Annotated in this window: 43 protein-coding genes, 1 tRNA gene and 2 pseudogenes (2 of these 46 cut by a window edge); 21 read left to right on the forward strand and 25 right to left on the reverse strand. The window is 48.7% G+C overall.

Features of this window, described 5'->3' with window-relative positions:
- Both fdhF (HUN05_10155) and HUN05_10160 read left to right on the forward strand, forming a co-directional pair.
- On the forward strand, positions 1–1,961 hold the 3' portion of the coding sequence (fdhF, locus tag HUN05_10155) for a formate dehydrogenase subunit alpha (GenBank protein WDP85448.1). Its footprint begins 79 nt before the window's first position; only the last 1,961 of its 2,040 coding nucleotides appear in the window; its start codon lies off the left edge, out of view; the stop codon is at positions 1,959–1,961.
- A 100-nt stretch (positions 1,962–2,061) separates the two neighbouring features.
- A pseudogene (locus HUN05_10160) lies at positions 2,062–3,004 on the forward strand (ribose-phosphate pyrophosphokinase).
- Positions 3,005–3,033: 29 nt separating this feature from the next.
- Here HUN05_10160 and HUN05_10165 read toward each other — a convergent pair.
- Both HUN05_10165 and HUN05_10170 read right to left on the reverse strand, forming a co-directional pair.
- Positions 3,034–3,324 carry a hypothetical protein gene (locus HUN05_10165; GenBank protein ID WDP85449.1) on the reverse strand — a complete coding sequence of 97 codons (291 nt, stop codon included), beginning with the start codon at positions 3,322–3,324 and terminating at the stop codon, positions 3,034–3,036.
- Entirely contained in the window at positions 3,308–3,763 is a 456-nt protein-coding gene (locus tag HUN05_10170; protein ID WDP85450.1) for an iron-sulfur cluster assembly scaffold protein, read from the reverse strand. Before HUN05_10170 ends, HUN05_10165 begins: the two co-directional genes overlap by 17 nt.
- A 362-nt stretch (positions 3,764–4,125) precedes the next feature.
- On the opposite strand from HUN05_10170, the gene wtpA reads away from it, so the two are divergent.
- From wtpA to HUN05_10185, 3 genes are read left to right on the forward strand one after another with little or no spacing between them, the layout of a single operon-like run.
- Positions 4,126–5,100, forward strand: coding sequence for a tungstate ABC transporter substrate-binding protein WtpA (gene wtpA / locus HUN05_10175; protein ID WDP88019.1), 975 nt, complete (start codon positions 4,126–4,128; stop codon positions 5,098–5,100).
- A gap of 3 nt (positions 5,101–5,103) precedes the next feature.
- Positions 5,104–5,892, forward strand: coding sequence for an ABC transporter permease (locus HUN05_10180; protein ID WDP85451.1), 789 nt, complete (start codon positions 5,104–5,106; stop codon positions 5,890–5,892).
- Between the two features lie 3 nt (positions 5,893–5,895).
- Positions 5,896–6,936 (forward strand): ABC transporter ATP-binding protein, encoded by a 1,041-nt coding sequence (locus HUN05_10185; protein WDP85452.1) that lies wholly within the window; start codon positions 5,896–5,898, stop codon positions 6,934–6,936.
- Between the two features lie 66 nt (positions 6,937–7,002).
- Here the strand turns inward: HUN05_10185 and HUN05_10190 are convergent, their stop codons facing one another.
- Positions 7,003–7,530 (reverse strand): C40 family peptidase, encoded by a 528-nt coding sequence (locus tag HUN05_10190; protein WDP85453.1) that lies wholly within the window; start codon positions 7,528–7,530, stop codon positions 7,003–7,005.
- A 354-nt stretch (positions 7,531–7,884) separates the two neighbouring features.
- On the opposite strand from HUN05_10190, the gene HUN05_10195 reads away from it, so the two are divergent.
- Positions 7,885–8,898, forward strand: coding sequence for an erythrose-4-phosphate dehydrogenase (locus tag HUN05_10195; protein ID WDP85454.1), 1,014 nt, complete (start codon positions 7,885–7,887; stop codon positions 8,896–8,898).
- 117 nt (positions 8,899–9,015) lie between these two features.
- Here the strand turns inward: HUN05_10195 and HUN05_10200 are convergent, their stop codons facing one another.
- The 7 genes from HUN05_10200 to HUN05_10230 form a co-directional block, all read right to left on the reverse strand.
- Positions 9,016–9,804: an AAA family ATPase gene (locus tag HUN05_10200; protein ID WDP85455.1), complete on the reverse strand. Its 789-nt coding sequence runs from the start codon at positions 9,802–9,804 to the stop codon at positions 9,016–9,018.
- Positions 9,805–9,821: 17 nt separating this feature from the next.
- On the reverse strand, positions 9,822–10,118 hold the full coding sequence (locus tag HUN05_10205; GenBank protein ID WDP85456.1) for a hypothetical protein: 297 nt from the start codon (positions 10,116–10,118) through the stop codon (positions 9,822–9,824).
- A 148-nt stretch (positions 10,119–10,266) separates the two neighbouring features.
- Complete coding sequence (locus HUN05_10210) at positions 10,267–11,172, reverse strand: dihydropteroate synthase (protein ID WDP85457.1); 906 nt, start codon at positions 11,170–11,172, stop codon at positions 10,267–10,269.
- Between the two features lie 64 nt (positions 11,173–11,236).
- A complete protein-coding gene (locus HUN05_10215; GenBank protein ID WDP85458.1) occupies positions 11,237–12,577 on the reverse strand; it encodes an acetyl-CoA decarbonylase/synthase complex subunit gamma in 1,341 nt (446 codons plus the stop codon).
- 75 nt (positions 12,578–12,652) lie between these two features.
- Positions 12,653–14,866: a CO dehydrogenase/CO-methylating acetyl-CoA synthase complex subunit beta gene (gene cdhC / locus HUN05_10220; protein ID WDP85459.1), complete on the reverse strand. Its 2,214-nt coding sequence runs from the start codon at positions 14,864–14,866 to the stop codon at positions 12,653–12,655.
- Positions 14,867–14,943: 77 nt separating this feature from the next.
- On the reverse strand, positions 14,944–16,971 hold the full coding sequence (gene cooS / locus HUN05_10225) for an anaerobic carbon-monoxide dehydrogenase catalytic subunit (GenBank protein WDP85460.1): 2,028 nt from the start codon (positions 16,969–16,971) through the stop codon (positions 14,944–14,946).
- A gap of 75 nt (positions 16,972–17,046) precedes the next feature.
- Positions 17,047–18,549, reverse strand: a complete 1,503-nt coding sequence (locus tag HUN05_10230; protein WDP85461.1) for an acetyl-CoA decarbonylase/synthase complex subunit delta — start codon at positions 18,547–18,549, stop codon at positions 17,047–17,049.
- Between the two features lie 661 nt (positions 18,550–19,210).
- Here HUN05_10230 and HUN05_10235 point away from each other — a divergent pair.
- From HUN05_10235 to HUN05_10275, 9 genes are all read left to right on the forward strand, one after another.
- Positions 19,211–20,986: a formate--tetrahydrofolate ligase gene (locus HUN05_10235; protein ID WDP85462.1), complete on the forward strand. Its 1,776-nt coding sequence runs from the start codon at positions 19,211–19,213 to the stop codon at positions 20,984–20,986.
- Positions 20,987–21,098: 112 nt separating this feature from the next.
- Positions 21,099–21,992 carry a bifunctional methylenetetrahydrofolate dehydrogenase/methenyltetrahydrofolate cyclohydrolase FolD gene (folD, locus tag HUN05_10240; protein ID WDP85463.1) on the forward strand — a complete coding sequence of 298 codons (894 nt, stop codon included), beginning with the start codon at positions 21,099–21,101 and terminating at the stop codon, positions 21,990–21,992.
- A gap of 255 nt (positions 21,993–22,247) precedes the next feature.
- Positions 22,248–24,374 carry an acetate--CoA ligase family protein gene (locus HUN05_10245; protein WDP85464.1) on the forward strand — a complete coding sequence of 709 codons (2,127 nt, stop codon included), beginning with the start codon at positions 22,248–22,250 and terminating at the stop codon, positions 24,372–24,374.
- Between the two features lie 37 nt (positions 24,375–24,411).
- Positions 24,412–24,723 carry a DUF1844 domain-containing protein gene (locus HUN05_10250; protein WDP85465.1) on the forward strand — a complete coding sequence of 104 codons (312 nt, stop codon included), beginning with the start codon at positions 24,412–24,414 and terminating at the stop codon, positions 24,721–24,723.
- Positions 24,720–25,613: a 4-(cytidine 5'-diphospho)-2-C-methyl-D-erythritol kinase gene (ispE, locus tag HUN05_10255; GenBank protein ID WDP85466.1), complete on the forward strand. Its 894-nt coding sequence runs from the start codon at positions 24,720–24,722 to the stop codon at positions 25,611–25,613. The genes HUN05_10250 and ispE overlap by 4 nt, the downstream gene beginning before the upstream one ends.
- Positions 25,614–25,624: 11 nt before the next feature.
- Positions 25,625–25,699: transfer RNA gene (locus HUN05_10260), tRNA-Gln, on the forward strand.
- Between the two features lie 29 nt (positions 25,700–25,728).
- A complete protein-coding gene (locus HUN05_10265) occupies positions 25,729–26,667 on the forward strand; it encodes a ribose-phosphate pyrophosphokinase (GenBank protein ID WDP85467.1) in 939 nt (312 codons plus the stop codon).
- Between the two features lie 52 nt (positions 26,668–26,719).
- Positions 26,720–27,355: a 50S ribosomal protein L25 gene (locus HUN05_10270; GenBank protein ID WDP85468.1), complete on the forward strand. Its 636-nt coding sequence runs from the start codon at positions 26,720–26,722 to the stop codon at positions 27,353–27,355.
- 21 nt (positions 27,356–27,376) lie between these two features.
- Positions 27,377–27,958 carry an aminoacyl-tRNA hydrolase gene (locus HUN05_10275; protein WDP85469.1) on the forward strand — a complete coding sequence of 194 codons (582 nt, stop codon included), beginning with the start codon at positions 27,377–27,379 and terminating at the stop codon, positions 27,956–27,958.
- Positions 27,959–28,066: 108 nt separating this feature from the next.
- On the opposite strand, the gene HUN05_10280 is transcribed toward HUN05_10275, so the two are convergent.
- Positions 28,067–29,281, reverse strand: a complete 1,215-nt coding sequence (locus HUN05_10280; GenBank protein ID WDP85470.1) for an ISL3 family transposase — start codon at positions 29,279–29,281, stop codon at positions 28,067–28,069.
- A gap of 346 nt (positions 29,282–29,627) precedes the next feature.
- On the opposite strand from HUN05_10280, the gene HUN05_10285 reads away from it, so the two are divergent.
- The 3 genes from HUN05_10285 (at position 29,628) to HUN05_10295 (ending at position 31,615) form a co-directional block, all read left to right on the forward strand.
- Entirely contained in the window at positions 29,628–30,164 is a 537-nt protein-coding gene (locus HUN05_10285) for a CarD family transcriptional regulator (GenBank protein WDP85471.1), read from the forward strand.
- 62 nt (positions 30,165–30,226) lie between these two features.
- On the forward strand, positions 30,227–31,159 hold the full coding sequence (locus tag HUN05_10290; protein ID WDP85472.1) for an RluA family pseudouridine synthase: 933 nt from the start codon (positions 30,227–30,229) through the stop codon (positions 31,157–31,159).
- A 12-nt stretch (positions 31,160–31,171) separates the two neighbouring features.
- The gene (locus tag HUN05_10295; protein WDP85473.1) at positions 31,172–31,615 is read left to right on the forward strand and encodes a hypothetical protein; all 444 of its coding nucleotides are present in this window, start codon (positions 31,172–31,174) and stop codon (positions 31,613–31,615) included.
- A gap of 151 nt (positions 31,616–31,766) precedes the next feature.
- Here the strand turns inward: HUN05_10295 and fdhF (HUN05_10300) are convergent, their stop codons facing one another.
- Positions 31,767–34,529, reverse strand: coding sequence for a formate dehydrogenase subunit alpha (gene fdhF, locus HUN05_10300; GenBank protein WDP85474.1), 2,763 nt, complete (start codon positions 34,527–34,529; stop codon positions 31,767–31,769).
- A 196-nt stretch (positions 34,530–34,725) separates the two neighbouring features.
- On the opposite strand from fdhF (HUN05_10300), the gene HUN05_10305 reads away from it, so the two are divergent.
- Positions 34,726–35,937, forward strand: a complete 1,212-nt coding sequence (locus HUN05_10305) for an IS256 family transposase (protein WDP85475.1) — start codon at positions 34,726–34,728, stop codon at positions 35,935–35,937.
- A 214-nt stretch (positions 35,938–36,151) separates the two neighbouring features.
- Here HUN05_10305 and HUN05_10310 read toward each other — a convergent pair whose 3' ends face one another.
- On the reverse strand, positions 36,152–37,270 hold the full coding sequence (locus HUN05_10310) for an ISAs1 family transposase (GenBank protein WDP85476.1): 1,119 nt from the start codon (positions 37,268–37,270) through the stop codon (positions 36,152–36,154).
- A 400-nt stretch (positions 37,271–37,670) separates the two neighbouring features.
- On the opposite strand from HUN05_10310, the gene HUN05_10315 reads away from it, so the two are divergent.
- Both HUN05_10315 and HUN05_10320 read left to right on the forward strand, forming a co-directional pair.
- Entirely contained in the window at positions 37,671–39,716 is a 2,046-nt protein-coding gene (locus HUN05_10315; GenBank protein ID WDP85477.1) for an RnfABCDGE type electron transport complex subunit B, read from the forward strand.
- A 44-nt stretch (positions 39,717–39,760) separates the two neighbouring features.
- Positions 39,761–41,749, forward strand: a pseudogene (locus tag HUN05_10320) (response regulator).
- Between the two features lie 166 nt (positions 41,750–41,915).
- Here the strand turns inward: HUN05_10320 and HUN05_10325 are convergent.
- The 12 genes from HUN05_10325 to HUN05_10380 all read right to left on the reverse strand — a co-directional run.
- Positions 41,916–42,836, reverse strand: coding sequence for a manganese-dependent inorganic pyrophosphatase (locus HUN05_10325; GenBank protein ID WDP85478.1), 921 nt, complete (start codon positions 42,834–42,836; stop codon positions 41,916–41,918).
- Between the two features lie 185 nt (positions 42,837–43,021).
- Entirely contained in the window at positions 43,022–44,734 is a 1,713-nt protein-coding gene (locus HUN05_10330; GenBank protein ID WDP85479.1) for a radical SAM protein, read from the reverse strand.
- Between the two features lie 2 nt (positions 44,735–44,736).
- Entirely contained in the window at positions 44,737–46,032 is a 1,296-nt protein-coding gene (ftsZ, locus tag HUN05_10335; protein WDP85480.1) for a cell division protein FtsZ, read from the reverse strand.
- Positions 46,033–46,052: 20 nt separating this feature from the next.
- A complete protein-coding gene (gene ftsA / locus HUN05_10340; protein ID WDP85481.1) occupies positions 46,053–47,279 on the reverse strand; it encodes a cell division protein FtsA in 1,227 nt (408 codons plus the stop codon).
- A gap of 1 nt (position 47,280) precedes the next feature.
- Positions 47,281–48,186, reverse strand: coding sequence for an FtsQ-type POTRA domain-containing protein (locus HUN05_10345; GenBank protein WDP85482.1), 906 nt, complete (start codon positions 48,184–48,186; stop codon positions 47,281–47,283).
- A complete protein-coding gene (murB, locus tag HUN05_10350; GenBank protein WDP85483.1) occupies positions 48,176–49,096 on the reverse strand; it encodes a UDP-N-acetylmuramate dehydrogenase in 921 nt (306 codons plus the stop codon). The genes HUN05_10345 and murB overlap by 11 nt, the downstream gene beginning before the upstream one ends.
- Positions 49,097–49,099: 3 nt before the next feature.
- Complete coding sequence (locus HUN05_10355; protein ID WDP85484.1) at positions 49,100–50,467, reverse strand: UDP-N-acetylmuramate--L-alanine ligase; 1,368 nt, start codon at positions 50,465–50,467, stop codon at positions 49,100–49,102.
- Between the two features lies 1 nt (position 50,468).
- Positions 50,469–51,599, reverse strand: coding sequence for an undecaprenyldiphospho-muramoylpentapeptide beta-N-acetylglucosaminyltransferase (gene murG, locus HUN05_10360; GenBank protein WDP85485.1), 1,131 nt, complete (start codon positions 51,597–51,599; stop codon positions 50,469–50,471).
- Positions 51,586–52,707, reverse strand: coding sequence for a putative lipid II flippase FtsW (gene ftsW / locus HUN05_10365; protein ID WDP85486.1), 1,122 nt, complete (start codon positions 52,705–52,707; stop codon positions 51,586–51,588). The genes murG and ftsW overlap by 14 nt, the downstream gene beginning before the upstream one ends.
- Positions 52,704–54,065 carry a UDP-N-acetylmuramoyl-L-alanine--D-glutamate ligase gene (gene murD / locus HUN05_10370; GenBank protein ID WDP85487.1) on the reverse strand — a complete coding sequence of 454 codons (1,362 nt, stop codon included), beginning with the start codon at positions 54,063–54,065 and terminating at the stop codon, positions 52,704–52,706. Before murD ends, ftsW begins: the two co-directional genes overlap by 4 nt.
- A gap of 4 nt (positions 54,066–54,069) precedes the next feature.
- Entirely contained in the window at positions 54,070–55,149 is a 1,080-nt protein-coding gene (locus tag HUN05_10375; protein ID WDP85488.1) for a phospho-N-acetylmuramoyl-pentapeptide-transferase, read from the reverse strand.
- A gap of 5 nt (positions 55,150–55,154) precedes the next feature.
- Positions 55,155–57,671, reverse strand: partial view of a UDP-N-acetylmuramoyl-L-alanyl-D-glutamate--2,6-diaminopimelate ligase gene (locus HUN05_10380; protein WDP85489.1) — the 3' portion only. Its footprint extends 501 nt past the window's final position; the window shows 2,517 of its 3,018 coding nt (coding positions 502–3,018); its start codon lies off the right edge, out of view; its stop codon occupies positions 55,155–55,157.

Consider the following 57,671-nt stretch of genomic DNA (forward strand, 5'->3'; position numbering starts at 1 on the left):
AACTGATCAACACCATTCCCTGCAAAACCAGCCCGGTGAACCAGGGAAAGCTGTGCATCAAGGGGTGGAATGTCCACCAGTTTGTCCAGAGTGACAAACGGCTGACATCGCCCATGATCCGCAAGAACGGGGAGCTGACCCCTGTGTCCTGGGAGGAGGCCGTTGCCTATACTGCCCAGCGGCTGGGGACCATAAAAAAGGAAACGGGCAGCGACAGCATCGGGTTCTTTGCCTCGGCCAAGGTGACCAACGAAGAAAACTATCTCATGCAGAAATTTGCAAGGGCCGGGGTGGGCACCAACAATGTCGACCATTGCGCCCGATTGTGACATTCTTCAACTGTGGCAGGTCTTGCCGCAGCATTTGGGAGCGGTGCCATGACAAACTCTGTGGCTGAGATTGAAAATACAGATACCATTTTCATCATCGGTTCCAACACGGCAACGGCACATCCATTGGTGGCCACACGGATTTTCAGGGCCCTGGAAAAAGGTGCGCGCCTGGTGGTGGCCGATCCCAGAAAAAATCAGATTGCCGAGTTTGCCCATCTCTATCTTCGCCATAAGCCCGGAACAGATGTGGCCCTGCTCAACGCCATGATGAAAATCATTCTGATCGAGGGGCTGGAAGACCAGGCCTTTATTGGTGCCCATACTGAAGAATTTGAAGAATTCAAGGCTGTCATTGAAGGGGTGGATCTTGACCAGTGTGCGGCTGTCACAGGACTTAGCATCGAGGAGATCAAAGAGGCCGCCTTGCTCTACGCTTCGGCCGGTACGGCTACCATTCTTTATTGCATGGGCATTACCCAGCACACCAACGGGGTGGATAATGTAAAATCCCTGGCTAACCTGGCCATGATCACAGGAAATATCGGAAAAGAGGGGGCCGGGGTAAATCCTTTGCGGGGGCAGAACAATGTCCAGGGGGCATGTGACATGGGCGGGCTTCCCAATGTTTTTCCCGGATACCAGCCCGTGACTGTTGGCCAGGCCTCTAAAAAATTTGCCCAGGCCTGGGACGTGGATGCGCTGCCCACACAGATCGGGCTGACCATCCCCGAGATGCTCACGGCCATAGACAAGGGCAATCTCCACGGTCTGTGGATCATGGGGGAAAACCCCGTGGTGTCTGATCCCGATGCTGATCATGTTAAAAAGGCATTTAAAAAGATTGACTTTCTGGTGGTTCAGGACCTTTTTTTGACCCCCACGGCCATGCTTGCTGATGTGGTCCTGCCCGGCGCCTCTTTTGCCGAAAAAAACGGGACCTTTGTCAATACTGAGCGCAGGGTGTCAAGGGTGAGAAAGGCTGTTGAACCCATGGGGGAATCAAGGGCGGACTGGAAAATCATCCAGGATATTTCCAATGCGTTCGGCTATGCCATGGACTATGGGAAGGCCCAGGATATTTTTGACGAGATCGCCTCTCTAACCCCGGCCATGGCCGGGATTACCTATGATCGCCTGGAAGGAGACGGGATCCAATGGCCCTGTCCCACGCCTGAACATCCCGGGACCCCATATCTTTACAAGAATGGAAAGTTTACCCGGGGCAAGGGCATGTTTCACGGGGTTGAATACAAGGGCCCGGCTGAAGTGGTGGATGAAGAGTACCCTTTGTGGATGACCACAGGGAGGGTCTATGCCCACTATCACACCGGCACCATGACACGGAATTCAGAGCGCCTTGACGCTGAAATTTCCCAGGGGTTTATGGAAATCAACCCTGAAGATGCCGTTTCGATCGGAGTCTCAGATGGAGACCGCGTTAATCTTGCCTCAAGAAGAGGAGAGATTACCACCCGGGTCATGATCACCGAACGGGTGGGAAAAGGGCTGGTATTCATGCCCTTTCATTTTGAAGAGGCCAATGTCAACAAACTGACCAATCCGGCCTTTGATCCCATTGCCAAGATTCCTGAGTTCAAGGTCTGTGCCGTGAAGGTGACAAGACTCTGACAAACGGGGCTGTAAAATTTTTATCTTTTAACAAAGCCGCGTCATGAATTTGGAGCGGCTTTTTTGTTACCGCATCCCGCGTGGAAATAAAGGGGGGAAAATGAAAGACGAGCTGAAAATTTTTTCCGGAGGATCCAATGGGGGGCTTGCCCGGGAAATCTGTGATAATCTCAATATCCCCTTAAGCCGACTTGAGACTTCACGGTTTTCCAATGATAATCTTTTTGTCCAGATCAAAGAAAGCGTCCGGGAAAAAGATGTGTTTGTGGTTCAGTCGTTAACCTCTCCTGCATCTGATCATATCATGGAGCTGATGATGATTTTGGATGCCCTGCGTTCCGCTTCTGCCTGGCGGATCACGGCGGTGATTCCCTATTATTCCTATGCCCGGTCCGATAAAAAAGATGCCCCGAGAATATCCATTGCAGGACGGCTTATTGCCGATCTGTTAAAAACGGCCGGTGCAGACCGGGTATTGACCATGGACCTTCATGCGGATTCGGTTCACGGATTTTTCAGTGTTCCTGTGGACCATTTGACTGCGGTGCCCAGTATCTGCGATTATTTTGCAGACCATCTGGACCTGGCCCAAGTGGTGGTGGTGGCCACGGATGCCGGAGGCGCCAAAAGAGCGGGAAAGTTTGCCAAACGCCTGGGCACCCAGATGGCCATTATTGACAAACGCCGGATCAATGATTCCAGAGTCAAGCAAGGCCTGGTCGTGGGGGATGTCAAGGGGCGTGACGCCATTATTTTTGACGATGAAATTTTCACGGGGGGAACCCTTGTGGCCACGGTTGAAACCCTTGAACGGGCCGGGGTGAATAAAATTTATGTGGGGGCCACCCATCCGGTGCTTTGCGGGTCGGCATCCCAAAATCTTTGCGCATCGTCCATCAGCAAGGTCATTGTTTCAAATACCGTTCATATCCCAAAAGAAAAATTTTTTCCAAATCTTACGGTATTGTCTGTGGCCCCCCCTTTTTTCCAGGGCCATCGAACGAATCCACACCGGGGAAAGTGTGAGTGCTCTGTTTACCTGAGAAAAAGAAAGCTGCCGTCACAGACAAACTCACCATCCTGATCCAGGCAGATTTTTCCAGATCATCTTAAGGGGCCCGCCTTCTGTTTTGATTTCAACACCATGGGGATTTTTAGAGAAATTTAGAACTGCCCGGCTGATCCCGGTGAGTGCGGTTCTCAGTTCAGGAAAATCCCCGTTTTCAAGAAACCAGGTCAAGGCCCTTATCTGTTCATCCGTCCCAGGGTCAGGATGCTTAAAATAGGATTGGATCATCCGTTCCAGCCTGAGCTTTGCCGCTGTCTCAATGCAGTGGTGGCCTAAATCAAGGGGTATTTTCATGGGCCTTTTTTGTCACAAGCCTGCCCATATAATTATCAAGGGCAGCCTGGATGGTGCGGGCGGCTAGGGTGGTGCAGTGAAGATCACTGTCAGGCAGTTTCCCAATGGCGTTGAGCACCTGGTCCCCTGTAATTTCAGTGAGTTCTTCAGGGGTTTTGTTCAATGCCAGCTCTGATGCAAAGGAGCCGCTCACCCCTGACGAGGCGCAGCCATCGGTAAAATAGGAGGCAGATGCTACCCTGTTGTCTTTGAATTTTAAATAAATTTCCATGGTATCTCCGCACTCTCCTAATACCTTGCCGAATCCGTCGGGGTTTTTCATTCTGCCGTGGTATTTGGGGTTGCGCCATCTGTCAAATCCTTTTTCACCCAAGGCTTCTCTGGCTTCATCAAAGATATCTTCCTGCAGTTGATCCAAAAATTGGTCCAGGTTGCTCACGTATTTTCTCCTTTTTTGTCTGCCCGACTTTTAGGGCAGGGACTAACGGTTTACAAAACCCTGATGTCTGCAAAGATCAGACCAGAAGATCATGACCTTTTGTATTCAGGGAAACGCACCTCTTGGGCCATATCCGGGTCGCAATTTTGGTATTGCTTCTCTGGCCTTTTGTTGCATTCGTGCACAAGATAAGACCGACCGCCAATGGACGCAAGCAGATTTTTTCATGAAAACCTATGGAATTTGGACAATTTTTGAAGGATATCCCATATCGGTTAATTTTGGTGTGTATTTTGCTTTAAATTTCTAAAATTATAAATTATTTCTTAAAACAGATCAATATTAACTCAAAAGGAGGAATGATGAAAACATTAAACGCGGTTCTGATGATATTGTTTGTTTGTTTACTGGCCTGGCCCGGGGGGGTGGGGGCTCAACCTTCCGGAAAGCTGACAATTTTTCATGCTGGAAGCCTGACCGTTCCCTTTGCCGCCATTGAAAAAGCCTTTGAAGTCCAATATCCTGATGTGGATGTACTCAGGGAGGCCGGGGGCTCCACTAAAATGGCCCGGCTGATTTCCGAGGTGGGCAAAGAGGCGGATATCATGGCCTCCGCTGATTACAAGGTGATTGACAATAATCTTATTCCCAAATTTGCAGACTGGAATGTCAGGTTTGCCACCAATCAGCTGGTGCTCTGCTATACTGAGAACAGCCGGTTTTCAGATGAGATCAACGATAAAAACTGGTATGAGATTCTTTTGAAAAAAGGGGTGGAATGGGGACATTCAGATCCCAATCTGGATCCTTGCGGGTACCGCAGCCTCATGGTTTTGCAGCTGGCAGAAAAATTTTACAGCCAAACGGGTCTTTTCCAGGCCCTTTTGGACAATCGGCCCCAGAAAAATGTGCGGCCCAAGTCTGTGGAACTGGTCAACCTTTTAAAGACCGGCCATATGGATTATGCCTGGGAATATCTCTCCGTGGCCATCCAGCACGAGCTTAAGTATGTCACCCTGAACGATCATATCAATCTGGGCAATTACAAGTATGATAATTTCTACCAGCAGGCTGAAGTCAAGGTGACCGGGAAAAAAACAAATACCTGGAAAACCAAAAAAGGCAAATCCTGCACCTATGGGGTGACCCTGATCAAAAATAGCCCCAATCCCGAGGCGGCCAAAGCCTTTTTAGCATTCCTGCTCTCTCCGGACCATGGCTTGAAAACCCTCGAACAAATGGGCCAGCCTCCGTTTCTTCCTGCCCGGGTTCCAGATCAGACCATGGCGGGTAAACTGCCTGAAAATCTCTCCGTCCTGGTGGAAGTTAAAAACTGATCCATGACAAAGATGGACCATATGGGCAGGCTTTTTATGATTTTAAGCCTGCCCTTGATTCTTTTACTCACCCTGCCTCTGATCCAGATGACCACAGAGCCGAGTTTTGCCATGCTCATGGAGACCCTGGCAGACAAGGATGTGATGGTGGCTATTTTAAGATCCTTAAGCCTTTCTTTGGCCGCCGGCATCCTGGCCTTTGCCATGGGAACCCCCCTGGCCTATCTGCTGGCCAGAAAGCAGATTCCGGGCAAAAAAATCATTGAGGGGATCATTGATCTGCCCATCATGATTCCCCATCCTGTGGTGGGCATTGCCATTCTCAGCCTTGCCGGGAGAAATCATCCTTTGGGCAGGTTTCTTTCGGAAATTGGGATCCAGATCATGGGGACGAAAACAGGGATTGTTCTGGTCCTGATTTTTGTGGGTCTGCCATTTTATATCAATACGGTCAAGGCCGGGTTTGAAAGCGTGCCCCTGCGGCTTGAAAACGCATCCAGCACATTGGGGGCAGGGGCATTGGATACCTTCAGGCGGGTGACCCTGCCCTTGACCTGGCGCCATATGGTTTTAGGCATCATCATGTGCACGGCCCGGGCCATTTCAGAGTTCGGTGCCATTGTGATCGTGGCCTACCATCCCATGACAGCCCCTGTGATGATTTATGAACGGTTCACGGCCTATGGCCTTAAATATTCCCAGCCCGTGGCGGTCTGGCTGATTTTCATTTCCTTTGCCCTCTTTGTCATGCTCAGAATGATGACTCGGTCTGTACACCAGCATTATAGGTAAACAATGATTGCCTTTGAAAATATTCACCTGGACCTGTCCGGATTCAGCCTTAAAAATATCAATCTTGAGATCCGGGAAAAGGATTTTTTTGCATTGATCGGACCCACAGGGTCTGGCAAGTCACTTTTGCTTGAGGGGATCATGGGGCTGATGGACTTTAGTTCCGGAGGGGTTCGGTTTAAGGGCCGGGACATGACCGCCGTTCCTGTGGAGCTGCGGAACCTTGCCATTGTGTACCAGGATTTTGCCCTGTTTCCCCATCTGGATGTGACCCAGAATATTCTTTACGGCACAAAATACCATAAAATTTCAAAAAAAGAGGTGAGCGATCGGCTTTCCATGCTGGTTTCCACCCTGGGACTGGAAAATATCCTTGACAGACGGCCCCACAATCTCAGCGGCGGGGAAAAGCAGCGGGTGGCCCTGGCCAGATCCCTGATTTTAAATCCCAAGGTGCTGTTATTGGACGAGCCCTTATCCGCCCTGGATCCCTTATTTCACAACGAGGCTAAGCATCTTCTGGAAAAGATTCACCAGGAACTGGATATGACCATTGTCATGGTCTCCCACAATTTTAACGATGTGATTTATCTGGCCAACCGGGGGGCGATTATTCACAAGGGCCAAATCCATCAGCAGGGAGATATTATCACCCTTTTTGAAAAACCTGCGTCCAGGTTTATAGCCGATTTTGTGGGCATGAGAAATATCAGGCCTGTTGTTGTTCAACAGGGCCAACTAAAGATCCAGGACAGCGGTCTTGATATCCTGGCATCAGACCTGACAGAATCCGGGCATTGGCATATGGGCATCCGGCCCGAAGAGATTGTGCTCAATCCTAATGGGGCCGATCTTTGGGCCAACCGGTTTGAAGGGCGCATCAAAAAAATATCAAACCACGGGGTCTTTCTGGATTTGGTTTTATCAACACAGGATATGGATTTTGAGGCCATCTGGCCCCGCAGCTACCTGAGGGACCATAAACTTGAGGTGGGCCAGACGGTCGGGTTTGCCTTTCACCCTGAATCCGTACATATTTTTTAAAATTTTGATTCTCCTCAGGATCGGTCCGGGGTCAGAAAACCGTTGTGGGATGAGGGACCGCCTTTTTTATGGCAGTTTGGCCGGCAAAAGCATGTCGTGATCAAGCCTGAAAAATCCTTTCAGATGTTCCAGCCAATAGGCATGGTAGACCAGGTTTTCACTGTGAAAGGCAATGACCTGGCGTCTTTTTTCCGAGGCATAGATAAAGTGAAGCCGTCCTGAGGGGGCTACCTGGTACACCATGGCTGCAAGATTGTTGTCCAGAACAATGAGATCCCCATTTTGTACGCTGCTGATGTCAACCGGCTGGGTACGTTTGAGCAGGTAACGCATGGGAAGATAGGCCTTGTATTTTAGGCCTGCCTTTTGGGCGGCAATGGCATAGATGGTATAAAACAGCGAGGAGTTGTCTGTGGTGCCCGTCTGTTTGGGGTTTCCTCCCAATTTAAACGGCATGCCCACAAATTGTTCTGCAATGGCAGGGATATGCTGGTGAAAAAGGGTTGCAGGGCTTGAGTCCACCGGGCCTAACGGCTGTTCTGTCAATTTAAAAGAGGCCGGGTGGCTGGCCTGTGCCTGAATACCCCAGAACAAGATCAAACTCCAGACTGCCAAGTTCAGTTTTATTTGATGGTTTAATTTAATGGATATTTTCCTAAAAAATTGGGTTTTTTCCTGAAAATTCATTCACTATTTTTGGAGGTTTGAATACCTGTGGCCGTATCCTCATTTTGGGTGCAGGAAATCTTTTGCCGTAAATCGCGATAAACCTCTGATTTCAGGATTGATAAATAGCCGGACCCGTCTGTATAGTATCAATGGTTCCTGATTTTAAGTCAAGTAAGAATCTTTTAATATGCAGGTTAAAGGCTTTGGGGTTAAATTGTGGGCAGGTTTATGATATAGGATCATCTTAAATTACACATAAATGCAAAACGGCAAAGAGGCATGACATATAATATCGCAATCAATGGGTACGGCAGGATAGGGCGCTGTGTTGCAAGAGCCTTGTATGAATCTTCACGGTTTAAGGAAAAACTCAACCTTGTTGCCATCAATGAGACGGCAAACCCCGGCACCCTCTACCATTTGACCCGGTATGACTCCACCCACGGCAGATTTCCCGTGGAGATTAAAACGAGTGCCCAGGGGCTGATTATCGGCGCAGATCAAATTTATCTGTTCCGGGAAAAAAATATCGTTAACCTGCCGTGGAAGGATTTGGGTGTGGATGTGGTCCTTGACTGTACAGGGATTTACAGTGACAGGGAGTCTGCTGAGCTTCATCTTTTGTCCGGGGCGGGCAAGGTTATCTATTCCCATCCGGCCAAAGACGAGATGGATGCCACTATCGTTTACGGGGTAAACCACGGGATACTCAGGCCTGAGCATGCTGTTATTTCAAATGCCTCGTGCACCTCCAATTGTCTGATTCCCATTCTGGATACCATTGACCAAAAATTGGGTATTGATAACGGGGCCATTACCACCATTCATTCAGCCATGCATGATCAACCCGTGCTGGATGCCTATAATACTGACTTGAGAAAGACAAGGTCTGCGCTTCAGTCCATTATTCCGGTATCCACCTCCCTGGAAAAAGGGATCGGCAGAATTTTAAGTCATTTGGACGGAAAGTTTGAAACCCTGGCCATGCGGGTTCCCACCACCAACGTCTCCATCATGGACATTACCCTTGGGGTGAAAACAGATACCCATGCCCATGAGGTCAACCAGATGCTGGCTCGGGCTGCAGATGGCAAATTAAAGGGGATATTGGGGGTGAGTGATGAGCAGCTGGTCTCCTGTGATTTTAACCATGATCCGCGATCAGCCATTGTGGATTTGCCCCAGACCCGGGTATCAGGACGGCGGATGGTAAAAATTCAGGCCTGGTTTGATAATGAATGGGGGTATTCAAACCGGATGCTGGATACAACCATTGCAGCCATGGAGGCCTGATCCGGTGCTTTAAAAAAAGGGGTGCAGTTTGATATCAAGCTGCATCCCCAAGCGCTTATCCCTATTCTGATGGTTAGACCGGGGCAAAAAAACCAAATCCAGATGATGACAAGATCCTTATGCTTCTTGGTCTAGGGCAATTAATTTTTCTGCAATTTTTTTGAGTTCAACCGGAATGGCATCAATGTCATCAAAGGGGCGTCTGCCTTCCCGGTCAGACTGTACAATTTCATCCAGCTCCGGAAGGAATCCTAAAATTTCATAGTCGCCCATGCTTTCTCGGATCAGGGTTTTATCTTCTTCTGACTTGACCCTATTGCCTAAAACCACAATATTTTTGATGCCGATATCCTGGCCCAGTTTTCGGATTTTATCCGCGGCCACCCGGCTTCTTTTTCCCGGATTGACCACCACCACAAGGGCATCTACAGAGCCTGAGGTGGCACGGCCCAAGTGCTCAACCCCTGCTTCCATATCCATGACCACCACCTCGTTTCTGGCCAGGACCAGATGGTTCATCAATGCCTTTAAAATGGTGGCTTCAGGACAGATACACCCGCTTCCCCCCTGCTGAACCGTGCCCATAACCAATAATTTTACCCCGTCCTTTTCAATGGAGAAACGGTCGGGAATATCATCCACCCTGGGGTTGATGGTGAAAAAGCCTCCCATGGTGCCGGGTTGTGCGCCTGTCCGCTCGGCAATAAGGTCGGAGAGTTCTGCCACCGGGGTGATGGGCTGGGTTTCATCAATGCCCAATCCTGCAGCCAGGTTGGCAACCGGATCTGCATCAATGGCAATAACGCTTGTCTCTTTTTTAATGGCGGCAATGGTTCTGGCGATAAGCGAGGTTACGGTTGTTTTCCCCACCCCGCCTTTGCCGCCGAATGCAAGTTTTAAACTCACTGTCTGCTCCTTGTAGATTATCCCAGCTGCTTTGAGATTTTACCTGTTTCATCAAGAAGGAATATCTTATGTCCCTTGTCTTTTGCAGCGACAAGGATATCATCTTCAATCACGGCATGGACATCATATTTGCCTTTAAAGACGTCCTTGGGCATCAGGGCAAAGCAGGCTTTTGCATCCTGTTTTGTCTTGAATGCAGGAAGAAATTTTTCATTTGTAGCCTCATTGTTGAATCCGATAAATTCTTCGTAGGGTGTTTCCGGATCCTTGACAATCAGGTAATACCAGTTTTCAGTAATTTCCATATTATCCATTAAGAATTTCCTTTTCACAATTGTCCGTTATCAGCCTAAAACATAAGGTCTTATCTTATAAAATAAAGGGGTGACAGGCAAGAAAAGAAAAGCCCCTGTCTGTAATTTACAGACAGGGGCCGGATACAACAAATTTCCCTAAAGGGATTTAGATTTCAAGCCATGAGTCAGAATACAGGGTTTCGCCCATGATGACTTTATAGGTTTTGTAGTATTCGAGCAGTTCACCTTCCAGGCTTGCCGCTCCAGGATCATTTCCGTCCATCAGACCCCAGATCAAATCCTTGATGTCGTCGCGCTGGCCCTTGGCAATGGCAGTCTGTCTTTTGTCAAGCGGATCTGCAATTACCGATTTCATGCCGTATTTCCAGAGCATGCACATATAGGTGGAGTTGAGGATGGGGCGCAGATGCTCTGGCGGACCATTGGAGATGTTGGACAGACCGCAGGTGGATTTTGCACCCGGTGCAATATCTTCAAGCATCATCTGAAAGTTGAGCAGGCTCATGCACTGCTGTTGCTGAATGTTCACAGGCGTTACAATGCCGTCTACCCAGATTTTTTCGTTGGGGATGCCGGCCTCGTTGGCAAAATAAAGGAGTTCAACCGCCAGGGCTGCCCTTTCATTCTCGTCGCGGGGAAGTCCTTCAGGTCCCCACATGAGTGCCACAAAGTCCGCATCATACTGAACTGTCATGGGGACCATGGATTCATACCGCTCTGCCCGGGCCATGATCGAATTGACAATATGAGGTTTGTCAGCGGGTTTGCAGACCTTAAGACCTGCCTCAATGGCGTCGATGTTTGAAGAATCAAGAAGAAGGGGCATTCCCGGCACGGCTTCCTGAACCACGTTAACAACCCAAGGCATCAGCTCTGTACCGAACTTTTTGGCCGGGCCCAGGTTGATGTCAATATAATCCATGCCCAGTTCTTTTTGTCTGAGAACTTCTTCCTGGATGGGTACGGGATTACGTTTGGCAGGATCTGCTTCCTTGAATTCTTTTCCAATGACCGTGGAAATTACATTCAGGCTTTCACCAAAAAGAATCATACTGTTTTCCTTTTACGTTAAATGTGAATCTTTCAGGGGCAGGAAAACCTGCCCCTTTTTAAAACTATTTGGTTTTGAGGAAAGCGGGTAAATGGGCCGCTTCTCTCGGTCCAACGGTTATGGTCCATCCGGGAAGTTCTTCTTCAACATCCCCTGCAATGGCAGCTGCGTAACCCGGGATAATCAATTCAGTATGTTTGACCTTGTCCATGATACCGCTCTTTTTCACAAACATGCCAACATCATCACCGCCAAATTTTCCGGCAGCCCAGGCAGTCAGAACGGAAAGCCCTTCTGAATCCTTGACCAGCAGCCATGCCGGCACCCTGGATGCCTCTATTTCACCTGATACGATGAAATAAGTCAAGGCAAAGTTGGTGGTGACCAGCACCGGTGAATTTTCATCGGGGTTGCCGATTTCAAATATACCTTCGGTCACGGTCATGGGTCTCTGGGGATCGGTAAAAATATTGAGTCTTTCCAGCAACAGCGGGAACAAGGACTCGGATGTAAAATCGGACATCACCACGATGCCGCCGTATTTGGCAACAAACATGCCTGAGATAAGGGTTTCCATATCCAGGTTGGATGCCATTTCACATGGAAAGGTGATGGTGGGAAAGCCCAATGCCTTGTTAGAGGCCTTGAGGGCTGCACGCCGGATGGCAACCTGATCTTCCAGGGCCTGTTTGATCTCACGGGCACCTGTATCCAGAACAAGATCCTTGAGTCCCATGCCGGTGAGTTTTTCAGTCAAAGGAATCAGGGCGTCGACAGAATCGGCCTTGACAGCCAAAGGCAGATCCGCTTCTTTGGCAAGGGCGCCCATCTCATCTGCGTTGGCTTCTGTGGCGGCATAGAGTAAAGGACGTTTAAATCCGGCCTTTTCAACACCTGCCTTCATAACGGAAAGATCTTCGGTCATGAGGATCAGGTTGAACTCGGATTCCTTGGCAATTTTTTCAGCAACAGCTGCAAAGGCATCGTCACCATTGCCTGCATCTTTAACAACCAGAAGTTCGGGTCTCAGGTTCAGGCCTACCCGCTCAAACTGGAATGCATTGTATACTTTTAATTTAGTGTCAAGGTCTCCAAGGTCCACGTCTGAGCTGATTGTAGCAGCGAGAATTGTGGGATTGAAAAATGTTTTTTCATGTCTGTAAAGAACGGTTTCCCCGCCGGTGGTGGTTTTACGGACACCTTTGCCTAAGGCCACAGGCCGGATGGGAGGTGCGGATGCTTCGGCTAACTTTTCCTTGGCTTCGTCAGAAACGTAGGGGCAGCTGTCCAATTCCGCCTTACCCGATGCAAGATTCATTGCAAAGGCAAGACAGGTGGGCACTCCGCACTCCTTACAATTGGTCTTGGGCAGGAGTTTGAATATTTGAATACCGGTTAATGCCATTTTTATCTCCTTAAGTCTTTCTTACGCTTTGGGTGGCCCGGAAGAAGGATCTTCCGGGCCTTTGGTATTATACAATTAGCCTACAAGTGATTCCATGTCCAGGGCAGGATGGCCTTTTTCCTGGAGAAAGGGAAGGATCTCTTCTTCGGTCATACCCACGGTTTCATCGGCAATTTTATCCCAGAGATCAGGTACGCCCATCTCTGCGGCACGTTTGTCAATGCGTTCTTTGAGTTCGTCTTTGAGCATCTTGGGCATCCAGACCATTCTCAACAGTCCGCCGTCTCCCAGGATGAATTTACCCTGGGTGATGTTATGTTTTGAATGACCCACAAATCCCGGAGAAGATGCACCGCCGCCCATGACACCGGCAAGGGTGGTGAACTTCATACCGCAGGGGGTTTCTCCTGAATAATCACGGCCAACCGTCATGACACCGTTACACATGGGCAGCATGGCAGCAATACATTCGCAGCAGCCGCAGGTGGTCATGGGATCAACAACCATGGAGTAAAAGTTATAATGGGTTACCGCGCCTCTGGATGCTTTGTATACAAAGTCATTGACGCCTTTCCACTGACCGAGTTTCGGATCAATGCATTCACCCTTTTCAATGGGCTGGTTGGGGCCAGTGGGATTGATTTCAAAGGCTGCCTTGCAGTCCATCCAGTTGTAAGCGCCGCAGAGTCCTGTTCTTTCAGGAGATACGGAACATACATGGGAGGGAGCAAAAGACTGGCACAGGGTGCAGGAGTAGAAGGTTTCCACATCCTCATCTGTCATGTTGTCCACACGGGCATCACGGGTCAGATAGTTTTCACGGGCCAGTTCAGTCATCTTGTCAACATCGTCGGTCTTGGTGTACAAGGTCACCTGAACCTTGTCGACAATTTTGGTGAAATCCTGATGGAATTTGGCATGGAGAACCACACCGATATCTTTCAAGGTAAAGCCTTTTTCAATGGCAGCCTTGGAAATACGGACCCAGGAGATATCCCTTTGCCCTATATGCATGATGCCCTGGATATAGTTGATCAGATGATGGATCTGACGTTCCATGATGGGCTCAAAGTCTTCCTGGAATTCACGGCCGGCAATTTCCACCTTGATCCCTAGTGGGAAGGTGTCGCCTTCTTTGATGTTCTCAAGATCCGGGCCTTCCACAACGACTTTGCCGTCTTCAATGTCATTCATGCCGGCCATTTTAACCAGCTCGGTGCACTGGGTTTTTCCGCCGCCGCACTGGGCATAAAGGTCGGCACCGCGAACACGCTCACCTTCGTATGCAGGACCGAATGCACAGGGAATCTCGATGTCAGCCACCTGGACTTTCAGGCCGCGGACTTCAACTGATTTTTGTACCATGTCTTCATGGGCAACCGGGGCCACCACATGTTCGTAGGTACAAATACCTGTGGGCAGGATTTCCGGGATGGGGGTATCTGCAATTGTGGGAAAGCCCCAGTTAACACAACCGGCGGCTGCAACGCCCCATTCAGTACCCACATCACCCAGGGCATTAACAAAGGCAAAAATTCTTTCCTTGTTGTACTTGAGGATGGTTTTGTAATCGCCGGGCTGAACACCGCCGAATGCCATGGCTGCCCTGTTGGCAAACCCAAGGGCAAATACGGCAGAGGAAATGTCCGGACCAAAGGGAACGATACGGGTGTTCCAACCGATCTGCATACCTGCATCCAGGCACTGCTGGATAATGGTTTTACCGTTATGATTGGCTGCGCAGAAGATGTACAGAGAACGTTTCTGGTAATCTTCAACAATCATTTTGGCAATGTCTTTATCCGGTGCTGCACCCACAATGGCTGCAAACCCGGGAGCGGAACCGTCAACAAATTCAACACCACGTTTTCTAAGAATTGTATCATCGGCAGCACCCACCCAGAGTTTACCGTTTTCAACATTCGGATCTTCCTGGGCAATATAAAAATCAGGATCGTTCAGGTAGCGAAGCGCCTCTTTGATTTCATAGGAGATAATACCTGCCATACCGGCATCAAGCAATGGTCCCAGGTACGGAAGCCAGTTTTTCAGCTTGATATGGGGAGGAAGCAGGCCCCGGGCAAATTCCATGGGTTTTTTCAAGTCTTCCAGGGTTTCGCACTTTAAACCGGTCAGAGAGTAGATGACCGGCAGAAAGTAAGCAGTGTTGGGAAATCCGATTTTAGTGCTGGCATCATAGGTCTGGAGTGCTTTTTCAAGTTCACCTTCAACCTCTGCAACCACTTTGTAGCCACCCTGAATGGCAGCAAATGCGATTAATTTAGACATATTATCTTTCCTCCTTCGTTGAGGATATTAGTTATTATTCTTTTTAATCTCATGGAGTTATAATTATTTTATAATCCTTATGCTTCCAGGGCCTGACGGTCAGCCATGTCCATCATGACTCTCTCTCTTGCCTTGTCGATACCAAGTTCTTTTCTCTTTTTATCGATATGGGCGATCATGAGCTGGGCATGTTTGACAGGATCGATTTCCAGATCCCATTTGCCGCCGTAGATTTTTTCCATTTCTTTGGAAATATAGTCATGGAAAACAGGGGCGCCTGATGTGGGCAGGGTAACACCGAATACGGTGTAAACACCTGAGGCCACAAAATAATGGCCAATGGAGATGGCTTTTTCACTCATCCATTCCGGGGCAGATCCCGCAACCGGCAGGTCGCAGATGTCGCTGCCCAAACCACCGGCCTTGACAACCTCAGTGGCTGCCAGCAGGATCCGGGAGTTGTCCACGCAGGAACCTAAGTGGAGCACCGGCGGGATACCAACGGTTTCACAGACTTCTGCAAGGCCAGGACCGCAGTGGACAGCGCCTGCTTCAGGTGTGAGCAGTCCTTCCATGGCACAGGCAATGGCGTTACAACCTGTGGTCAGAACAATCACATCGTTTTTGATCAGTTCTTTGACCACCCGGATGTGACCGTCATTGTGTTTGGTTCTGGCATTGTTACAGCCGACAACCCCTGCGATACCGCGGATACGGCCGTTGATGATATTGTCGTTCAGGGTGTAGTAGGTGCCTCTGAAGGTGCCGCCCAGATGGTATTGGATGGATTCCACGCCAAAACCTGCAATCTGATTGGCTTTATAGGGCGGGATCATGACTTCAGAGCCGCGGTTGGCAAAGTTGTCAATGGCCATTTTAACGATGCGTTTGGCATCATCCAGTGCATGGTGTTCGTCAAATTCAATGTGAATGACGTTGTCCTGTTCCATTTTTGCAATGGGGTGGGTGGTGATCAGTTTGGTATGGAAGCACTTGGCCACATTGGCCAGGTTCTGCATGATACACTGGATATCCACGACCATGGCGTCGCAGGCGCCGGTGATAATGGCCATTTCCTGCTGGAGGAAGGTGGCTGCCGTGGGGATGCCGTGGCGCTGGAGGATTTCATTGGCTGTACAGCAGATGCCGCCCAGCTGAATGCCCTTGGCTCCTTTTTCCTTGGCATAGTCGATCATTTCCTGGGACTGGGCTACGGCTACGATGATTTCAGAGAGTACAGGTTCATGGCCGTGAACGATGAGGTTGACATGGTCTTCTTTCATGATCCCTAGGTTGGCTTCGGACTGAACCGGGTAGGGAGTGCCGAAAAGTACGTCCTGGAGGTCGGTGGCCAGCATGGATCCGCCCCAGCCGTCACCAATGGCGGCACGGGTGCCCTGTTTCATCAGGTTTTTATAGTCCTGGTCAACACCCATGTGGGTTCTGTGCATGATTTCAACGATTTCACGGTCAATGTTTCTCGGAACAACCCCTTGTTTTTTCCATTTTTCATACAGGGGTGCGGGAGCACGTTTTGCGTAGAGCACTTCTCCTTCGGGTTTGCCCCATTCCTGGATGGCCACTTCAGCCACTTCCAGAGCGATTTCATCAATCTCTCTGTCTTTGACTTCCCCGTCTACTTCCACAGTCACATCAACGCCCAAATGGGGAGCGATGGAGAGCAGTTTCTGGGTGTCTTTTATCTGGTAGGCATCTGTTTCTTTTCTTGCCGCGGACAAAAATACTTCTGCCACACACCGGCCATGATCAGAATGGGCAGATGCGCCGCCGGCGATCATGCGGATAAAGTTTCTGGCGGCAATGGTATTTGCCGTGGCACCGCAAAGGCCTTTTCTATTATCTTCGCCTTCAATTCCGCCCTTGGGAAGGGGGAGGCGACAGGGTCCCATTGAGCAATTTTTACAGCAGATTCCCTGGATACCGATGTTACAGGGTTTCATGTTGGCGGCCCGGTCAAAAACCGTATCAATGCCCAATTCCTGGGCACGGGCCTGGAGTTCCTGGGTTCCCAGATCAATGGAAACTTCTTTTGGATCTGCCAGTTTTGGCGCTTTCACTTTTTTTTCTTTCTTAATTTCTGCCATCAGAGGTTCCTCCTCTTAATTGTCGTATGATAAGTCGATGAATTCATCTAAATACATTTTGCAACATTGTACTGATTATCGTTTATGGGTTCTATCCAGGGATTCTAGAATTTTTTCAAGCTCTGTCTTCTGGAGTTTAGCCGCGGTCTTGGGCACTTTTGTTTTGGGCCCGCCCGCTCTGCTGGCAGCCTGGGCTTCTTTTTCAGCGGCCCGTTTTTCACGGATGGCATCTTCTTCTGCCTGGCGTGAGGCGGCAGTGTCCTTTTCAGCCTGTTTTTCAGCTTCGATCTTGGCCTGGGCATCTGCTTCGGCCTTGGCTTGGGCATCTGCTTTGGTTTTGGCTTCTGCCTCAGCCTTTGCTTTGGCTTCTGCTTCGGGATCTACTGCAGGCGCAGCCGCTTCTTTCTTGGGCTCTGCTTTTGCCGGGGCCGCTACTTTTTTGGGCTCTTCTTTTGCAGGAGCTGCTTTTTTTGCAGGAGCTGCTTCTTTTGCAGGTGCCGGAGCCGCCTTTTTGGCTGGCGCGCCTTTCTTTTCTTCTTCCATGGTCAGATCGGGCGCAGGGGCCATTGCTGCAAAGTCAATGTCCACATCATCGAGCCGTTTGGTGGCCGGTGCCACATCCATGGCAGATCCGCCGTCTGAAATCAGGTCAATAAAGGCCTTGGTCAATTTGATAGATTCTGGATGACGCATGACCATGATGCTGGAACCGGACATGAGGTAGGATACCGCACCCACAGCTTCCATTAGGATGGCCCGCTTTTCAGGATCACCCAGTTCAGGGGCCTCTTCAACCGTCTGTTTGGCTTCCTTGCATTTCCAGACTTCATTTCCCAGGTTGTTGATCATGGGGTTCTGAAGTTTGTCATCTCCCTGGGTCATGGCAGCCTGGGACAGACGTTCCATAACTGAATAGGAGTACTCAAGGCCGTAGCCAAGTCCACCTGTGGTGGGATCAACAATAACCTTGTCCAGGGAAACCCCTAGGTTTTCCAAGAGAATGTTAACCTGTTTGGCCAGGTTGACATCAATGGGGGAGGAAGAGATGATGGTATGGCCGTAGCCCATGCAGGCTGCGCCGATTCCTTTGTGATTTTTTTCTTCCACAGGGCCCAGAATCAGATTTCCGCCTTCGCAGACTTCGGCAATTTTTTTGAGCACCTCTTCATCTTTTGCAGGCACGGCACAGCCCCAGGCAATCAGGGGAACGCTGACAGCCTCTAATACCTTCTTTACAGTGGCGGCGGTGTCATCTGGACTCGCATTCTTGTCGTTGGGATCAATGCTTTTGAGCTGGAGAACGATGGCCTGAGCCCCGTATTCGTCCACGCATTTTTTAGCCCATGCCGCAGGATCAGCGACCACATCCTTAAAAGGAGCAAGGGCTGCTTCCGGCCAGTCTTCAGGTGCCATATCCCAAATTTCCATGGCAATCACGGGTTTGTTGGGCATTTCTCCTTCAAACTGGTAAAAAGGATAACTTGTTTGTCCGCCGACGGTAATTGCGGTGTCGCCTTTGCCAATGGTAACACCTTTGATACTGCCGGCATAAGTTTCTTTGGTTATTTCAAATCCCACTTTTACCTCCTAAAATTTTAAAGATAGTTATGAGTTGGGGGGGGTTAGAATTAAAAAGACATGATGCTACCGAAAAAAAGAAAATAAATAAGGAACGGATTGAATCAAACGGGTTTACCCTGATTTTGACGTTCCTTACCATATAATTACCCTTGTTCAGGTTAATAAATCGATAACAGACTATGACTTATAATTTGTAAGGTTTTTTGTCAATAGATGAGTTGATTTATTGACGTGATGGTTTAAAACCTTTATCTGCAAAGGTTTCAACTACTTCCGGATGATGGAATAAAAGCAAGTGTTCAATGAATCTAATTTAGTTTTTAAACTAAAAATCGCAGTGGCGAAATTCATTTATTTTTTTTATTTTGGCATAATCTCTAATTGGTTTTTTCGGTCTGGGCAGCGTTTGAATGAATGAATTTAAGGAGGGCGGGAAAAGCCGCGGATCTTTTTTGAAAGGAATGTTCAAGGGTCTCAATGGGATATGAAAAAGATGGTCTGGTAATTCATACAAAGGGTTGATTTTTTTATTTTATTTATATAGTTAGGATATTCAGTTAGACAATTTTTGGATTCAAACAACGTAATACTTGGTTTCTATTACTTTTTATCATTGGCCTACATAAATAGGGCCACCAAATCTTTAAAGGAGTAAGCCATGGCATTAGATCCAACCAAACACCTAGACTGGGAAATTGCAGAAGACGCAGAAAAAACAATGCTCACCATTTATGAAATCGGTGAAAAACTGGGACTGACCAAGGAAGAGTTACTTCCCCAGGGTCATTACATTGCAAAGATCGATTTCAGGGCCGTTCTCAAGCGGCTTAAAGACAAACCCGATGGGAAATACATTGATGTTACCGCCATTTCACCCACACCCCTGGGCGAAGGTAAATCCACCTCTAGTATGGGGCTTGTTCAGGGCCTGGGTAAAATAGGCAAAAATGTGTGTGCTGCCATTCGTCAGCCTTCCGGCGGACCGACCATGAATATCAAAGGATCTGCTGCAGGCGGCGGTCTTGCCCAGTGCATTCCTTTGACACCTTTTTCTTTAGGGTTTACCGGCGATATCAATGCCATTATGAATGCCCACAACCTGGCCATGGTGGCCTTGACCTCCCGTCTTCAGCATGAACGTAACTATACTGACGAACAGCTTGAACGCCTTTCCGGCATGAAAAGAATTGATATTGATCCCACAAAGGTTGAAATGGGATGGATCATGGATTTTTGCTGCCAGGCGCTTCGTAACATTATCATCGGTATTGACGGTGTTAACGGCAAGGCTGACGGCTTTATGATGAAATCAAAATTCGGTATTGCCGTATCTTCAGAAGTGATGGCCATTCTGGCCATTGCAAATGATTTAAAAGATATGCGTGAAAGAATGGGCAAGATTGTTGTGGCCTATACCAAAAAAGGACTGCCTGTGACCACTGAAGATCTTCAGGTGGCCGGTGCCATGACCGCATGGATGGTGGATGCCCTTAATCCTTCTTTGATGCAGACCCTTGAAGGCCAGCCCGTTATTGTTCATGCAGGCCCCTTTGCCAATATCGCCATTGGTCAGTCTTCTGTTATTGCGGATAAGGTGGGTCTGAAACTGGCCGACTACCATGTCACGGAATCCGGGTTTGGTGCGGATATCGGTTTTGAAAAATTTTGGAACCTCAAATGTCGTTATTCAGGTCTGAAACCAGACTGCGCCGTTGTCGTTGCCACCATCCGTGCCCTTAAATGCCATGGCGGCGCTCCGGTACCTGTTCCTGGTAAACCCATGCCCGAAGAGTACAGCACGGAAAATGTTGAGTGGGTTGGGAAAGGATGTGCCAACCTTATTCACCATATTAAAAATGTTAGAAAAGCCGGTATTGCTCCTGTGGTCTGCATCAATGCATTCTATACAGATACCGATGCTGAAATTGCCAAGGTTCGTGAACTTTGCGAAGCCGAAGGTGCAAGGGTTGCCCTGTCCCGTCACTGGGAACATGGTGGTGACGGCGCCATTGAATTTGCAGAAACCGTTGTGGAAGCCTGCGAAGATAAATCAGAATTTAAGTTCCTCTATGAACTTGATCTGCCGGTTAAAGAGAGAATCGAACTGGTGGCCAAAGAAGTTTATGGCGCTGACGGTGTTGACTACTCTGCTGATGCTGAGGTTGCTCTCAAGAGAATCCAGGCCGATCCTGTGCTTTCAGGTCTGGGTCTGTGCATGGTTAAAACCCATCTGTCCCTGTCTGACAATCCTGCCCTTAAAGGGGTTCCCACAGGCTGGAGACTGACCATCCGCGAAGTCCTCACCTACGGCGGTGCAGGCTTTATCGTTCCGGTTGCAGGCGCCATTTCTCTGATGCCGGGTACAGGTTCCAACCCTGCGTTTAAACGGGTTGATGTGGATGTTGAAACCGGCAAGGTTCAGGGCGTATTCTAGGCCTGATTTATACACAAGGCAAATCGGTTTGTTCCTTTTGGCAAACCGATTTGTTGTGTTCTGATCAAAAGCCCTGGACTTGTCTGTCAGGGCTTCAATCACGGAGGTTATTATGACTGCTGAAATTATTAGCGGAACAGAAATAAGAAAGGCGATCCTCGCAGAGGTCAAAGAAGAAGTCGAGCAGATTAAGGCAGAAACAGGGAAAGTCCCGGGACTGGTTACCATCCTTGTGGGCTCAAGCCCTGCATCCATATCTTATGTTACCTTGAAAGTTAAAACTGCCATCAGCTTAGGGTTCCATGAGATTCAGGATGACCAGCCCGAAGATATTTCCGAGGCAGACCTGCTGGCGCTGATCGACAAGTACAACACAGATCCGGATATCCATGGTATCCTGGTTCAGCTGCCGCTGCCCAAGCACATTGATGATAAAAAAGTGCTCAACGCCATTAATCCGGACAAGGACGTGGATGCCTTCCATCCGGTGAATGTGGGCCGTTTGATGATCGGCGGTGAAGAGGCTATTTTTCATCCCTGCACCCCGGCCGGTATTCAGGAAATGATCGTTCGCTCCGGCACTGAAACATCTGGTGCGGAAGTGGTTGTTGTGGGCCGTTCCAATATTGTGGGTAAACCCATTGCCATGATGATGGCCCAGAAGGGTGTGGGTGCCAATGCCACCGTAACAATCGTTCATACCCGGACCAAAGACCTGGCTGCCCATTGCAAGAGAGCCGATGTTCTTATTGTGGCTGCCGGCGTGCCGGATCTTGTAAAACCCGAATGGATCAAACCCGGTTCCACAGTGATTGATGTGGGTGTGAATCGTGTGGGCATGAACGAAAAGACCGGCAAGGCCATACTCAAGGGTGATGTGGATTTTGATGCGGCCAAGGAAATTGCGGGGAAGATTACCCCGGTTCCCGGCGGTGTAGGCCCCATGACCATTGCCATGCTCATGAAAAATACCTTGAAATCTGCCAAGTATGCCTGGGGTAAATAATAAAATTTACAATTCCTTCTGATCCCGGGCATATTCGGGGTTAGGTGTCAACTTGACCGCCGGTGTGATTCCTTCATGCCGGCGATTTTTTTATTTGGTTTGTTTTTTTGACTCATCTCTTTACTTAGCCCATGAAAAGCCCTATTTTATATGCATTATTCATAAGATTCTTATCTGCATTTTCAATCGGCGGGCCGGGGTCTTGCGCTAAATATAAATGATACAATTTCTTTTCCCACGAAAGGAAGATAGACAATGGACAAGCTGGATGCAATCTTTTCACCTGAAACCATCGCTGTTGTCGGTGCCTCTACCCAGAAAGGAAAAGTCGGCCATGATATATTTGCCAATATCCTTTCGGGCGGATACCAGGGCACGCTTTATCCGGTCAACCCCAAAGCCAAATCTGTTCTGAGTGTCAAATGTTATACCAGTATCGCCACCATTCCGGATCCCATAGATCTTGCCATGATCATTCTGCCCCCCAAAGCGGCATTGGGGTCGGTAAAAGAGTGTATTCAAAAGGGGGTGCGGGGGATTGTCATCGTTTCTGCCGGGTTTAAGGAAGTCGGTGGTGAGGGACTTGAAATCGAACTTCAGATCAAGGCCTTGTGTCACAAGGCCGGGGTCAGGCTTGTGGGACCCAATTGCCTTGGGGTGATCAACCCCTCGTCCAAGGTTTCCTTGAATGCCAGTTTTTCGGCAAGAATGCCGAAACCGGGCAATATTTCTTTTATCTCCCAGAGCGGGGCCCTTTGTACGGCCGTGCTGGATTATGCCGCAGACAAAGGGTTTGGGTTCTCAAAGTTTATTTCCATCGGCAACAAGGCAGACGTGGATGAATTGGATCTGCTCAGATATTATCACAATGATCCTGATACCGACGTGGTCATGATTTATATGGAAGAGTTGTCAAGGCCTGCAGAAGAATTCATAGCAGAGGTCAGGGAGATGACTTCCGGCACCCATCCCACCCATGTGATTGCCATAAAGTCAGGGACCTCTGTTGCCGGGGCGGTTGCTGCGGCATCTCACACAGGGGCCTTGGCCGGTTCTGATGTGATGTATGACGGGCTCTTTAATATGGCCGGTATTTTAAGGTGCAAGAGCGTAAACCAGCTTTTTGATTATGCCCAGGCACTGGCGGCAAACAAATATCCTACCGGCGACCGTGTGGCCATTGTTACAAACGCAGGCGGGCCTGGGATTATTGCCACGGACATGAGCGAACAGTCCGGGTTGCAGCTGGCTAAATTTTCTCCGGAAACCGTCAAAGAACTGAAAAAATACCTTCCGCCCACAGCCAATTTTCACAATCCAGTGGATGTGATCGGAGATGCGGCCAAGGACCGGTATGAAAACACCCTGGCAACGGTGTTGGGAGACCGGAATGTGGATGCCGTGCTCATCATCCTCACTCCCCAGTCTATGACCGATGCCATTGGCACGGCCGAGTCCATTGTCAGTATTGCAAAAAATTCAATTAAGCCGATTCTCTGCGCATTCATGGGGGTGGTGGATGTTTCTGACGGGGTCCGCCTGCTTCAGCAGCACCGGGTGCCGGTCTATCAGTTTCCTGAAAGTGCCGCAAGGTCGCTCGGGGCATTGAGACAGAGCGTTAAATGGTTGTTCAGACGGATTTTACCCCAGTATGAACTCTCCTATGACCGTGACAAGGCCCAAAAGATTATTCAAGGATATATGGATGAGGGCCGGACTGTTTTAGGTGAGCTTGACGGCAATGAAATTTTAAAATGCTACGGGTTTAACACCATTCCCATGGCCCTAGCAAAAACAGCGGCAGAAGCCACAAAGATTGCAAAGGATATCGGATATCCTGTGGTCATGAAAATTGTCTCCCCCCAGATTCTGCACAAAAGTGATGCCGGCGGTGTCGAGGTCCGGATAGAGGACAAGGAGGGGGTTAAAACAACCTTTGAACGGATAATGAAAAATGCCCGGGCCTATGACTCGGATGCAGTGCTCGAAGGGGTGCTGGTTCAACGAATGGCACCCAAAGGCAAAGAGGTTATCCTTGGGGTGACCAAGGATCCCGTGTTCGGTCATGCCGTGATGTTCGGTCTGGGGGGTATTTTTGTTGAGGTCTATAAAGATGTGGCATTCAGGCTTTCTCCCATGGGCAGAAATGTGGCCCGGCGCATGGTGAAAAGCATTAAGGGGTATCCTATTCTCAAAGGATTGAGAGGCGAAGCCCCCTCTGATATTGAGGCCATAGAAAAAAATATCGTATCCCTCAAAGCCATGGTCGATCACCATCCCATGATACGTGAGTTGGATATTAATCCTTTGTTTGTCCATGAGGATGGCAAGGGAACCACAGTGGCGGATATTATTATCCGTTTGGAAACGGATCAAGATTAAATGGGGGCAACCTCATCATGTTTTTAAGGAGAACAATATGGCTCAAGGAAATGGATTTGTAATGGAAAACGGAGAACCCGAGGAGGAGGGGGTAAGGGATGCCATGCCCAAGATTGATTTTTCAAGCTTTATTCTTTCTTTATATTCTTCAGGCCTTGTGCAGCTGGGCAAGGTAGAGGATCCTTCTTCAGGCAAAAAAGGGGTGAACCTGGACATGGCCCATCATACCATTGATATGATTGCCATGCTACAGGACAAAACAAAGGGCAATCTCTCTGAAGAGGAGGAAAGTCTTCTCAAGGCCCTGCTTTCAGAGATCCGAATGGCCTATGTTGAGGCCGCCGGTTGAGCCTCTCCCTTATTTCTCCTGCAAAGATCAATCTTTTTTTGTATGTCCGGGACAAAAGAGATGACGGGATGCATGAGTTGTACTCCCTTATGGCCTTGATTGACCTTTGTGATCAGATCAAAATTGAGTTTAAAGGATCCGGGATAAAGGTGGGCTGCGATCATCCCAAGGTGCCTGCGGATCCTACCAACCTTGCGTGGCAAGCAGCCGATCTGTTCGTCGATCACCATATTCAAAAACTGGGGGCCCCCCCCTTTCAGGGGATCGATATTCAGATTGACAAAAAAATTCCTGTGGGGGGCGGTCTTGGCGGGGGCAGCTCTAATGCTGCAGCCATTTTGACTGGGTTGAACAAGATGGCGGGCCAGCCTTTTTTAAAGGCGGAATTAGAGAAGATGGCTCTGACCCTTGGGGCGGATGTTCCTTTTTTTATCCTGGGTGAGCCGGCCTTTGCTTCGGGTGTGGGGGAGCAATTGACCCCCTGCGGCAACCTGCCAAGATTTTGGGTGGTGGTCTGCAGTCCGGGGGTGTCGGCAAACACGGGAGATGTTTTTAAAAAATTGGAATTTGGATTGACATTCACAAGCAATTATATTATGAATACTGGTTCGAATACGTTGGTATTCGAACCAGAGCTTGATGGAAGGGAAGAATTACACAATGATTTGGAAGGCCCGGCCTGCAAATTATACCCTGAAATCAGCTCAACCAAAGAAGAGATGGCGTTGTTGCTGCAAAGAAATGTATACATGTCTGGAAGCGGCTCATCTCTTTTTGCTCTTTATTCGGACCATGCCGAGGCTAATCACGGTTTCCGGCGGATTGCCAAGGCATGGGAGGGGAAAAACCGGCAGGTTTTTCTTTCGCGGATAGGAGAGTACGGGCTATGAGTTTAATGTACTGGGGCGTCGTCAAGCGGTAAGACACAGGGTTTTGATCCCTGCATTCAGAGGTTCGAATCCTCTCGCCCCAGCCAAACTTAATATAAAAGAAAAGAGATTTACTATGAATGGCTTGTCAATTTTTGCGGGGAATTCCAATTCCGTACTTGCGGACAGGATTTCAGAATACCTTGCAAAACCCTTGGGAAGATTGAAAGTCAACCGGTTTAGTGATGGGGAAACCCAGGTTGAAATTCATGAAAATGTCCGGAAACAGGAAATCTTCGTGATCCAGTCCACCTGTCAGCCGGTCAATGATAACCTGGTCGAATTGCTTTTGCTGATCGATGCCTTTAAACGCTCCTCAGCCAATCGGGTGACGGCTGTAATTCCGTATTTCGGATATGCCCGCCAGGACAAAAAAGTATCTCCAAGGGTGCCGATCAGTGCCAAGCTGGTTGCAGATCTTCTGGATGCCACCGGTGTTGACAGGGTCATTACCATGGATCTCCATGCCGGTCAGATTCAGGGCTTTTTTAACGTGCCTGTGGATAATCTTTATGCTGCTCCCATTATCATTGATGATATCAAAACCCGGTTTTCAGATGATCTGGTGCTGGTTTCGCCTGATGCGGGCGGTGTGGAACGGGCCCGTGCCTATGCTAAACGGCTTCATGCCGGACTTGCCATTGTGGATAAGCGTCGCAGTGCTCCCAACCAGGCAAAGGCCATGGCCATTATCGGGGATGTTAAAGACAAAACCGCCATTGTTATTGATGACATGGTGGATACTGCCGGGACATTAACGGAAGCGGCAGGGGTTATCCGGGAAAAAGGTGCCAAAGAGGTCCATGCATATTGTACCCATCCGGTGCTTTCAGGGCCTGCCATTGAAAGAATCAATGATTCGTCTTTGAATTCTCTTGTTGCAACAGATACCATTCCCTTATCAGAGGAAGCCATTGCCTGTGACAAGATTAAAACGCTGTCCATTGCCAAACTTGTGGGTGAGGCGATCATGCGCAGTTACAGGGGTGATTCTGTAAATTCTCTATTTGTTTAAAAATATATTTTAGTTATTCTGTCCAATCCGGGCAGGTACGGAGGGTAAAACATTGGAATTAATTGAATTAAATGCAAAAACAAGAGAAACCAAGGGAAAGGGCGCAGCCAGAAAAATGAGAGCTGATAATGCCATTCCTGCCATCGTTTACGGTGCCAAAACAGAGCCTTTGAAATTGTCCGTTGATACGTCTGTTTTTGATAAAATAATCAGGGACAATGGTACGACCGGTCTGTTCTTTAATTTGAACATTGAAGGCGGCCAGGAGAAAATGGTTATGCTCAAACAGCTTCAGATGGATGCATTCGGGCTTAAGTACCTGCATGTGGATTTTCATGAAATTGATATGGATGCCAAGGTCTCTGTCTCCATTCCCGTTGAGACAACAGGGGAATGCGCAGGTGTTAAAGAGGGCGGGATGCTCCAGATTATCCGTCGTGAACTTGATATTCTGTGTAAACCCAAAGATACGCCGGAAAGTATTGTTTTGGATATTGCAGAGCTTGCCATTGGTGACGCCATCCATGTTGAAGACATTGATCTGGGTGCATCCATTGAGATTCCCCATGAGGTGAATTTCACTGTCCTGACCGTGGTTCCGCCCACAGCAGATACCTCTGATGTTGAAGAAGAAGATGAGGATCTGGCTGAAGAAGGAGAGGCCGTAGCAGAGCCTGCAGCTGAATAATCCTTTATTGTTCCTGGCATCATGTCTGATTCAACTTATACTTTGGTGGCGGGTCTGGGAAATCCTGGTAAGGAATATTCCCAGACCCGTCATAATATCGGGTTTCTGGTAATTGATGCCCTGGCCTCAAAGATCGGCCGGGATTTGAACAAGAACCGTTTTGATGCCGCCTATGTTAAGGCCCGGGTGAAAAACCGGGACACCTTCCTTGTAAAGCCGCTCTCTTATATGAATCGAAGCGGTATCCCCCTGCAAAAACTTGCTGCCTATTTTAAAATTGATATGGGGGATATTATCGTGATCCATGATGATATGGATCTTGCCTTTGGTCAGATCAAGATCGTTCAGGGCAGGGGACATGGCGGACACAATGGAATCCGGTCCATAATTGAGGCCTTTGGGCGCAGGGAATGCATCCGGATTCGTGTGGGGGTGGGTCACCCGGGGTCTGGCAGGGCGGTTACCGGCCATGTCCTGGGTAAGTTTTCCCATGAAGAACAATCCGGGTTGGATGAGTTGATTCAAACGGCTTCTGACGCCTGTCTGACCATCCTGGAATCCGGGGTGACCAAAGCCATGAACTCTGTCAATTCCCGCCGATAATCTATGTTCCCCGCCTGAGCCGTTTTCATCACTTTTTTTAAAGGTGCCTTTTAAAAATATCATTTTTAATGACGAGCAGATTCAACGCTCAATGTTAAAACATTTGGTTCATCCGATTAATGCGTACCTTTTATTGTGAAGGTCCAAAAGTTTCAACCTGAAAAACTCCGAATCCCTGTATCCATAAGCTTTCCGTTTCATGGTTTTTATCTTGTTATTTGTCCCTTCTAAAGGACCTGTAGATATCCTGTAATCATAGTATGAAAGGATTCTTTGCCTGTGCACAGCCAAGGTCTTGGCAAATTTCATCAACATTGGAATTTTGGAAATATTGGCCAGATTGATCCAATTGCTGACTATCTTTTCAGCTGTTTCTTTTTTCTTTTGATTCCATATTTGCCTGAGTTCCTCTTTCATGTAGTAGACTACCAATAGCGGCTGATTTATTTTCAATGCTTCTTCTAACCGTTGGGCCTCCTTCTTGTCATCACTGAGGTTTTCGGGATTTTTTAACAAAAGCCACCGGACTCCCTTCAGAAGTTTTTGTTGCCCGGTATTGGCAAGAAGGTTGTAGAGCTTTCGCCTGAAATCCGACAGTTTCTCATTGAACAATTTAACAACATGAAATCTGTCAAAGACAATTGCTGAACCAGAAAGATTTTCAATAACAGCACTCAAGTATGCCGGGGACATATCGATGCTGACGGCTTTGATTTTTGCTTTCGATATTTTCACTTTTGTCCAAAAAGATTTCAAAGCTTCACCACCTTTTCCTTCTCCCACGTGCAGAATTCTACCGGATTCCAGATCCATCACGATGGTCAAGTATTTATGCCCTTTCCCTATGGAAATTTCATCTATGGCAATCTGCCGGACTTTCTCAAGGGGGATATTTCGATAACGCCTCAGCAGGTCTTCTTTCTGGATCTGCTTTATCGTATCCCAGCTGATCCTTAAATGGATGGCAATATCTTTGATTGTCATGAACTGAGACAACTCCAAGACATACCGTTCAAAAGCCCGGGTATAGCTTTTCCCCTCCTGGGCAAAGGATAGTTTGATTTGCCGGACAAATTGACAGAACGAACACCAAATTCTCTGGATAGCCGTCCTGAGAATCACGGGTTTTGAACCTACCGGTATTGTTCTGAGATCTCTTGTCACAATCCCTTTCCTGGTGACGGACCTGGAATTACATTCCGGGCATTTTACCGCCTCCGGTTTTGGTATGAGTTCAAAAGTGATTATTCCACCGATGAAACGTGTTGTTTTATAAAAGTAGTCACGAAGGCCAAAGGCATGGTATATGAAGCTTGTGGACATTAATTCATTCTCCGATTTTGTGCGAATAACACAAAAAAATTAGAACATGATCATGTTCACACCATCATTTCAAGCATAAAAATCCTTACTGTGTTATTGCCTTCCCAGTGATGTTTCTCAGTCCAGGTACGCGATTTTCTGATGAACCAAACATTTGTTTTGAATTCAGTTGGTTTTGGTTTTTTTGTCAATTTTTGTCTCGTATTCAGCCGTCCTTTTCGTTTGTCAGGTAAAAACCTTGTTTAACAATGCTATCCAGGATTATTTTGTTGACAATATTGTTAAAATATGGTTTTCTGCCTGAGAATGGGCAATTTGTTTTCACATTAATTAAGGCGGGCTATCAATGGGTGAAGAATCCGGAAATACTGCGGCTAAGGCAAAAGAGAATTCAACCAAAAAAGAGTTTGCAAAGGGTGATCTTGCAGTCTATCCTGCACACGGTGTCGGCTATATCGAGTCCATCGAAAGCAAGGAAATTAACGGCGACACCATGAATTTTTACATGATGAAGATTGTGGAAAACGGAATGGTGATTATGATTCCCACCTCCAATGTGGAATCTGTCGGGTTGCGGGAGGTTATTCCGGAAACTGAAGTGGCTCAAGTCTACAAGGTAATGCAGGAAAAAGGTCAAAGCAGTGACAACCAGACCTGGAACCGCCGGTACAGAGAATACATGGATAAAATCAAGACCGGTTCCATCTATGATGTGGCCGAGGTCTTTCGGGATCTTTTTCAGCTAAAGCTTGAAAAGGATCTTTCTTTTGGTGAGAGAAAACTTTTGGATACCGCCCAGAACCTTTTGGTGCAGGAACTTTCCATGGCCAAGGATATTGATGAAAAAGCCATGATGGAAGAAATTGAAAATCTGTTTACCTGATCGGTATTTCCCAGATTAAATCCTCACCGGCAGGCCGCCAGCCTGCCGGTTTTTTTATTCACATGAATCTATTATTTAGCATCTCAACTTCCAAGGTTGGGCTCCGTCTCGACCAGGTGGTCGCCCTTTCCCATGAGACCCTGTCCAGGGGCAGGGCGTCGGATTTGATCTGTCAAAAAATGATCCTGGTGAACGGGGCGACCAAACGACCCGGATACAGGGTGAAAAAAGGGGACAAGGTTTCAGGCCGGATTCTCATTCATGAACCGCCGACCCTTCCAGCACCTGAAAAAATGGCGCTTTCCATCCTCCATGAAGACGACTATATTCTGGTGGTGGATAAACCCCCGGGACAGGTGGTGCATCCAGGGCCCGGTCACCTCACAGGTACCCTGGTCAACGGCCTTCTGGCCCATGATTCTGTGTTTTCAAACCCTGGCTGGGACCCTTTGCGCCCGGGAATTGTTCACCGGCTGGATATGGATACCTCGGGCCTGATTCTGGTTGCAAAAACAATCAAAAGCCATGAATTTCTTCAAAAAGAGTTTAAACAGCGCAGGGTGATCAAAGAATATCTTGCTCTGGTTCAGGGAAAAGATATTCCAGACCAAGGCGATATCCTGCTTCCCATTGGCCGCCATCCCAAAAAACGCAAACTCATGGCCGTGGTGCCTGAAACCGGAAAGTACGCCCGAACCGGGTTCCGGGTGAAAGAACGGTTCAAAGAGGCGACTCTGGCGGCAATCCGCCTGTATACCGGGCGTACCCATCAGATCCGGGTTCATTTTTATGCCTCGGGCATGCCTTTGCTCGGGGATCGGGTATATCAAAACCGCCGTCACCGTAAGGGATCAATGCTTGCCCCAAGACAGATGCTTCACTCCTGGCGTCTGGGGTTCAGGCATCCTTTTTCAGGCAGAAAAATGGCCTTTGAAGCCTCCCTGCCTGAAGATTTTGAACAATGTTTGGCTGTTTTGGCCAGTTCAACCTCCTAATCCAAAGTGTGTATGATGTCCAATTATCCCAGGATGCATTCTGCCGAACATCTGCTGAACCAGGCCATGGTCCGGCTTTTTAATTGTAGCCGGTGTTTTTCCGCCCATATCAATTCCAAAAAATCAAAATGCGACTATCATTTTGAAAGACCTCTCACGGCTCAAGAAATTCAAAGGGTTCAGGATGAGGTGAATCAGGCCATTCAAGCGGATTATCCTGTGGGGTTTGAAATCATGTCAAGCCAGGAGGCCCAAAAGCAGTTTAACATTGAACGGGTACCCGGCCAGGCAAAACTGAGCCAATTTAGAATTGTGCGCATGGGCGATTATGATGCCTGTCCCTGTATTGGCGACCATGTCAGTTCAACAGGGCAGATCGGAGCGTTTAAAATTACAACCGCAGGATTTGAGGCCGGGGTGGTCCGCATCCGTTTTAAGCTGGGTTGTCCCGGTTGAACCTTTTTTATCGGTCTAAAAGGGGGGTAAACAAGGCTGGATCCTTTTGGACATGAAACAGGCCGGGAATTGGATCTTTCAATTTTACACAAAGAGCAGGCCAATGCAGTCTGCAAAGGCTCGCGCTTTGGTTGAGCGTTTAAAAAAAGGTCTAGGCTGCCTCAATATTAATGGCGCAGACCTTGAATTCCGGAATTTTTGCCGTAGGGTCAAGTTCTGAATTGGTCAGCTTGTTGGCCGCAGCCTTGGCAAAATGGAAGGGGATGAAAATGGTCCCGTCCACGGCTTTTTTTGACACCTTGAGTTTTGCCTTTATCCGTCCCCGTCTCGAGCAAACCTTGACCATTTGTCCGTGGTCAATCCCCAGTTTTGTGGCATCACCGTTGGATATTTCAACAAAGCATTCAGGTGAGAGCCTGTTTAACCCATGGGTGCGCATGGTCATGGTGCCGGTGTGGTAATGGTAGAGCACCCGGCCGGTGGTCAGGATAAAGGGATAGCTTTGGTCGGTTAGTTCTGCCGCAGGCACATGCTCAATGGCATGGAAATATCCCCTGCCCCGTGTAAACTGGGAGGAGTGTAAAATGGGGGTGCCAGGATGGTTTATATCCGGGCAGGGCCAGTGAATTCCTTCCTGTTCAATGCGTTCCCAGGTGATGCCGCTGTACGAGGGCGTCAGGCTGGTGATTTCTTTGAAAATTTCATGGCTGTTTTCATAGGAAAAATCATATCCCATGCGCTGGGCAATCTGGCAGATGATCTGCCAGTCCGGCCTGGCCTCCCCCGGCGCTTCAACTGCTTTTCTGACCCGTTGAACCCGCCGTTCCGAGTTGGTGAATGTCCCGTTTTTTTCGGCAAAGCAAAAGGCCGGCAGAACCACATCGGCAAGGGCCGTGGTTTCAGTCTCGAAAATATCTTGGACCACAAGAAATTCCAGGTTGGACAGGGCTTTTTTTGCATGGTTGAGATCTGGATCCGAGATCATGGGGTTCTCGCCGATGATGAACAAGGATTTCATCTCTCCGTCATGGGCCTTTTGGAACATTTCTGTGGCCACAATCCCCGGGGTTGAGGACAGGTCTTCAATCTGCCAGGCCTTTTGGTATTTTTCCCTTGTATCAGGGCTTGCCACGGGCTGGTAAGCGGTGAATACATTGGGCAGTCCTCCCATGTCACAGGCGCCCTGGACATTGTTCTGGCCCCGAAGGGGGTTGACACCGCCCCCGGGTTTGCCGATATGACCGCAGAGCATGGATAGATTGGCCAGGGATTTTACATTGTCCGTGCCGCAGGTATGCTGGGTAATGCCCATGCAATAGCAGATGGAGGCGGCATCGGCCCGGGCAAATTTTTCGGCCACCTCAATCAGGTCTGATTGGGGAATGCCTGTGATTTTTTCAACATGTTCCGGGGTGTATTTGGCCACGGTGGCCTTTAAGGCATCAAAGTTTTCGCACCGTGCTTCAATGAATTCCCGGTCTTCAAGATGGTTTGAAATGATAATGTTCATCAACCCGTTGATCCAGGCGATATCGGTTCCGGGGGTGGGCCGCAGCCATGTTTCAGCATGGTCGGCCAGATGGACTCTTCTCGGGTCAATGAGGATGAGTGTTTTTCCCTTGAGGACTGCCCGTTTCATGAACGAAGAGAGCACTGGGTGATTTTCAGTGGTGTTTGAACCTGTCACCAGGATCACATCCGAGTCTTCAATATCGGCGATGGAGTTGGTCATTGCACCGCTTCCAAAAGCTGCAGCCAGACCGGCTACGGTGGAGCTGTGTCACAACCGGGCACAATGGTCAATATTGTTTGTCTTTAAGACCCCCCGGGTGAATTTCATGGCCGCATAGTTGTCTTCATTGGTGATCCTGGCCGAGGTCAGAACCCCTGTGGCATCAGGTCCGTAAGTGTCCTTGATGGATGTCAGTTTTGAGGCCACAAGGTCCAAGGCCTCGTCCCAGGAGGCTTGTACCTGCTTGCCGTTTTTTTTGATCAAGGGGGATTTAAGCCGATCAGGCGAGGAGACAAAGTCGTATCCAAACCTGCCTTTGACGCAGAGGCTGGCATTGTTGGGCGGCAGATCCGGGTCTGCCCCGTCGATCTTAACGATTTTATTGTCCTGGACAAATACATCCATTTGACAGCCGACCCCGCAAAAGGAACAGGTGGTTCTCACCGTTTCGGTGGGGGTAAACCGATGGTCCCGAAATTCCCTGTCAGGAATCAGGGCACCCACGGGACATGCCTGGACGCATTCTCCGCAAAATACACAATCAGAATCTTTGAGGTGATTGTCATTGCCGGCAATGATTTTCATCTCTTCACCGTGGTAACCGAATTCAATGGCGTTGTTGACCTGGATTTCCCTGCAGGCTTTGATGCATCTGCCGCAAAGGATGCACCTGGAAAAATCTCTGATAATGAAAGGGTTGGCCCGTTCTGTTTTATATTTGCACAGGTTCTGGGGCATCCCCTTTGTCTGAACCTGATAGCGGTAGGCCAGATCCTGGAGTTCACAATCCCCCCATACCGGGCAAAGGTCCTGCTTTCCGTCTGACTTGAGGACCTCAAGCTGGAAATCCGTCCAGTCCATGGTGTCAAAATTTCGAATGGCGCAATTGTGATTCCCCCGGGTCAGAAGGCCTGAAATAATCTTTTTTCTGGCCTCAATCACCCGTGGTGATTTACTTAAAATAACCATGCCGGGTTCTGCCGGGGTTACACAGGATTCAACCAAGTCTTTTTGTCCTGCAACTTCCACCACACAAACCCTGCAGGTATGGGTGGGGTTTGTATGTTTGAGGTGGCAGAGGGTGGGAATGTCTATTTGATTTCGACTGGCAATATTCAGAATGGTTTCGCCGGGTTCATATTCAAGCTGGTTTTCGTTGAGCGTTATAATATCTTTAGCCATAGGTTTGTCCCCCATAGTTTACTTATACTCTCACGTGCTGACCCTGAACAATGTTTTGGGATATATACTACTGAGTCATTTTTGTCAATGTCAGGCCTGAGAATTTCCAGGGCTCACGCATATAAATAAAGGGCGTTCAAAATTCTGTGTCAGTTGAATGAAAGCTGATATACTCAGCTAAATAAGGAGAACTGACATGACCGAAGAAAACACCGAATTTGATTTTCAAAAAGCCCTTAAAGGCATCCAGGAAGGTAAACCCTTCATAGGTAAGGGCGGCGTCCTTACATCATTAATCAAAAATCTTGCTGAAGCTGCTCTTGAAGGAGAGTTGGAGTCCCATCTCGGGCAGGAAGTTTCTGCCAACCGCCGTAATGGAAAAAGCAAAAAGACCATTAAATCCCTGGATGGTAAATTTGAGCTGGAAACCCCGCGTGACAGGGCCGGAACCTTCTCTCCACAGATCGTCAAAAAACATCAGACAACGCTCAGCGATGAAATTGAAAGAAAGATAATAGCCCTTTACGGCCTGGGCATGAGTTATAATGATATGGCTTCCCATTTACAGGAAATCTATGGACTTGAGATTTCAAATGCCACTCTGAGCACCATTACCGATAAAATCATCCATACCGTCAAAGAATGGCAGGCCAGGCCGTTGGAAAATGTGTACCCAATCGTATGGCTTGATGCCATACATTATAAAGTACGAGAAAACGGAAAGGTCGGCAGCAAAGCCGTTTACACAATTCTTGGGGTGAATATCGAGGGCCGCAAAGAGGTTCTTGGGCTGTACATATCCGAGAATGAGGGTGCGAACTTCTGGCTGCAGGTGTTAACAGACCTTTCAAACCGAGGGGTAAAAGATATCCTGATTGCCTGTGTTGATGGTCTAAAAGGTTTTCCCGAGGCCATTGAGACCATATTCCCGGACACAGAAGTTCAACTCTGCGTAGTCCACCAGATCCGAAATTCATTGAAATACGTTGGTTCCAAAAATAAAAAGGAATTTATGGCAGATCTAAAACGTGTTTATAAAGCGGTCAATAAGGATCTGGCCGAAGAAGAACTGGATATCTTGGAAAATAAATGGAATGACAAATACCCGATTGTGATAAAATCCTGGCGGAACAACTGGGAACGCCTCAGTCATTTCTTTAAATATCCAGAAGAGATTCGACGGATAATATACACCACAAATACCATTGAGGCTGTGCATCGACAGTTTCGAAAACTGACCAAAACAAAGGGATCATTCCCGAACCAGGACAGCCTGTTAAAGCTGCTTTACATGGGGATCCAGAACGCCAGTAAAAAATGGACAATGCCGATTCAAAATTGGTCACTGACAATTTCCCAGTTGGCAATTTTCTTTGAAGGCCGGCTGGATAAAGAGCTGGGAATTTGATAGGGATTTATTTACAGATGGAAAAGATGGTTCCAGGAACTCCACTCCAGCAAAAGTCAACTCCTCCGACGTGGCTGATTGAAGGCCCATTCTCGGACCTGACTTTTACTTCCGCTGGCGCTGAGGCAGATCCGGGAACCGAAACCGTGACACAGAATTCTGAACATTCCCTGTAAATATTGTAAAGTGCCTATAGTTTTGATTGGTTCAAGTATCATCCAAACATAACTTCCTCCAGATATTTGATATCCATAGCAGCATTCAACCTTTTGGTTTTTACACTCCCTTTAAATGTCTTATTGTTCCGTAATAAATTTAATGCAATGTGCCGAATCGCTGCAAAAGTCTCAGGAGAGTTCCCCTTTCTGACTCTGCTTTCGTCTTCACGGAACGCAATATCCAATACCCAATGCACTGAATTTTCAATTCCCCAATGCCTCTTGACAGCATTACCAAAAATATTGGGGTCGCTATCCAGGCTCGATATATAATATCGCTTTTCATGACTGATCTGGCCGTCCATTTCCCGGGTGGATTCAATCATTCCAATACTTTTCAAACCTTTCCAACTTTTTTTATCTTCAAACCAATCAATATCAGAGGTTATCACAGCCCTGCGCGTTTCGACTCGACCGTGCCCTCCGTCAAAACTGGTCTGTTCATTAAACTGGTACCCCTGATTTTTCATTTCTTCCATTTTATTGAAAAAAAGTACCGCTTCATCATGCAAGGTTTTATGATTTTCTTTCAGGGCAAGGACATAGTCACACCCTTTGTTTATTATGGTTTCAGCGATTTTCTTTTGAGTGCCCATGGCATCAATGGTTATAATGCAGCCCGAGATATCTAAAAGTTTTAAAAGATTTGGAATGGCCGTAATTTCATTTGATTTTTCTTCGGTTTTTAATTGCCCTAAAACCACTTTATTAGACGAAGCCCACGCACTGATCATATGAATGGCTTTCTTATCATTGGAGGTATCGTGTGAACGCCTTAGAGTTTTGCCGTCGATTGCAATGACTTGACCTTTGGTCATCTTTGCAACCGACTGAACCCAGTGCATAAAACTGCTCTGAAATTCATTCGGGTTCATCCTTTCAAAAATTCTGCCAAAGGTGTCATGGGAGGGTATCCCATGGGGAAGGCTTAGAAATTTTGACAACCACCTTTTTCTCTTTTTGCCAAAGTTTTCAATTTGCTCATAAGTGTCTGCGCCAGCAACTACCGCACAAATTGCGATGATGACGACATCAATTAAATTATGAAGCTTATTGTGGTGTCTGGGGTCCTGAATATTGTCAAAAAAAGTTTCAAGAGATTTTTTTTCGTTCATTGGCAACTCCTTGTGTTTATTGCCATATATATCGTATCTGTGCAGCGATGTCTAGGAAAATTTTGTTCGATGCTCATATACTATAACAAGCCAGGAGAGCCAGGCTGGGATAGGGTGAAGGGGGTGGAGTGGCGTAAATGAGCGGCCCGCCAGGACGGCATAGGTCCGATCATTTCCGCTTCTTAAGCGGTCAGGACGACCGCTTAAGATTTAACGGAATCCCCCTCACCTATTCCAGCCGGGTAAGGACGAATCTTAATAAAAGTTACATGCGATGACCCTGTGAGAATTTCAGTGATATTGTTGACATTATGCCCGGGTTAAGCCTATACAGGATGTGGACTAAACGAGGAGATGATATTTGGCAGGATAATATATACACAACGGAGACATAAGGATAATGCTGCAATCAATTATGATGATGGGTGGATTGGGCATTGCGATTGGTACGGCTCTGGTGATCGCATCAAAAGCGTTTTATGTATATGAGGACCCCAAAGTTGTCGCCATTGACGATGCTTTGCCAGGGGCAAATTGCGGAGGCTGCGGATACCCCGGCTGCACCGCCAATGCAGAGGCCATTGCCAAAGGAGAGCAGGATGTCAATTCCTGTGTGGCTGCCGGTGAAGAGGTGGCCGTGGCCATTGCTGCAATCATGGGGGTTTCCATTTCTGATAAGGAACCTGAATTTGCCCGGCCCGGGTGCCACTATGGAAATGAGGACGCAGATCTCAATTACCATTATAATGGCATAAGGGACTGCAGGGCCGCGGCCATGCTCATGGGCGGGATGAAGGTTTGCCGTATCGGTTGTTTGGGCTTGGGAACCTGTGTGACCGCCTGTAAGTTCGGTGCCCTTTCCATTGGAGAGGATCATCTTCCCCATGTAGACCAGGAAAAATGTACGGGCTGCGGTGCCTGTGAAAGTATCTGTCCCAAAAATATTATCCGTCTCACCTCGGTGACCCGCAGAATTATGCGCGAATACACCCGGGATGAATGTACCACCCCCTGCCAAAGAGCCTGCCCTTCCGGCATTGATATTAAAGAGTATATCAGACTGATCAAGGAGGGAGACTATCATGGATCCTTGCAGGTGATTAAGGAGAGAATGCCCTTTCCCACAGTGATTTCAAGAATTTGTCCGGCTCTGTGTGAGTTTGACTGCCGCCGTCTGATTCAGGATGAGTCTGTGGCCATTAACCACTTAAAGCGGTTTGTCTGTGATTATGAAATGAATCAGGACAAGCGGATTCAGCCCTATACCGCACCTGCCACCGATAAAAAAATTGCTGTGATCGGCGGCGGGGTTGAAGGACTTTCTGCCGGGTATTTTTCCGCCCGTTTAGGCCATCATTCTGTTGTTTTTGAGGCTGGAGATTCTTTGGGCGGTATCTTAAGAAAGGCCATAGCAAGGGATCGGCTCTCCATGGATGTGTTGGACTGGGATATCCAGGGGATTGCTGATCTCGGGGTGGAGATGCGCACCCGTCAAAAGGCGGGACAGGATTTTACCATTCCAGGGCTTTTACAAGAGGGATATGATGCGGTCTTTACGGCCACAGGGGGGTGGGATTCCAGGCTGGCCTCCGGGGATTTGGACCGGGCGGCCAACATCATTCCCGGCACCTACCTGCTCATTGACCTGCTTCGCAGCAAAGAGCAAGAGTCCCTAAGACCTGATACCGGTAAGACTGTTGTTATTGCCGGGGGCGGTCTTCGTCTTCCCAAAGCCGTCGAGATTCTCAAGGCCTCCGGGGCTGAAAAAATATTTGTAATTTCACGAAAAGAGGCCAAGGATTCATCCTTTGATCAAGCCGGGATTGATGCCCTTGCAAGTGCCGGGGTCAACATCCTCTACAATACCGGAATTATAAAGATTTTAGGAAAAGAGGCTGCTTTAACCGGGGTTGAGTATATAGAGCTTGACACAGGCGTGAAACATGTTATTGATACTAACAATCTTATCTTGGGGGCGGGGCGTTTTCCAGAGCTGGTTTTCGTGCCCCAGGGGTGTGATGAAAATGATGAAACAAAAGATATGGATGGTGATTCAGCAATGCCGCTGACTTGGGAAGGTGTAGAACTGGTCAAAAAACCAGATGCAAACAGGGAACTGGGACTGCTTTCCAGCCAGGATGTCATTTCCGAATACCCGTCGGCTGTGGCAGCCATCAACGGCGGAAGAAAAGCAGCAACCCTGATGCACCATATGATTTACGGCATTGAACACCAAGATCCGGACAGAATGATCACACCAAAATCCATGATCCAGGATGTCCAATCCCTGAACCAGGTTGTTCCTTCACCCCGAAATATCCTTGAATTTTCAGCAGGAGAACATAAAAGAAATGACCGGTTTTCAACCGGTTTTTCTTCTGACGCCGCAAGGGAAGAGGCAGGCCGCTGTCTGCGTTGCGGTTTGATCTGTTATGAAAAAGTTTAAAGGGCTATTGGGGGAAAGCAGACACCGATTTGGAAAGATCTTATATGAGACCTGAACAGATTCTTGTTGTTGATGATGAAAAACGTATCGTTGATAATATTTCCCACTGCCTGGCCAGAGAGGGGTTTGAGGTACAGGCGGCCTTTGATGGACAAGAGGCTGTTGCCCTGTTTAAAGCGCATCGGTTTGATCTGATCCTTTTGGATATTTCCATGCCCGGAATGAACGGGTATGAGGTCATGGACCATATTTTTGGTCTGGATGCCGAAGTGCTGATCATTATCATGACTGGGTTTGCCTCTGTTGAGTCTGCTGTCAAGGCTTTGAAACTCGGTGCCTGGGATTATCTTAAAAAACCCTTTGAATATGCAGATCTGGTTAAAACGGTGAAAAACGCCGTGACCCAGAGCAATTTGCTTGCAGAGAAAAAGGCCTTTGCCGCCCGCTTGGAAGCCTCTGAGAAACAATATGAATACATGGTCAATAATTCTCCTGACCTGATTTTTACCCTGGACAAAAAGAGATGCTTTTCCTTTGTTAATCAACAGTTTGAAAGGGTTTTGGGATTTCCCAAACAGGTGCTCATCGGCATGCCTTTTGAAGATTTGCTGCATGAAGATGACAGGAACCGGGTCCGGGATATGGAAGCGGCTGTGACCCCAGGCAGGCCAAGGCACCCCCGTATTGAAATGAATTTGAGATTTAAAAATCCAATCCCCAGCGGTACAAAACCGATCCCTATTCCGCCTTTGCCTTTATGGAGTTAAAGGCCTCGGCCATCACCCTGCCCGGAGAGGATCCAACAAACGAGGGAAAGGGAATTTATGCGGTGGGCCGGGATGTGACCGAGCGGCTTCGGCTGGAAGCCCAGCTTCGCCAGGCACAGAAAATGGAAGCCATCGGCACGCTGGCCGGCGGTATTGCCCATGATTTTAATAATATCCTCATGGGAATCCAGGGATATACCTCATTGGTAAAAAGCGGGTTTGACAGAGAAAGTGAGGTTTTTAAACGGCTTGCCAATATTGATGAATATGTCAACAATGGCGCTGACATGGCCCGGCAGCTTCTGGGGTTTTCCCAGAAAGGATGTCAGGAGACCTGCACCCTTAACCTTAATTATCTGCTCAAAATGTCCGCCAAAATGTTCGGTAGGACCAAAAAAGACATCCTTATTCACCAGTATCTGGAAAAGAAACTCTGGAGCACGGTAGTGGATGAGGGGCAGCTCAAGCAGGTGTTGATGAATTTATTTGTCAATGCCTGGCAGGCCATGCCCAATGGCGGACAAATTACCATCAAGTCTGAGAATGTGGTCATGGAAGACTGGCAGACCGAAGAGGCCGGCCTGACCCTTCCGGGTTCCTATGTGAAAATAAGTGTGGTCGATACAGGCATGGGCATGGACAAGGAAACCCAGGCAAAAATATTTGATCCTTTTTTTACCACCAAGGAAAGGGGGAAGGGAACAGGGCTTGGGCTGGCCACGGCTTACGGGATCATCAAGGGCCATAAGGGCAGTTTTCAGGTGGAATCACAGCCCGGGCAGGGCAGTGTTCATGTTCTATCTGCCTGCCACGGAAACGAGGATCAGAAAAGATTTTTTAAGCCTTCCCAGAACCCAGGAGCGAAAGCTGATTACGGGCAAGGGCCGGGTGCTTTTGGTGGATGACGAAAAAGGGGGGATTGCGGTTTGCTCGGAAATGCTTGAAACATTAGGGTATGAAGTGGTGGCGGTCCAAAGCGGTGCCAGTGCCATTTCTGTTATTAAAGAGGACGGTTCCAATATTGACCTGATTATCCTGGACATGGTCATGCCGAAAATGAGCGGTGTTCAAACCTATGAAAGGATACGGGAACTTGCGCCTGAGATTCGGGTCCTGGTCTGTTCCGGATATGCCAAGGAAGATGATCTTCTCGGGATGATTGAAAAAGGGTGTGATGATTATATTTTAAAACCCTTTGATGTGGCCATGCTTTCTGAAAAGCTTAAAACGGTATTTGAAACCAGCCTGGAAAGACAAAAGGCCTGATTTGGGTCTGCCTTGATCGGGAGGGACCTGCCCGATCAGTCCCTCCTGATCTCCAGATATGGTATCCCTCTGGGACTGCAAAATATAAAGGGCCTGGGAAAATAAAATTTCCCAGGCCCTTTTATACTTTAGGCGTTTGTTCTGGTATTAAACCCTATCCAGACATTTAGCCAAAGGTTTTTTCCAGATCAGGAACGATCTGTTTTTTACGGCTCATGATGCCGGGGAGCCAGCATTTGGAGTCGGCAATTTTGGCACCAAAGGTTTTTTCCACAACAGCTTCATCGTCGGATGCGATGAGCAGCTCAGTGCCCTCTTTCATGATGTCGGTGAGCATGAGCAGGACGGTGTGATGGCCTTTTTCAGCCTTAAGATCACGGATATCTTTTTCAAGATCTGCCTTGATGCCGTCAACAATGGACAGATCAACCAGTTCAAGCTGGCCGCAGCCAACGCCGTTTCCGCTCATGTTAAAGTCTTTATAGTCACGGAGAACCAGTTCGCGGATGGGCGTGCCTTCCACGGCTGATTTAACCTTGAACATTTCAATGCCCAGAGTTTCCAGATCGCTTTCACCGCAGATTTCAGACAGTTCGGCACAGACTTTTTTGTCAGAATCCGTGCAGGTGGCAGACTTGAAGATTACCGTATCAGACAGAATGGCGCAAAGCATTGCACCGGCAATCCCCTTGGGGATTTCAACATCAAAGTATTTATACATGGATGCAATGACGGTGCAGGTACAGCCTACAGGCCAGATCCAGCATTCCAGGGGCTGTCCTGTGGTGACATCGCCCAATTTATGATGGTCCACAATACCCAGGATATTTGCATCAGCCAAATCGTCAGGGCTTTGGGCCAGGTCTGAATGATCCACAAGATATACATCTTTGCCGGCAAAACTGGTGATGACTTCAGGGGCTGCCAGGCCAAATTTGTCCAGAACAAATTTGGACTCAGGGTTCAGCTGACCCTGAATGGCCGGTGCAATATCTTCACCAAGTGATTTTTTAAGGTCGGCCAGCGCAATGGCGGCAACCACGGAATCGGTATCTGGGTTCTTGTGACCAAATACAAGAGTTGACATAAAACCTCCTAATCGTTTTCATCTTGTTTATACTATAAGGATGATGCCACACACGGCAATCACCAAAAATTCATTACATAAAATTTCAACTGTTTCTTATAGAATTAATTGAGCATAACCTCAAGCAAAATTTCAAAAATTGGGCATCTGTTTTGGCATATAAATGAGCATGCCCGTTCAAATGGCTATGGCGTATCTTGGACGCTCATGCAGATCTTGCACTCTGAGCAGGGTTTCATGGGGCAGGAGAGAGAGTTTTTTTCTTCCCGGCTTCTGAGAAATTCCTTGAATAAAAATTTATCTGAGACCTTATGGGCTAGGATATCCCAGGGAAGGGAAGGGGGAAAATCTGTATCCGATGGAAGGGGTTTGGACGTTAGAACCACACGGTCGCAATATGATTTTTCCATTTTCATGGTCCGGGTCCATCCGTGTTCCATTGCAAGTTCAATAAGTCGTGCAGCCCGCTGATCGCCCAGGGAGAGCAGGGCATGGACCCTTGCCTGGCGAAGGGATTCAAAGTTTAATACCAGGTTGCCGACTTTTTTTAACCCTTGGCGGATAATGGATACCCGGGCTTTGAGTTCTGCAAGATCTTCCATGGCAGACCATTGAAACGGGGTGCAGGGTTTGGGGATAAATGGGTTGATGCTCAGGGTAATGGTGCCGATTTTTTTCTTTTTTCTTGAGGCCTCCAAAAATACGGCCTTGATTCCAAGGGTCAAATCCACGATGGCCTGGACATCTTTTCTTGTCTCAAAGGGCAGGCCAATCATGAAATAGAGGCGCAGGTTGAAAATGCCTTTGTCCACAAGGGCCTTGGCAGCAGATAAAATCTGTTTCTGGTTTAGTTTTTTATTGATGATATTGCGCATTCGCTGGGATCCTGCTTCCGGGGCGATGGTGGCGGTTTTTACCTTGGAGTCGGCCAGGATGGTGATGATTTTATCGTCGAGCTTGTCAGCCCGTAAAGAGGAAAAAGAAAGACCCAGCCCTTTGTTCCTTCCATACTGGCAAATTTTGTGGATATCCGGGTGATCCAGAATCGCCGAACTGACCAGGCCGATTTTATCGGTTATAAGGGCCGCCTCGTCCACGGCTTTGAGGATATTGGCCAAGGGATAAATTCTTGGGGGGCGGTAGATAAAGCCTGCCGTGCAAAACCGGCACCCATGGGGGCAGCCTTTGAGGGTTTCGATGAGAAACCGTTCTTTAAACGCCGCTTTTGAACTCATGATGGCGGTTGTGGTTTTAACCTTTGACAGGTCGTTTATATACTGAACCTGGATCTTGTTTGAAACAGGGGGGGGCTGGTCATAGAGGATGGGCCTGTGGCGGGAAGGGACATAGGCCCCGGCCAGTTTTTCTTCGATGGTTTCAAGCAGGTCTGATCTGGTTTTGGATTTGAAAAACAGATCAAAAAATGGATCTAAAAGGCATTCAGCTTCCCCGAGCAGAAAAAGATCCATGAACGGGGCAATGGGTTCTGGGTTTAAAAAGCAGGCAACTCCCCCCGCAGCCACCAGGGGGTGGATGTGGTTTCGATCAGATGACCGCAGGGGGATGTCTGTTGCCCTTAAAAGCCGGGCAAGGTTCAAAAAGTCGTTCTCAAAGGAGACAGAGAACAGGATCATGTCAAATTGATCCAGGGGCAAGCCGGTTTCAAGGCTTTTGATTCTTGGATTCTTTTCACTGGTGTGGGGTAAAAAGATCCGTTCACATGCAATGGCCTCATTCTGGTTGGCCAGGCGGTAAACCGTCTGATATCCCAGGGAGGACATGCCTGCCTTGTAAGTATTGGGGTAGACCAATGCGACTTTGGTCAGGCCCCGGCCCCGTTTGACAACAGCCCCCTCTTCTTTTAAGGGGGCCTGGACCGGCTTGCGCCTCTTTTTCATGGTTAATCAGCTTTTCGTCTCAAAAATGTGGGCACCTCGAGATCGTCATTATCAAAACTCATTGGGTAATCCTGGACAATATCTTCGTCTCCGACCACCCGTTTTTGGGTGATACGGACAGGGTTGTCGTTCCAATTGGCAAGATCTGCCTCTGTGGCATCCCTGACCACGCCCCGGGCAATGACTTCATGCTGTCCCACAGGCTGGGCAATTTCCCGGGCGGGTGCGGCGGCATAGGCGCCGGCAGCATATGCCGGGTGTGATCCTGCCACGGCAGCTGCGGCCACGGGCTGTGTCGGTTTGGGATCAAACCTGTGCATATTTTCGGCAAGTGCAGGTTCTTCCTGGTCAATTCCGGTGGCAATGACCGTGATTCTCATTTCATCACCAAGATCTTCATCAAAGGTCTGGCCCCAGATGATTTCTGCATCATCACCGACTTCTTCGTAAATCCGGTCCGAGGCCTCGGTCATTTCATCCAAGGTAAGATCAGAACTTGAGGTGATGTTCATGAGCACCCCTTTGGCGCCTGAAATGGAAATATCTTCAAGCAGGGGATGGGAAATGGCTTTTTCAGCCGCCTCGGTTGCCCTGTTTTCGCCAGAGGCAATACCGATACCCATGAGCGCTTTGCCAGCCTTTTGCATGGTGGTTTTGACATCTGCAAAGTCAAGGTTGACGTGTCCGGGCATCATGATCAGATCTGTGATGCCTTTGACAGAATGATGAAGGATTTCATCGGCCTTGATGAACATATCCACCATGCGGGCCCCTTTGGGGGCAATTCCCCGGAGACGGTCATTGGGGATGGTAATGACGGTGTCTGTGATGCCATGAAGTCTTTCAAGCCCTGCGATGGCGGCTTTTTCCCGTTTTTTGCCTTCAAAGGAAAAGGGCTTGGATGCCACGGCCACGGTGAGGATCCCAAGGTCTTTACAGATTTCAGCGATGATGGGAGCCGCTCCGGTACCGGTGCCGCCGCCGAATCCCGCCGTGATAAATACCATGTGGCTGTCTTCAAGCGCGCTTCTGATTTCATCCATGCTTTCAACGGCAGCTTCCCTGCCGACATTGGGATCAGCCCCTGCGCCCAGGCCCTCTGTGAGGTCTGTGCCCAGCTGGATTTTTACCTCTGCCTTGGATTGCTCCAATGCCTGGGCATCTGTGTTGGCCACAATAAATTTAACGCCGCAGAGTTTTGCGTCAATCATGTTGTTGACTGCATTGCCGCCTGCACCACCCACACCGATGACCTTGATTTTTGCCGAATTGTCGTTCTCCACATAAGAAAAAGTCATATCCACCTCCCTTAAGGTAATTAAATTATATCTTTAAACCATTGTTTCATTCTGTTTAATAAATCGTTCCAGCTTTTGGCATCGGTCTCTTTAAAGTCCGTTTTGCAATTGGCATTGGATCCGAAAATCACAAGCCCCACGCCTGTCGCATAGGCCGGGTTTTTAACAATATCCTTGAGCCCGCCGATGCGGTCGGGTTCTCCTACTCTCACGGGTACGCTGAATACGGATTCTGCAATATCACAGATACCGTCCAAGACCACAGAGCCGCCTGTAAGTACGAAACCGGCGGGAAAAGCATTTTCAAGCCCATTGGAAAAGAGTTCTTGTTTGAGCAGGGAAAAAATTTCTTCCACCCGGGGTTCGAGAATTTCAGCCAAAATTCCCCGGGCCAGCCGCTTGGGTTCCCGGCCGCCCACGGCAGGCACCTCAATGGTCGCTCCGGATCTGACATTCTGGGGCACGCAGGTGCCGTGCTCAATTTTGATTTTTTCAGCCTCCGGCAAAGGGGTGCGCAGGCCGATGGAAATATCATTGGTCAGATTGTGTCCGCCCACGGTAAGCTCATAAATAAATTTGACGTTGTTGTCCTTGAACAGGGCCAGATCAGTTGTTCCGCCGCCCATGTCCGCCAGGACACATCCCAGTTCCTTTTCTTCATCCGTGAGCACGGCCTGGCCCGAAGCCAAAGATTCCAGAACAATGTCACAGACCTCAAGCCCTGCCTTGTTGCAGCATTTGACAATATTCCGGGCAGAGGATACCGCTCCGGTGACAATGTGAATTTTTGCCTCCAGCCGGATGGCCGTCATGCCCACGGGGTTCTGAATGGACTCCATATCATCCACAATGAATTCCTGGGGAATGACATGGAGGATTTCTCTGTCCGTCGGGATGGCAACGGCCTTGGCCGCATCAATGACCCGCTCAACATCGCTTTGGGTGATTTCCCGGCCCTTGATGGCAATGATGCCGTGGCTGTTGAACCCTTTGATATGATTGCCTGCAATACCAACATAAACAGAGGAAATATCACAGCCGGCCATGAGCTCTGCTTCTTCGATTGTTTTTTTAATGGAGTCCACTGTTGACTCTATATTGACAACCGATCCTTTGCGAAGCCCTGTGGACGGATGGGAGCCCACACCGATGATGTTGATCTCCTCATCCAGCATCTCGCCCACCACAGCACAGATTTTGGTGGTACCGATGTCCAGACCTACTATTATTTTTTCATTTCCCTGCAAATTAAACCCCCTTTTCTAAAGTGTTGTGCAGAGCATCTTCTGTTTTGACAAATATTTTTTCAATATCAAAAAGATCCATGGCCAATATTGTTTTACTAAGAAAGTTTGCCGCCATATACCGGCTGATTTTTCTGGCCCTGGCCAGCTTTTTATCAAATTGGTCAAACCCTAGTTTGATGGGGATCAAGGCCTCATTCCCCTCTTTATTTTCATTGTTGTTTTCAATATAAATTTTTTTATTGTAAATGTCTAGCGTTTTTATTAAAATTCCTCTGTTTTCATCCCCGTGAATGGATTTTATCTGGTCTGTCTTTTGGGTCTGCAGCAAATCCATAATTGAATTAAAAATTTGACCTTCAAACAGGTAGGTATTGTTGGACAGACTCAAATCCATTCCCGAGATCACGGGCAGCATCTTCAGGTGGTCATTTTCCGGATCATACTCCTTAAACGGAACCCCCTGGGTATTGATAACAATGTCGGCCAAGTTTTCAATGGCCACAATGGCCAGGGGTTCCTGTTCTTTGATGCTGATTTTGACACGGGAAAATAATTTGCGTTCAACCTTTACTTTTGCCACCCAGGGATGGGCGCATAATTTTTTTTCAATCAATTTTGGGCAAAGGCTGAAGAGGTTAACAGGCTGGTCCAATCCGGCCCTGGCAATCAATTCTGTTTTAGAGGCCCGACTTTCCCCTGACATGTCCACACTCTTGACTGTGAACAAAGGGCTTTGCACCACGATATCGTGGAGAAAAACATAGGTAACGGTCATAAAGAGAATCATGATAACAAGGAGAGTCCCTTTGAAAATCATTCTCTTGTCCTGGGCTGAGTTGGCTTTTTGCTGCCGGTCGGAGCCGGGCGCAGGTTTGTACCGGTTCTGTTTTATGGATTTAGTTGCCAATGGCTTTTACCTCTGATTTGAGTTTAATTCCAAATTTTTTATAGACCTGGTCTTGAATCACCTGTTTAAGGGCCAGGATGTCTTTGCAGGTGGCATTGTCATAATTGATGATAAAGTTGGCGTGCAAGGCTGAGACCATGGCTCCGTTAAGGGTGTATCCCTTTAATCCGGCCTCTTCGATAAGCCGGCCTGCAGAGGGGTGTGAAGATGGATTTTTAAAAAAGCAGCCGCCGCTGGCCTGGGAAACCGGTTGGCTTGCTCTTTTGGCCTCAAGGTGTGCTTGATGGGCTTTTTGTATTTGGCCGGGGTCTGTCGGGGTAAGTGCCAGCCATGCCTTTATGAGAATGGTATCCTCAAGTTCAAGGCTTCGGTATCTGAAGTTAAGATTTTTTGCCTTGATCGTTTTCCAGGAGAGGGTGTTGAGATCAAAAACTTCAACACTCTCAATCAAATGGCTTATTTCCTTTTTTCCTGATCCGGCATTCATCATGACTGCCCCGCCGATAGTTCCTGGAATGCCGGCGGCCCATTCAAGTCCTGAAAGGCTGTTTTCCATGGCAAACCGGCAAATGGCTGCTAGGGAGTCTCCTGCCAGGGCGCCTAATTTTGTTTGGTCTTTAGCTAACCCCGGTTCTAGCTGCGGTGTTGCCTTAAGACGGGTGAGAACAAGGACCAGGCCTCGTATGCCCTGATCTGAAATCAGAGTGTTGGTTCCCCCGCCCAGCACGGTAATCGGAAGGCCTTCTTTTCGGGCGATCCTGATCAAAGAGGCCAGTTCCTCTCTGGTTGAAGGTTTTGCAAAAAAATCAGCAGGGCCGCCGACCTGAAAGCTGGTATATCTGGCCAGGGCATGGTTGGTTCGAAGGTCAACCCCTTTTAAAATCTTTGAATTGGTAAAGGCCGTATTCATGAATTAAAGAATCTCCACAAGTTTTTCACCCAGGGTGTAAACATCGCCTGCACCCAGGGTGAGAATCATATCTCCGGGTTTGGCCTTGTGGGTGATCATGGACAGGGCCTGGGTGAAATCCGGGGCAAAATTTGCGTTTTTATGGCCGTGGTCACAAATGCCCTTGACCAGAGTTTCTCCGTCCACTCCGGGGATAGGCTCCTCTGAGGCCGCGTAAATGGGCAGAACCATTAAGATGTCAGATTGGTAAAAGGCCCGGGAAAATTCTTCAAACAAAGCCTTTGTCCTGGTGTACCGGTGGGGCTGGAATACCACCATCAAGCGTTTGTCAGGATAGCTTTCTCTAACGGCCGTCAGGGTGGCGGCAATTTCCGTGGGATGATGGCCGTAATCATCCATGATGGTGATGCCTTTTTTCTCCCCTTTGATCTCCAGGCGGCGTTTTACCCCCTGTATTTCTTCCAGGGCCTGTTTGATGGTGTCAAAGGGAATATTTAATTCCAGGCCCGTGGCAATGCCGGCCATGGCATTGAGAACGTTGTGTTGTCCTGCAATATTCAAAAGGATGTCGCCCAGGCATTCATTTTTGGCAAAGACTGAAAATTTACTTTTTCCATGGGTAAACTCAATGTTTTTTGCCTGGAGGTCTGACTGGGCTGAGCAGCCGTAGGTGATGTGGCGCACCGTGATCCTGGGCAGAATATTCTGGATGTGTTCGTTGTCCAGACAGAGGATGGCCAGGCCGTAAAAGGGGACAGAGTTGATAAATTGGACAAATTTGTCTTTGATATCCTCAATGTCAGTGTAGTAGTCCAGGTGCTCAAGGTCAATATTGGTGACCGCGGCAATGGACGGGGCATATTTGAGAAACGAGCCGTCACTTTCATCGGCTTCGGCCACGATAAACTCACCATTGCCGTGCAGGGCATTGGTGTCCAGCCCCTGGAGCAGCCCGCCGATGATGACGGTGGGATCCAGGCCTGCGGTATTGAGAATCTGGGAGATCATGGCCGTGGTCGATGTCTTGCCGTGGGCACCGGATACGGCAATGGCGTATTTGATCCGCATGAGTTCTGCCAGCATTTCAGCTCTGGGGATAATGGGAAGACCCAAGGCTTTGGCACGGACCACTTCGGGGTTTTCATCTGCAATGGCAGAAGAGGTGACCACCACATTCACATCTGAAATATTTTCTTTTGCATGACCCTGGAAAATTTTGGCACCTTTGGCCTCGAGACGCTGGGTGATATGGGAGAGCTTTAAATCCGATCCGGACACGGTATATCCCAGGTTGATAAGCAGTTCGGCAATTCCGCTCATGCCGATGCCGCCGATGCCGACAAAATGGATATGGTAATCAGGCTGATACATATTAATTCTCTCCTTTTAGGTGCTGGGTCCGGCAGTCCAGGATGTGTCCGGCAATACGCACTGCCCCATGGGGCATGGCCAGGGATTTCATGGCCTTTTCCATTGAGTTCCTTTTTTCCGGGTGGCTCCTCAAGTCCTGAATCATGGTCTGGAGTAATTCTCCTGAAAGATCCGAGTCAGCAACCACCAAAGCAGCCCCTTTGTCTGCCAGGTTCCGGGCATTGGCTGTCTGGTGATCGTCTGCTGCATGGGGAAAGGGGATCAGGATGGCGGCCTTGCCCTTGACGCTGAGTTCAGACAGGGTGGAGGCCCCGGCCCTTGTGATGATCAAGTCTGCACGGTCCTGGATGGCCGGCATTTCATGGAAAAATTTTTGGGCCACGCCTCTGACAGGGTGGGACTCATAAAATTTTTTAATATCCTCCTCGCTGTGCATCCCGGTCTGGTGGATAATAAACAGATTTTTGTTTTCTTTAGTCAGCTCAACCGCATGGATGAATGCCTGGTTAATGGATGCGGCTCCCTGACTGCCCCCTGTGACCAGGATAAGAAAATCATCCGGGCTGATTTTATCTAAGGGTGAGGTGTCAAGCTTTAACCCTTGTGGGTCAGGGATAGGGGCGTTTCTGATGGGATTTCCCACCCAAAAGGTTTTGTGATTCACAGGCATGCCCCGGGTCTGTTCAAAGGAGATAAAAATGGTATGGGCAATTTTGATCAGCAGCCTGTTGGTCATGCCGGGGATGGCGTTCTGCTCCTGAATGGCTGTTTTTCTGCCCAGGATACGGCCTGCCAAAACCAGGGCAAAGGATGAGAACCCCCCCACCCCAAGGATAAAATCTGCCCTGAATCCAATGATGATCACCATGGCCTGGATCAGACTGACAAAGACCAGAATGGAAGACCAGAGCTTGCCCAGAAGACTGCCCCCTTTGACTGGCCTGGACAAAATGGACCTGTGGGCAAATCCGTATTTTGCCAGGGTATTGATTTCAAACGGGGCCTTGGTCCCCACAAAAAGGATGCGGGATGTCGGGTCTTGGGCGTTTAGGGCCTGGGCAACGGCAATGCCGGGAAAAAGATGTCCCCCTGTTTTTCCGCCGGCAATGATAATGCGTTTATTTTTTTTCATCTGTCTGTGCCCCGATATTCATTAAAATGCCCATGGCCGCCATATTGATAATCAAAGAGGTGCCCCCGTAGCTGATAAAGGGCAGGGTCAGCCCCTTGGTGGGCAGCACACCTAAGGCCACCCCTGTGTTGATGATGACCTGCACCCCGATGTACAAGGTAATGCCTGCTGCGGTGATGGCACCGAACGCAGAGTCTGCCTCTCTGGCAATCTTTGTTCCGGTGAAAAGGATGATGCCGTAGAGGGTGAGGATGACCACAACTCCGATAAGACCAAGTTCTTCTCCGATAATGGAAAAGATGAAATCCGTGTGGGGTTCGGGCAGATAGTGCATTTTTTGCATGCCAAGGCCGATGCCTTTGCCGAAAAACCCGCCGGCGCCGAAAGCCTTGAGGGAATTGGTGATCTGGTATCCGGTATTATAGGGGTCGTCCCAGGGGTTTAAAAAGGTGGTAATGCGCAAAAGCCGGTACTCTACCTTAAATACCAGAAAATAGACAATGGGGATGATCAAAGGCAGAGGGGAGAGCAGGTGGAGCAGTCTTACCCCGGCAACAAACATCATGCCCCAGCAGATCATGGCCAGGACCACAATGGTCCCAAAATCAGGCTGGTTGATGATCAGCAGGGCAAAAAGTCCGAAAATCATGGCATGGGGAAGAAAACCAATTGAAAATTGTTGGATCGTTTCCTGTTTTTTGGACAGGGAATAGGCTAAAAAAATAATCAGGGCCAGCTTGGCAAATTCAGCCGGTTGAAAGGTGAACCCACCGAGGTTCAGCCACCTGTAGGCCCCTCCGGCCTTTACATTCAGGCCCGGAACCAGAACCGCCACCAAAAGGGCGATGGCCACCAAAAGGATGATATAGGCAATGCTTTTGTATAATTTATAGGGAAAAGAGGCTGCGGTAAACATCACCCCCAGGCTTAAGGCTAAAAAGATGGATTGGCGTTTCATATAATAAAACAGGGTGTTGTGCTCTTCCATGCTGATGCTTGAGGAGGCGGAATAGACCATAACAATACCGATGCCGGCCAAAAGCAGAACAGGAAACAAAATGGACTTTTCTTTGAAAAACGGGTTCAGGGACTGGGGCTTTATTATCATAACAGCCCTCCATTGCCCAGATGGCTGACCTGGGCTTCAAAGTCTCTTCCCCGTTCTTCGTAGTCGGCATACATATCAAAGCTGGCGCAGGCAGGAGAGAGCAGGACAACATCTCCGGGAGCGGCGGACAGGTAAGCGTCTGCCACGGCATGGGCCATGTCTGTGCATTGAAAGACCGGAAGGCGGTCCTTGAATATGGCCATGATATTTTCCTTTGATTCCCCAATGGCCATGATCTGTTTGACATGGGGGGTGATTCCCGGGATGAGCTGGGTGAAATCTGTGCGTTTTTCCCGTCCTCCCAAAATTAGGATGACAGGAGAGTCAAAGCTTTCCAAAGCCCTTAACACCGCATCTGTATTGGTGGCCTTGGAATCGTTGAAAAAGCGGATTCCGTCCAGTTGTTTGACAAAGGCCATGCGGTGGCCCAGAGGGGTAAAGTTTGCCAGGGCATGGGTGATGCCCTGGAGACTGCCCCCGGCTCCGAGCACGGCCAGGGCTGCTGCTGCAATGTTTTCCTGGTTGTGGATTCCGGCCAGTCCTTGAATTTCTTTGACGCAGATGTCAACTTTTTCTTTTGGGGTCCTGATCTGGATGGTGTCCTCTTTTATACTGGCGCCGAGGCTGACCTGTGACCGGGATGAAAATTCAAAAACCTGGGACTGGATGACGGCTTTTTTTCTGGAAATTCCCTGGATCTCTTTGTTGATCACGGCAATGTCTTTGGGGCCCTGGTTGGCAAACACAGACCACTTGGAGTCTTCATAGGCCCTAAAGTCCGGGTACTGGTCCAGGTGGTCCGAGGAAATATTGAGCAGGACCCCCACATGGGGGGTGAATGTTTTGGCAAGGTCAAGCTGGAAACTGGAGATTTCAGCCACCACAAAATCCCGGGGACTGCCCAGGAGAAGATAGTCCACCAGCGGGGTGCCGATATTGCCGCCCACAAAGCAGGAAAATCCTGAGGCCTTGATCATTTCGCCGACCAGGCTGGTGGTGGTGGTCTTTCCGTTGGTGCCGGTTACGGCAATCACCGGGGTGGTGTTGTACTGAAAAAAGATGTCCAGTTCCCCTGTGATGCTCACCCCTTTGGCTGCGGCATTTTTGATCGGGTCAATGGCCAGGGGAATGCCCGGACTTGGAATAATGGTTGAGGCCTTGTCAAAAACGGTTTGATCATGGGCGCCGATCATGGTCTGGATTCCTAAAGATTCCAGAAGGCCGGCCTCTTTTTTCTTTAAAGGATCAATATCGGTGGCCACAACATTGCGGCCCACAGATTTGAGGAACCGGGCCATGGAGAGACCGGACCGCCCAAGTCCGACAACCAGATCATATGCAGGGGTTAAGTGATTCACGCATTTACCTTATTTTAAGGGTGCTCAAAGAGATCAGGGCAAGGGTGATGGCAATGATCCAGAACCTTACAATGACCTTGGACTCATGCCAGCCCTTGAGTTCAAAATGATGGTGCAAAGGCGCCATTCGAAATATCCTTTTTCCCTTGGTGATTTTAAAATACGACACCTGGATGATGACGGACAGGGCCTCCATAACAAAGAGTCCGCCCACAATGAGGAGCATGATTTCCTGCTTGGTGGCCACGGCAATGGTTCCAAGAATGGCCCCCAGGGGGATAGAGCCCGAGTCTCCCATGAATACCTGGGCCGGGTGGGCATTGAACCAGAGAAAACCCAGTCCCGCACCGGCCAGAATACCGCAGATCACCGTGATTTCACCTGCCGATGCAATGTGGCGGACATGAAGGTATTGGGCAAACTGGGTATGGCCTGCCACATAGGCAAAAAACATATAGGTGACCGATGCCACGATAAAAGGGCCAATGGCCAGTCCGTCCAGTCCGTCGGTCAGGTTGACGGCATTTGAGGTGCCCACGATGACAAGGCAGGCAAAGGGAATGTAAAAAATGCCAAGGTCCGGAGAAAAATCTTTAAAAAAGGGGATGGTCAGGGTGGTGGTAAAATCAGGGCTTTTGTATATGAGATAGGCAATGATGGTTCCAAAGGCCAATTGAAGGATGAATTTTCCCCGGGCCGTAAATCCCATATTCCTTTTTTTGACCTGCATGAGATAGTCGTCAAAAAAACCGATAAACCCGAATAAAAGCAGGGCCAGCAACAGGATGGAAACATAGTGGTTGGACAGGTTTCCCCAGAAAAGGGTGGCAATGAAGATGGAAAACAAAATAAGGATGCCGCCCATGGTGGGTGTGCCTTGTTTGCCCATATGGGACTTTGGACCGTCTGTCTGGATGATCTGTCCGATCTGAAGCCGGGTCAGGCGGCGGATCACATAGGGCCCTAAAAGAAAGCAGATTAAAAAACCTGTGAGCCCGCCGTAAATGGTCCGGAAGGTAATATACCGGAAAATATTTAAAGCGTTGAAATGCTCATGCAAAGGATATAAAAATTCATAAAACATGGGGGTTAGTCTGCCTCTTTTTCTTGGGTGATTATCGTTTCCAAATCGTCTATCAGGGTCTCCATGGCCATGCCCCTTGATCCTTTGAGCAAAAGCCAGGTTTTTGTTGTCAGCACGGGGGCCAGCCAAAGGGCAATTTCTTTTTTGCTCCCTTTAAAGAGTTTTTCTTGGGAAAACCCTTTTTCCAGGGCGCCTGCCATGATGTGTTCAGCCTTTTTCCCGAACAGACAGACCCTGTCCAATGAGAGCTGTGCCACAAGATGCCCGATCCGTTTATGATGCCCAATTGACTCGGACCCAAGTTCGAGCATGTCGCCCAAAGCGGCAATGGACTGTCCCTGGCCTGCCAGTTCGTTCAGGGTGGTCAAGGCCTGGGCCATGGAGGCGGGATTGGCATTGTAGGTATCGTTGATCAGGCGGGTCCCGTTGGACAATTGGCCTAAGGTCATCCGGCCTTGAACCGGAGAAAAGTTCCAAAGCCCTGCTTTGATTTTTTCGGTGTCTATTTTTGCAGCCTTTGCTGCTGTAATGGCTGCTGCGGCATTGTCGGCCATGAAGCGGGCAGGGGAGTTAACCTTATAATGGGCTGATCCCTTTTTTCCCTTGACCATAAAATTCAGGGTGGTGGCCGTTGATTCTATATTTTGAATGCAAATATCAGCCTCTTTTGCCTGGCCGAAAAAACAGATTTTTTTAATATGTTTATTTGTTCGGGCATGGGCCGCCATCAGCTCTTTTCTGGGATCATCGCTGAAAATAACGGCCGTTCCGTTGTCCTGAACCCCTTCAAAAATTTCAGACTTTGCCCTGGCCACGTTGTCCGCTGTTTTAAGCCCCTCAAGATGGGCGCCTGAGGTGTTGGTAATCACGGCAATATCAGGCATGGCCATTCTGGTCATTCTTGAGATTTCCCCTGTATGGTTCATCCCCATTTCAATCACGGCCCATTCATGTACAGGGGCCAGCCTTAAAAGGGTTAAGGGCATGCCGATTTCATTGTTGAAATTGCCCTGGGTGGCCAGGGTGTCAAACTGTGTGGAAAATATGTTCTGGATCATTTTCCGGGTGGTGGTTTTGCCGTTGGACCCTGTGACAGCCACAAGCTTGACACCGGATCGAATCCGCTGGAAGCGGGCCAGCATCCCAAGGGCCCTGAGACTGTCATCTGTTTCAAACAAGAGAATATTGCTTTTTATGATCCGGGTTCTGGCCGGTGCGTCCAGATTGTCCAAAAATCCCAGCTCAACCACAAAGGCGCTGATTCCTTTTTTAATAAGATTTTCAACAAAGGCGTGGCCGTCAAACCGGTCCCCTCTCAGGGCCAGAAAAACCATGCCCGGCTCAATCGTTCTGGAATCCGTGCCAATGCCTGAAAAGAATAATCTTGTCTCTTGAGGCTGGAATTTGGGGGGGGTTTTCAATGCCGTTGTCAGGTCGTTTAATGTCCATCCCATGGGGGTGAGTTGCTGGTTACAGGCCGCTGACAATTTTTCCATATCATCAAAATGGATGGTCCCTGCATTGGTGATCTGGTAGGTTTCATGACCCTTGCCTGCAGCCACGATAATATCCTGGGGCCGTGAGATTTTTACGGCCAGTTCCAGGGCCTTTGCCCGGTCTATTTCAAGAATATATCCGGGCTGTCCATTTGTCTTGTCTCTTAAAAGCGCCCTAGGATCCAGTGGTTTGACATCCAGCGGCCTGATTCCCTGAAGAATGTCTTCCACAATGGCCTCGGGTGATTCTGTTCTGGGGTTGTCCGAGGTCACAATGGTGATGTCTGAATAGTCACAGGCAATCTTCCCCATGGGGGCCCGTTTGGTTCTGTCCCTGTCGCCTCCGCATCCAAAAACGGTGATAAGCCTTGCAGGGGCACGTTTGGAAAGGGTTTCAAGGATGGAGGAGAGGGCATCCGGGGTATGGGCATAGTCAACAAAGATATGGCGGTTCAGGGGGGTGGATAATTTTTCCAGCCGCCCGGGGACCCGGCCCAGAGAGGAGATGCCCCTGACAATGGATTCAGGGGCAATCCCAAGGCCCAACGCCGTGCCTGCGGCACAGAGAATGTTTTCCAGGTTAAACCGGCCAGTGAGAGAAGATTTCATGGGGATTTTTTCCCCGTTCAAATCCAGAACCGCACAAAGACCTGTGATCTCATCGTTGATCTCTTGGGCCAGGATATCTGCTGTTGAATTCTCCCCGGTTTCTTTGTGGCTGACCCTGAACAGAGCAGAGTTCAGGTCATTGGCCAGGCAGCGCCCGTAAGGGTCATCAATATTAATGACTGCAAATGGGGTTTTGGTGTGGGCGCCGGGTTTTGTTGCAGGCTTGAACAGCCGGGCCTTGCAGGCAAAATAGGCCTCCATGTCCTGATGATAATCAAGGTGGTCCTGGGTGAGGTTGGTGAAAATAGTGGCATCAAACTGACAATGGTTTACCCGGAACTGGTCCAGACTGTGGGAAGAGACTTCCATGACCACATGGGTGACCCCTGAGTTTTTCATTTGACTTAGGGTTTTTTG

Source organism: Desulfobacter sp. (genome assembly GCA_028768545.1).
Lineage (GTDB): Bacteria > Desulfobacterota > Desulfobacteria > Desulfobacterales > Desulfobacteraceae > Desulfobacter.

Bases quoted from the DNA above. Each gene is read 5' to 3' on its own strand.
- HUN05_10355 (WDP85484.1), bottom strand. From the start codon at position 50,467: ATGTATCAGCCTGATTACCATATCCATTTTGTCGGCATCGGCGGCATC.
- HUN05_10250 (WDP85465.1), top strand. From the start codon at position 24,412: ATGGCTCAAGGAAATGGATTTGTAATGGAAAACGGAGAACCCGAGGAG.
- HUN05_10295 (WDP85473.1), top strand. From the start codon at position 31,172: ATGATGTCCAATTATCCCAGGATGCATTCTGCCGAACATCTGCTGAAC.
- HUN05_10375 (WDP85488.1), bottom strand. From the start codon at position 55,149: ATGTTTTATGAATTTTTATATCCTTTGCATGAGCATTTCAACGCTTTA.
- ftsW (WDP85486.1), bottom strand. From the start codon at position 52,707: ATGATAATAAAGCCCCAGTCCCTGAACCCGTTTTTCAAAGAAAAGTCC.
- cdhC (WDP85459.1), bottom strand. From the start codon at position 14,866: ATGTCTAAATTAATCGCATTTGCTGCCATTCAGGGTGGCTACAAAGTG.
- wtpA (WDP88019.1), top strand. From the start codon at position 4,126: ATGAAAACATTAAACGCGGTTCTGATGATATTGTTTGTTTGTTTACTG.
- cooS (WDP85460.1), bottom strand. From the start codon at position 16,971: ATGGCAGAAATTAAGAAAGAAAAAAAAGTGAAAGCGCCAAAACTGGCA.
- HUN05_10275 (WDP85469.1), top strand. From the start codon at position 27,377: ATGTCTGATTCAACTTATACTTTGGTGGCGGGTCTGGGAAATCCTGGT.
- HUN05_10235 (WDP85462.1), top strand. From the start codon at position 19,211: ATGGCATTAGATCCAACCAAACACCTAGACTGGGAAATTGCAGAAGAC.
- HUN05_10290 (WDP85472.1), top strand. From the start codon at position 30,227: ATGAATCTATTATTTAGCATCTCAACTTCCAAGGTTGGGCTCCGTCTC.
- HUN05_10315 (WDP85477.1), top strand. From the start codon at position 37,671: ATGCTGCAATCAATTATGATGATGGGTGGATTGGGCATTGCGATTGGT.
- murB (WDP85483.1), bottom strand. From the start codon at position 49,096: ATGAATACGGCCTTTACCAATTCAAAGATTTTAAAAGGGGTTGACCTT.
- HUN05_10280 (WDP85470.1), bottom strand. From the start codon at position 29,281: ATGTCCACAAGCTTCATATACCATGCCTTTGGCCTTCGTGACTACTTT.
- HUN05_10215 (WDP85458.1), bottom strand. From the start codon at position 12,577: ATGGCATTAACCGGTATTCAAATATTCAAACTCCTGCCCAAGACCAAT.
- ftsZ (WDP85480.1), bottom strand. From the start codon at position 46,032: ATGACTTTTTCTTATGTGGAGAACGACAATTCGGCAAAAATCAAGGTC.
- HUN05_10305 (WDP85475.1), top strand. From the start codon at position 34,726: ATGACCGAAGAAAACACCGAATTTGATTTTCAAAAAGCCCTTAAAGGC.
- HUN05_10310 (WDP85476.1), bottom strand. From the start codon at position 37,270: ATGAACGAAAAAAAATCTCTTGAAACTTTTTTTGACAATATTCAGGAC.
- murG (WDP85485.1), bottom strand. From the start codon at position 51,599: ATGAAAAAAAATAAACGCATTATCATTGCCGGCGGAAAAACAGGGGGA.
- HUN05_10210 (WDP85457.1), bottom strand. From the start codon at position 11,172: ATGATTCTTTTTGGTGAAAGCCTGAATGTAATTTCCACGGTCATTGGA.
- HUN05_10165 (WDP85449.1), bottom strand. From the start codon at position 3,324: ATGAAAATACCCCTTGATTTAGGCCACCACTGCATTGAGACAGCGGCA.
- HUN05_10325 (WDP85478.1), bottom strand. From the start codon at position 42,836: ATGTCAACTCTTGTATTTGGTCACAAGAACCCAGATACCGATTCCGTG.
- HUN05_10180 (WDP85451.1), top strand. From the start codon at position 5,104: ATGACAAAGATGGACCATATGGGCAGGCTTTTTATGATTTTAAGCCTG.
- HUN05_10185 (WDP85452.1), top strand. From the start codon at position 5,896: ATGATTGCCTTTGAAAATATTCACCTGGACCTGTCCGGATTCAGCCTT.
- HUN05_10285 (WDP85471.1), top strand. From the start codon at position 29,628: ATGGGTGAAGAATCCGGAAATACTGCGGCTAAGGCAAAAGAGAATTCA.
- HUN05_10245 (WDP85464.1), top strand. From the start codon at position 22,248: ATGGACAAGCTGGATGCAATCTTTTCACCTGAAACCATCGCTGTTGTC.
- HUN05_10330 (WDP85479.1), bottom strand. From the start codon at position 44,734: ATGAAAAAGAGGCGCAAGCCGGTCCAGGCCCCCTTAAAAGAAGAGGGG.
- HUN05_10265 (WDP85467.1), top strand. From the start codon at position 25,729: ATGAATGGCTTGTCAATTTTTGCGGGGAATTCCAATTCCGTACTTGCG.
- folD (WDP85463.1), top strand. From the start codon at position 21,099: ATGACTGCTGAAATTATTAGCGGAACAGAAATAAGAAAGGCGATCCTC.
- HUN05_10195 (WDP85454.1), top strand. From the start codon at position 7,885: ATGACATATAATATCGCAATCAATGGGTACGGCAGGATAGGGCGCTGT.
- HUN05_10205 (WDP85456.1), bottom strand. From the start codon at position 10,118: ATGGATAATATGGAAATTACTGAAAACTGGTATTACCTGATTGTCAAG.